54 protein-coding genes (2 of these 54 cut by a window edge) are annotated in these 57671 nt (G+C 45.1%); 14 read left to right on the plus strand and 40 right to left on the minus strand.

Annotated features, from left to right (window positions below; genetic code table 11):
• On the minus strand, nt 1-1578 hold the 5' portion of the coding sequence (locus MKY23_RS16805) for a family 78 glycoside hydrolase catalytic domain (RefSeq protein ID WP_339830953.1). The gene continues 1113 nt to the left of window position 1, outside the view; 1578 of the gene's 2691 nt are visible here — the first part of the coding sequence; the start codon lies at nt 1576-1578; its stop codon lies off the left edge, out of view.
• Between the two features lie 137 nt (nt 1579-1715).
• On the opposite strand from MKY23_RS16805, the gene MKY23_RS16810 reads away from it, so the two are divergent.
• A complete protein-coding gene (locus MKY23_RS16810; protein ID WP_339830955.1) occupies nt 1716-2597 on the plus strand; it encodes an AraC family transcriptional regulator in 882 nt (293 codons plus the stop codon).
• Nucleotides 2598-2631: 34 nt separating this feature from the next.
• Here the strand turns inward: MKY23_RS16810 and MKY23_RS16815 are convergent, their stop codons facing one another.
• From MKY23_RS16815 to MKY23_RS16830, 4 genes are all read right to left on the minus strand, one after another.
• The gene (locus MKY23_RS16815; protein ID WP_154957499.1) at nt 2632-3204 is read right to left on the minus strand and encodes a hypothetical protein; all 573 of its coding nucleotides are present in this window, start codon (nt 3202-3204) and stop codon (nt 2632-2634) included.
• A 138-nt stretch (nt 3205-3342) separates the two neighbouring features.
• Nucleotides 3343-4806 carry a 6-phospho-beta-glucosidase gene (gene ascB / locus MKY23_RS16820; RefSeq protein WP_339830957.1) on the minus strand — a complete coding sequence of 488 codons (1464 nt, stop codon included), beginning with the start codon at nt 4804-4806 and terminating at the stop codon, nt 3343-3345.
• Between the two features lie 16 nt (nt 4807-4822).
• Nucleotides 4823-6748: a beta-glucoside-specific PTS transporter subunit IIABC gene (locus tag MKY23_RS16825; RefSeq protein ID WP_339830960.1), complete on the minus strand. Its 1926-nt coding sequence runs from the start codon at nt 6746-6748 to the stop codon at nt 4823-4825.
• Nucleotides 6749-6872: 124 nt separating this feature from the next.
• Entirely contained in the window at nt 6873-7715 is an 843-nt protein-coding gene (locus MKY23_RS16830) for a PRD domain-containing protein (protein WP_090916914.1), read from the minus strand.
• A gap of 268 nt (nt 7716-7983) precedes the next feature.
• On the opposite strand from MKY23_RS16830, the gene MKY23_RS16835 reads away from it, so the two are divergent.
• Nucleotides 7984-9000 (plus strand): hypothetical protein, encoded by a 1017-nt coding sequence (locus MKY23_RS16835; RefSeq protein ID WP_339830962.1) that lies wholly within the window; start codon nt 7984-7986, stop codon nt 8998-9000.
• A gap of 58 nt (nt 9001-9058) precedes the next feature.
• On the opposite strand, the gene MKY23_RS16840 is transcribed toward MKY23_RS16835, so the two are convergent.
• The 4 genes from MKY23_RS16840 to zwf form a co-directional block, all read right to left on the minus strand.
• Nucleotides 9059-10162, minus strand: a complete 1104-nt coding sequence (locus MKY23_RS16840) for a metallophosphoesterase (RefSeq protein WP_339839510.1) — start codon at nt 10160-10162, stop codon at nt 9059-9061.
• A gap of 279 nt (nt 10163-10441) precedes the next feature.
• Entirely contained in the window at nt 10442-11860 is a 1419-nt protein-coding gene (gndA, locus tag MKY23_RS16845) for an NADP-dependent phosphogluconate dehydrogenase (protein ID WP_339830964.1), read from the minus strand.
• A 68-nt stretch (nt 11861-11928) separates the two neighbouring features.
• Complete coding sequence (gene fsa / locus MKY23_RS16850; RefSeq protein WP_154890520.1) at nt 11929-12594, minus strand: fructose-6-phosphate aldolase; 666 nt, start codon at nt 12592-12594, stop codon at nt 11929-11931.
• Between the two features lie 44 nt (nt 12595-12638).
• A complete protein-coding gene (gene zwf, locus MKY23_RS16855) occupies nt 12639-14162 on the minus strand; it encodes a glucose-6-phosphate dehydrogenase (protein ID WP_339830966.1) in 1524 nt (507 codons plus the stop codon).
• Nucleotides 14163-14273: 111 nt separating this feature from the next.
• On the opposite strand from zwf, the gene MKY23_RS16860 reads away from it, so the two are divergent.
• On the plus strand, nt 14274-15179 hold the full coding sequence (locus tag MKY23_RS16860) for a LysR family transcriptional regulator (protein WP_154890522.1): 906 nt from the start codon (nt 14274-14276) through the stop codon (nt 15177-15179).
• A 117-nt stretch (nt 15180-15296) separates the two neighbouring features.
• Here the strand turns inward: MKY23_RS16860 and MKY23_RS16865 are convergent, their stop codons facing one another.
• The 5 genes from MKY23_RS16865 to MKY23_RS16885 form a co-directional block, all read right to left on the minus strand.
• Nucleotides 15297-17303 (minus strand): chemotaxis protein CheA, encoded by a 2007-nt coding sequence (locus MKY23_RS16865; protein WP_339830969.1) that lies wholly within the window; start codon nt 17301-17303, stop codon nt 15297-15299.
• 14 nt (nt 17304-17317) lie between these two features.
• Nucleotides 17318-17743 (minus strand): chemotaxis protein CheW, encoded by a 426-nt coding sequence (locus tag MKY23_RS16870; RefSeq protein WP_154890524.1) that lies wholly within the window; start codon nt 17741-17743, stop codon nt 17318-17320.
• Between the two features lie 24 nt (nt 17744-17767).
• Entirely contained in the window at nt 17768-19357 is a 1590-nt protein-coding gene (locus MKY23_RS16875) for a methyl-accepting chemotaxis protein (RefSeq protein ID WP_339830971.1), read from the minus strand.
• A 565-nt stretch (nt 19358-19922) separates the two neighbouring features.
• Nucleotides 19923-20597, minus strand: coding sequence for a hypothetical protein (locus tag MKY23_RS16880; RefSeq protein WP_339830974.1), 675 nt, complete (start codon nt 20595-20597; stop codon nt 19923-19925).
• Between the two features lie 171 nt (nt 20598-20768).
• A complete protein-coding gene (locus tag MKY23_RS16885; RefSeq protein ID WP_339830976.1) occupies nt 20769-21353 on the minus strand; it encodes a cupin domain-containing protein in 585 nt (194 codons plus the stop codon).
• A gap of 247 nt (nt 21354-21600) precedes the next feature.
• Here MKY23_RS16885 and MKY23_RS16890 point away from each other — a divergent pair, with 247 nt between their 5' ends.
• Complete coding sequence (locus MKY23_RS16890) at nt 21601-23139, plus strand: hypothetical protein (protein WP_339830978.1); 1539 nt, start codon at nt 21601-21603, stop codon at nt 23137-23139.
• Between the two features lie 83 nt (nt 23140-23222).
• Here MKY23_RS16890 and MKY23_RS16895 read toward each other — a convergent pair whose 3' ends face one another.
• The 5 genes from MKY23_RS16895 to MKY23_RS16915 form a co-directional block, all read right to left on the minus strand.
• Complete coding sequence (locus MKY23_RS16895; protein ID WP_339830980.1) at nt 23223-23732, minus strand: hypothetical protein; 510 nt, start codon at nt 23730-23732, stop codon at nt 23223-23225.
• 85 nt (nt 23733-23817) lie between these two features.
• The gene (locus MKY23_RS16900; protein WP_339830982.1) at nt 23818-24189 is read right to left on the minus strand and encodes a hypothetical protein; all 372 of its coding nucleotides are present in this window, start codon (nt 24187-24189) and stop codon (nt 23818-23820) included.
• Between the two features lie 23 nt (nt 24190-24212).
• Nucleotides 24213-24956 (minus strand): hypothetical protein, encoded by a 744-nt coding sequence (locus tag MKY23_RS16905; protein ID WP_339830984.1) that lies wholly within the window; start codon nt 24954-24956, stop codon nt 24213-24215.
• Nucleotides 24956-26263 carry an SPFH domain-containing protein gene (locus MKY23_RS16910; protein WP_339830986.1) on the minus strand — a complete coding sequence of 436 codons (1308 nt, stop codon included), beginning with the start codon at nt 26261-26263 and terminating at the stop codon, nt 24956-24958. The genes MKY23_RS16905 and MKY23_RS16910 overlap by 1 nt, the downstream gene beginning before the upstream one ends.
• Before the next feature lie 273 nt (nt 26264-26536).
• Nucleotides 26537-27604: an ankyrin repeat domain-containing protein gene (locus MKY23_RS16915; protein ID WP_339830988.1), complete on the minus strand. Its 1068-nt coding sequence runs from the start codon at nt 27602-27604 to the stop codon at nt 26537-26539.
• 157 nt (nt 27605-27761) lie between these two features.
• Here MKY23_RS16915 and MKY23_RS16920 point away from each other — a divergent pair, with 157 nt between their 5' ends.
• Entirely contained in the window at nt 27762-28763 is a 1002-nt protein-coding gene (locus MKY23_RS16920) for a serine hydrolase (RefSeq protein WP_339830990.1), read from the plus strand.
• A 158-nt stretch (nt 28764-28921) separates the two neighbouring features.
• On the opposite strand, the gene MKY23_RS16925 is transcribed toward MKY23_RS16920, so the two are convergent.
• The 5 genes from MKY23_RS16925 to MKY23_RS16945 all read right to left on the minus strand — a co-directional run bounded on the left by MKY23_RS16925 (nt 28922) and on the right by MKY23_RS16945 (nt 33478).
• The gene (locus tag MKY23_RS16925; protein ID WP_339830992.1) at nt 28922-29944 is read right to left on the minus strand and encodes a serine hydrolase; all 1023 of its coding nucleotides are present in this window, start codon (nt 29942-29944) and stop codon (nt 28922-28924) included.
• A gap of 10 nt (nt 29945-29954) precedes the next feature.
• A complete protein-coding gene (locus tag MKY23_RS16930) occupies nt 29955-30671 on the minus strand; it encodes a DUF1361 domain-containing protein (protein ID WP_339830994.1) in 717 nt (238 codons plus the stop codon).
• A 232-nt stretch (nt 30672-30903) separates the two neighbouring features.
• Nucleotides 30904-31848, minus strand: a complete 945-nt coding sequence (locus MKY23_RS16935) for a sigma-70 family RNA polymerase sigma factor (protein ID WP_339830996.1) — start codon at nt 31846-31848, stop codon at nt 30904-30906.
• Between the two features lie 55 nt (nt 31849-31903).
• Nucleotides 31904-32350, minus strand: coding sequence for a carboxymuconolactone decarboxylase family protein (locus MKY23_RS16940; protein WP_090916963.1), 447 nt, complete (start codon nt 32348-32350; stop codon nt 31904-31906).
• A gap of 261 nt (nt 32351-32611) precedes the next feature.
• The gene (locus MKY23_RS16945; RefSeq protein ID WP_339830999.1) at nt 32612-33478 is read right to left on the minus strand and encodes a cupin domain-containing protein; all 867 of its coding nucleotides are present in this window, start codon (nt 33476-33478) and stop codon (nt 32612-32614) included.
• Nucleotides 33479-33645: 167 nt separating this feature from the next.
• On the opposite strand from MKY23_RS16945, the gene MKY23_RS16950 reads away from it, so the two are divergent.
• Nucleotides 33646-33960, plus strand: coding sequence for a hypothetical protein (locus MKY23_RS16950; protein WP_339831001.1), 315 nt, complete (start codon nt 33646-33648; stop codon nt 33958-33960).
• A 112-nt stretch (nt 33961-34072) separates the two neighbouring features.
• Here MKY23_RS16950 and MKY23_RS16955 read toward each other — a convergent pair whose 3' ends face one another.
• From MKY23_RS16955 to MKY23_RS16985, 7 genes are all read right to left on the minus strand, one after another.
• On the minus strand, nt 34073-34684 hold the full coding sequence (locus MKY23_RS16955) for an SMI1/KNR4 family protein (protein ID WP_339831003.1): 612 nt from the start codon (nt 34682-34684) through the stop codon (nt 34073-34075).
• Nucleotides 34681-35136 (minus strand): hypothetical protein, encoded by a 456-nt coding sequence (locus MKY23_RS16960; RefSeq protein WP_339831005.1) that lies wholly within the window; start codon nt 35134-35136, stop codon nt 34681-34683. Before MKY23_RS16960 ends, MKY23_RS16955 begins: the two co-directional genes overlap by 4 nt.
• 46 nt (nt 35137-35182) lie before the next feature.
• Complete coding sequence (locus tag MKY23_RS16965) at nt 35183-36484, minus strand: hypothetical protein (RefSeq protein WP_339831007.1); 1302 nt, start codon at nt 36482-36484, stop codon at nt 35183-35185.
• A gap of 26 nt (nt 36485-36510) precedes the next feature.
• The gene (locus tag MKY23_RS16970) at nt 36511-37260 is read right to left on the minus strand and encodes an SMI1/KNR4 family protein (RefSeq protein ID WP_339831009.1); all 750 of its coding nucleotides are present in this window, start codon (nt 37258-37260) and stop codon (nt 36511-36513) included.
• A gap of 62 nt (nt 37261-37322) precedes the next feature.
• Entirely contained in the window at nt 37323-37883 is a 561-nt protein-coding gene (locus tag MKY23_RS16975; RefSeq protein ID WP_339831011.1) for a hypothetical protein, read from the minus strand.
• Nucleotides 37880-38530 carry a hypothetical protein gene (locus MKY23_RS16980; RefSeq protein ID WP_339831013.1) on the minus strand — a complete coding sequence of 217 codons (651 nt, stop codon included), beginning with the start codon at nt 38528-38530 and terminating at the stop codon, nt 37880-37882. Before MKY23_RS16980 ends, MKY23_RS16975 begins: the two co-directional genes overlap by 4 nt.
• A gap of 30 nt (nt 38531-38560) precedes the next feature.
• On the minus strand, nt 38561-39169 hold the full coding sequence (locus tag MKY23_RS16985) for a hypothetical protein (RefSeq protein ID WP_339831015.1): 609 nt from the start codon (nt 39167-39169) through the stop codon (nt 38561-38563).
• A 282-nt stretch (nt 39170-39451) separates the two neighbouring features.
• Here MKY23_RS16985 and MKY23_RS16990 point away from each other — a divergent pair, with 282 nt between their 5' ends.
• The 3 genes from MKY23_RS16990 to MKY23_RS17000 all read left to right on the plus strand — a co-directional run bounded on the left by MKY23_RS16990 (nt 39452) and on the right by MKY23_RS17000 (nt 41699).
• Nucleotides 39452-40444, plus strand: coding sequence for a multicopper oxidase domain-containing protein (locus MKY23_RS16990; RefSeq protein ID WP_251505439.1), 993 nt, complete (start codon nt 39452-39454; stop codon nt 40442-40444).
• Between the two features lie 22 nt (nt 40445-40466).
• Nucleotides 40467-41150 (plus strand): Crp/Fnr family transcriptional regulator, encoded by a 684-nt coding sequence (locus MKY23_RS16995; RefSeq protein ID WP_339831020.1) that lies wholly within the window; start codon nt 40467-40469, stop codon nt 41148-41150.
• A 123-nt stretch (nt 41151-41273) separates the two neighbouring features.
• A complete protein-coding gene (locus MKY23_RS17000; RefSeq protein ID WP_154890551.1) occupies nt 41274-41699 on the plus strand; it encodes a YlbF family regulator in 426 nt (141 codons plus the stop codon).
• Between the two features lie 153 nt (nt 41700-41852).
• Here MKY23_RS17000 and MKY23_RS17005 read toward each other — a convergent pair whose 3' ends face one another.
• From MKY23_RS17005 to MKY23_RS17015, 3 genes are all read right to left on the minus strand, one after another.
• Nucleotides 41853-42578 (minus strand): ZIP family metal transporter, encoded by a 726-nt coding sequence (locus MKY23_RS17005; protein ID WP_154957524.1) that lies wholly within the window; start codon nt 42576-42578, stop codon nt 41853-41855.
• A gap of 192 nt (nt 42579-42770) precedes the next feature.
• Nucleotides 42771-43766, minus strand: a complete 996-nt coding sequence (locus MKY23_RS17010) for a glycoside hydrolase family 43 protein (protein WP_154890552.1) — start codon at nt 43764-43766, stop codon at nt 42771-42773.
• Between the two features lie 713 nt (nt 43767-44479).
• A complete protein-coding gene (locus MKY23_RS17015) occupies nt 44480-45229 on the minus strand; it encodes a YwiC-like family protein (RefSeq protein WP_308723366.1) in 750 nt (249 codons plus the stop codon).
• Nucleotides 45230-45285: 56 nt separating this feature from the next.
• Here MKY23_RS17015 and MKY23_RS17020 point away from each other — a divergent pair, with 56 nt between their 5' ends.
• Nucleotides 45286-45987: a Crp/Fnr family transcriptional regulator gene (locus MKY23_RS17020; RefSeq protein ID WP_090916998.1), complete on the plus strand. Its 702-nt coding sequence runs from the start codon at nt 45286-45288 to the stop codon at nt 45985-45987.
• A gap of 179 nt (nt 45988-46166) precedes the next feature.
• On the opposite strand, the gene MKY23_RS17025 is transcribed toward MKY23_RS17020, so the two are convergent.
• The 6 genes from MKY23_RS17025 to moaA are packed head-to-tail and all read right to left on the minus strand — an operon-like array spanning nt 46167 to nt 55302.
• Nucleotides 46167-47678, minus strand: a complete 1512-nt coding sequence (locus MKY23_RS17025) for an MFS transporter (RefSeq protein WP_308723367.1) — start codon at nt 47676-47678, stop codon at nt 46167-46169.
• Complete coding sequence (gene narI, locus MKY23_RS17030; protein WP_090917322.1) at nt 47679-48392, minus strand: respiratory nitrate reductase subunit gamma; 714 nt, start codon at nt 48390-48392, stop codon at nt 47679-47681. It lies immediately after the preceding gene.
• A gap of 14 nt (nt 48393-48406) precedes the next feature.
• Nucleotides 48407-49063, minus strand: a complete 657-nt coding sequence (gene narJ / locus MKY23_RS17035) for a nitrate reductase molybdenum cofactor assembly chaperone (RefSeq protein ID WP_090917002.1) — start codon at nt 49061-49063, stop codon at nt 48407-48409.
• Between the two features lie 17 nt (nt 49064-49080).
• Complete coding sequence (gene narH / locus MKY23_RS17040) at nt 49081-50553, minus strand: nitrate reductase subunit beta (RefSeq protein ID WP_339831027.1); 1473 nt, start codon at nt 50551-50553, stop codon at nt 49081-49083.
• Nucleotides 50543-54259 (minus strand): nitrate reductase subunit alpha, encoded by a 3717-nt coding sequence (locus MKY23_RS17045; protein ID WP_339831029.1) that lies wholly within the window; start codon nt 54257-54259, stop codon nt 50543-50545. The genes narH and MKY23_RS17045 overlap by 11 nt, the downstream gene beginning before the upstream one ends.
• A 41-nt stretch (nt 54260-54300) precedes the next feature.
• Nucleotides 54301-55302, minus strand: a complete 1002-nt coding sequence (gene moaA / locus MKY23_RS17050) for a GTP 3',8-cyclase MoaA (protein ID WP_090917008.1) — start codon at nt 55300-55302, stop codon at nt 54301-54303.
• Between the two features lie 322 nt (nt 55303-55624).
• Between moaA and MKY23_RS17055 the strand changes: the two genes are divergently transcribed.
• The 4 genes in view from MKY23_RS17055 to MKY23_RS17070 are tightly spaced (at most 17 nt apart) and all read left to right on the plus strand, a layout consistent with a single transcriptional unit that may run on beyond the window.
• Nucleotides 55625-55858, plus strand: a complete 234-nt coding sequence (locus MKY23_RS17055; protein ID WP_339831031.1) for a DUF2249 domain-containing protein — start codon at nt 55625-55627, stop codon at nt 55856-55858.
• Between the two features lie 17 nt (nt 55859-55875).
• Nucleotides 55876-56253 carry a hypothetical protein gene (locus MKY23_RS17060; RefSeq protein WP_339831033.1) on the plus strand — a complete coding sequence of 126 codons (378 nt, stop codon included), beginning with the start codon at nt 55876-55878 and terminating at the stop codon, nt 56251-56253.
• Nucleotides 56246-56899 carry a DUF2249 domain-containing protein gene (locus MKY23_RS17065; RefSeq protein ID WP_339831035.1) on the plus strand — a complete coding sequence of 218 codons (654 nt, stop codon included), beginning with the start codon at nt 56246-56248 and terminating at the stop codon, nt 56897-56899. Before MKY23_RS17060 ends, MKY23_RS17065 begins: the two co-directional genes overlap by 8 nt.
• A 13-nt stretch (nt 56900-56912) precedes the next feature.
• Nucleotides 56913-57671, plus strand: the 5' portion of a protein-coding gene (locus MKY23_RS17070; RefSeq protein WP_339831037.1) for a hypothetical protein. 474 nt of this gene lie beyond the right edge of the window; the window shows 759 of its 1233 coding nt (coding positions 1-759); its start codon is at nt 56913-56915; the stop codon falls past the right edge of the window.

Raw genomic sequence — 57671 nt, forward strand, 5'->3', positions numbered from 1 at the left:
TGAGGAATGACTTGTCTCTCCCCAGCCTTCAGGGATCAAGCTTTTTAGATCTGGGACAAAAAACGGCACTCCCCCATCTTCTCCCTGTTCCGCTCGCAAATCCCGAAGCCACTTTGTAAAAAAGGGAGCTGTATTCATCAAATAAGCGGAGGTTCTAATGAACATCTGTGCATCTCCTGTCCATCCCAGCCGCTCATCCCGCTGCGGACAATCCGTGGGCACGTCAACAAAGTTCCCTTTTTGTCCCCATAAAATATTGTGATGGAGTTGATTAACCAACGGGCTGGAGCAAGAAAAGTGACCAGTGCGTTCCATGCTGGAATGAAGGACAACTCCCGTAAACTGATCTAAAACAACCTCTTCTGGGAACCCAATTAATTTTACATAGCGGAATCCTTGAAAAGTAAAATGAGGTTCATATGTCTCCATCCCTCCTCCTTTGAGAGTGTAATGTATCCTTTGTTTGGCAGCACGAAGATTATCGATATAAAAATTCCCGTGGTGATCCAATATTTCGGCATGGTGTAGTTCAACCGCCCGCCCTGCATCTCCCTCAATACTGAATCTCACCCAGCCTACCATGTTCTGTCCCATATCGAGTATCCGATCTCCTTGCGGTGTTGTCAGTAAAGCTATGGGCTGTAGTTGCTCTATCTGCATGACAGGTACATTCTCTTGCGCAACGATGATGTCCTTTGGATAGGAAAGGACCTGAGCAGGTAACCATGCACCTTGAGATTGATCCCCCCAGTCGCTCTCCATACGCGCATCATAGGTTTCCCCCATATAAATGTCTGACATGCGAATGGAACTTGGTGCAGTAGACCACTCCTCATTCGAGCCGATGATCTCTTCCGAGCCATCAACATATCGAATGTGAAGCTCCATCAGTAAAGCAGATGTAGAACCGTAATTCTCTCGTTCAATTTTCCAACCAAGATGCCCTAGGTACCAACCATCTCCAAGATAGGCTCCAAGCACATTTTCTCCAGTCTTAAGCTGATGAGTCACCTCATAAGTCTGATATTGCAAACGCTTACTATATGTCGTCCAACCTGGCGTAAAATAATCTTCACCTACCCGGGTATGATTCAAATGTAACTCATACATTCCAAGTGCCGTAGCATAAATGGTTGCACGTAGAACAGGTTTCACAATGTGAAAGAATCTTCTCATGCGTGGACAGGATGATTCAGGTTCACCAGATCTGTTGGCTGTAATCCACTTTCCGGTCCAATCGGTGCTGAGTTCCATGCGTCCCATCTCAAAATATGCGGCGTCAGACCACCCTGAGGAATTTTCAAATGTATCCCAAACCTGAACCCGGTAAAAATACCGTGTTCGAGCAGCCGGTTGAAAACCTTCGAGCTCGACATGAACAGACTGATCTGATGTCAGCTCTTGTGAATCCCATATGATGACTGCAAAATCAGGTGTGTGAGATAGCTGAACATGATAAGACGCCTGTATACAATTCCTACGATCTGATTCCAACTTCCAGCTCAGTCGGGGCGATTTGACATCCAGACCAATTGGATTCAACCGATATTCACACCGAAGGTCACTGATCTTTAACATATTGTGATCATCCTCTCCATCATGGTTTCCCTTGGTAGGTTACGATATAATTATATCGATTCCAGGGTGTGAATTATCCGGTAAAACGGACTCTTTTACCCCCTTATACAGCCATCTGTGGGAAGGAGAAACGGTGTATGAAAAGGTCTGTAGAACTATTGAAAAGCGAAGCATTCCTGAACCGTCCACTACAGTTATTCGTTAATCGCTGCTTTGAGAACTTTATAATGCCCTTTCACACCCATGATTTTGTTGAATACAGCTATGTTGCCGAAGGTAGTGGGTTTCACCACATCGGTGAAGATATTGTACCTGTCAACAAGGGCATGTTATTTGTCATTCCTATCGGAATCCCTCACGTCTTCCGCCCCGTGAGTACAGATGCAACAAAAACACCCTTGGTCATCTATAACTGCTTGTTTAACGCCGAATTAATACAATCTTTGAGACATATTCTTCGGGATGAGGACATTATGCAACATCTGATGGACCTTGAGCAAAATCGGCAGAAGTATATCTCCGTCACAGATTATACAGGACGTTTGGAAGAATTAATGCATCAGTTATACCGTGAATTCTCCGTTCCCGGACCAGGTTCACTTGCGATGTTAGACACACTGGTTAGCCAATTAATTATCATGACTTACAGACAGGATCAACAGAAGAAGTGTATGGACTCCACTCCACATCCCCCTATGTTTCATGACGTGGAAGCCATTCTTCATTACCTCAGGCAACATCTTGGCGAACGTATCCTCATGAGTGATTTGGTTCAGTTATCGCGGTGGAGTGAGAAAAAGATTGGAAGAATGTTCGTCCGTTATACCGGGCAGACATTTAGATCCTATGTACAACATCTACGTATTCAAAGAAGTTGTGAGCTGTTAAAGCGATCGGACCATAAAGTGGGTATGATCGCTGAAATGGTTGGTTATCAGGATATGGATTCCTTTCATGTTGCCTTCAAAAAAATAACGGGTGTTAGCCCGCTAACCTATCGCAAAAAATCCAGAGTATGACTTCTGCTCTGGATTACGGTAGTATTTTTTAATATTAAATATGAAGGCCTGAAGGTTGCAACATCTCATCGATGTACAGCTTCGCATCTTTCCAGGAAGACATTAGAGGAAAGCCATACTGCTCACGATGTTGCCTGTTCCACGGATGCGGAATACAGATCACTTTCCGACCACTTTCCACAGCCGGAATCAGATTATGCGGCCCATCATCGATTAAAAGATCAAATGTGAGCAAGTTTTTGCGTTTACACGTAATGAATTGCTCCAGTTTAATAAACGGCATATGTAGTTGCAGCCAATTCCACTTCTCATTAACCGTTCTCGGTTCTGCCGCTGTAACAATAATGAGATCATATACCTCGTTTAACTTCTGCATCTCTTCTACCACATACTCGTCATATAGTTCCAGTTCTTCGAACAGACCAGGACGCCCGTAAAATACCTCATGTGTACTATCAGGGTGACGCAAGTGCGTTGTATCCCAGTCGACCATATCTTCATATTGGAGAGGGTGCGTCGGGAAACTCCTGTTGTTATGGTATATAGCCCGTTTAACCAATTGACAAATCGTGTCATCCATATCTACGGCAATAATCGATTTTCTCATTTTCATTCCTCCCTGATACGAACACAGTATATCATCTCATCCGGGACTCAGTCATTCATTTTCATAGGAACAATCCGAAAAAGGCTCTGCTCCGTAGCAAAATTCTACGAAACAAAGCCCTTTAAGTTCGTTCTAGGATCAATCCATATCCTCGCCGTTGGAAGCAATTACTTTTTTATACCAACCAAAACTTTTTTTCTTATACCGGTTCAATGTCCCCTGTCCGTTATCATCCTGGTCCACATAGATTACACCATAACGTTTGGACATTTCCGAGGTAGATGCACTGATAATATCAATGGCTCCCCAGTTCGTGTATCCCATCAGTTCTACACCGTCCATGACCGCTTCCTTCATCTGTGTAATATGTTTACGGAGGTAATCGATTCGGTAATCATCCTGAATGGAACCGTCCTTCTCTACCTTATCTTTCGCGCCGAGCCCATTTTCAACAACGAACAACGGTAATTGATAACGATCATACAGCTCCTTCAGTGCAATACGCAGCCCAACCGGATCAAGCTGCCAGCCCCATTCCGTACGCTCCAGATTCGGGTTTTTGATCGTACTGTATAAGTTCCCGCCCGTAACCCCGTAATCCTCAGGATTCACCGCAGACACCAACGAAGTATAATAACTGAACGAAATAAAATCTACCGTATGCTCACGTAGTATTTGCTCGTCTCCAGGCTCCATGACCACGTTTATTCCATGATCTGACCAGTAACGAGTCATAAACGCAGGATAACTGCCACGAACTTGCACATCCGTATGCAACAGGTTGAGTTGATTGTCGATTTGAGCTTGTAACACATCTTCGGGATTGGATGTCGCTGGGTAATGAATCATACGAGCCAGCATACATCCAATCTGAAACTCTGGGTTAATCTGACGTGCTCTCTCGGTTACCAGACTGCTGGCTACAAACTGATGATGAAGCGCCTGATAAGACGCCTGCATAACGTTATCCACCCGATCCTCGATGATGCCTCCACCTGTAAACGGCTCAATAATCGTCGTGTTGATCTCGTTGAACGTTAGCCAATATTTAACCTTATCCTTGTACCTAGTCATGACGGTTTCTGCATATTTCACAAAATGCCCAATTACCTCACGGCCTGCCCAACCGTTATATTTAAGTACAAGCGACATTGGCATCTCGTAATGAGAGAGGGTTACCAATGGCTCAATATTGTATTTTCGAAGCTCGTCAAACACCTCATCATAAAAACGAAGTCCTTCTTCGTTTGGCTGCTCATCATAACCGTTCGGGAAAATACGCGGCCAGTTGATGGACAGACGGAACGTTTTAAAACCAAGCTCGGCAAACAGGGCAATATCTTCTCTGAAACGGTGATAAAAATCAATACCATATCGTTTTGGATAACCTTTCGAACTGTGATGTGCCATTGCCTTCTCCACCTTGGCAGTTGTGACATGCATCAACTCTCGCAAATTGGTATAATCCTTCTTCTCAAAATAAGGAACCATGTCTGCCGTAGACCAGCCTTTTCCTCCGACATCAAACGCCCCTTCAGCCTGGTTGGCAGCGATTGCGCCGCCCCATAAGAATCCTTCGGGAAATCCTTGTCTATTGTTCATATCAATCTCTCCTTGTTCACAGATTTGCTTTCAATACCTTCTCACCCATTTGCATATTTCCAAGTTGTATAGGCATAATCTCTTTATAATCGGCTGTATTGGTCACAACCATAGCAGTGGTTATGTCATATTCCTTCGCAATCTCATCAAGTTCAAAGGTTAGCAATAAATCACCAGCTTGTACGCGAGTCCCCGTTGCTACATGGGCTTCAAAGTATTGTCCGCGTAGTTTCACCGTGTTGATCCCAACATGAATAAGAAGCTCCATACCCTCATCACTGCGGACAACAATCGCATGTTTGGTTTTGAATACGTTCATCACCGTTCCTGTAACCGGGGACACCAGTTCACCCAAAGTAGGAACAAACGCCACACCTTTGCCCATCAATTCATCACCAAAGGTCGGATCATTCACTTCTTGCAATGGGATGGATCTGCCTGTCATCGGAGCATAAGCGATAGCATCACCCGTGGGTGCAGGGACACCAAGATCCTCTATGTTGACAGACGCGTCAACCATGTTAGCCTTATCTGTTGATGAGGTAGCGTTAGAAGCACCTGGAGCGAATTGGGCCAGCGCCTCTGCATCACTCTCTTCTTCCTTAATTCCGAACAGAATGGATACAATCGTACCTACAACAAAAGCGATAATCATACCTCCAAAGGAATACAGGAAGGTCTGTCCAACAAGGGACGGTAACCCCGGAAGTCCGCCATTCCCCGCGAGTACATAGGCTTTAGCGCCAAAAGCCAAGGCGAAACCGCCACCTACTGCACTACCGATCATCGCAGCGGCAAATGGCTTTTTATATTTCATGTTAACCCCGTACATCGCCGGTTCGGTTACACCCATCAGAGCCGTGAAACTCGTGGATAAGGCCACGGTTTTGAGTTTTTTATCTTTAGCACGGAAGAATACACCGAGTGTTGCACCAGCCTGACCCATATTGGAAATGAACGTCAGAGGTAGGAATTTGTCAAAACCAAGTGTAGCAATATTGCTGAGAATAATCGGTACTAAAGCGTAGTGCATACCGGTCATGATAATCAGTGCCATGGCACCGCCAAGTACGATACCATCGATCAAACCACCTTCGTTCAGTAGCCAGTTAATCCCACCGGACAAGCCATTACCAACAAATGTACCCAATGGACCAATCGCAATCAGTGTGACTGGAACCATCACCAGGAGCGTAATCAGTGGAACAAGCAAGAGCTTGAGTGCTGCAGGGATGATCCGATCCACCCATTTTTCAACATAAGACATCAACCATACCGCCAGCAAAATCGGAATAACCGATGAAGCATAGCTTACCGCCGTGACCGGAATGCCTAGAAATGCAACCTTTTCTCCGCTGGAGAGCAAGGCCCCCATGTCGGGATACATCAAGGCTGTACCTAGTGCAATCGCTACGAATGGATTACTGCCAAACTTGCGCGCAGCGCTGACTGCAATTAGCAGTGGCAAGTAATGGAACACACCGTCACCAATCGCGGACAGGATACGATATGTGTCTGTACCAGCGGACATCCATTCCAGTGAAATGAACAGGGCCAGTAACCCTTTTAACATCCCTGCGGCTGTTATGGCCGGTAGCATGGGAGCAAATACACCAGCAATCGTTTCGAAGATGTTCAGGATTACATTTTTACTTTTCTCCGGCTTAGCCTGCTTGTTATCTGCGTTTTGCTGAATGGACGGTTCTTCCTTCACCATCGCATCAAACACTTTGGACACATCGTTACCGATAATGACCTGGAATTGATCCCCCGAAATGTTGGTGCCCATCACTTTGTTCAGCTGTTTGAGCGCGCCGTTGTCGACTTTTTCATTACTTTTCAGATCAAAGCGCAGCCTGGTAACACAGTGATAAACCGAGTTAATATTGTCTTTTCCGCCAACGGCTTTGATAATTTGCTGTGCGGTGTCTTGATGTTTCATCTTCATTTCCTCCTTAATTTCCCCATAAAAAATACCCGAACAAAAATACGCAGATGTACCTGCATACTTTCATTCGGGTATTGCCTGATTGAACAGTAACAAGCCCATAGCGTTTAGGAAAACGTTACGTTTCCCGTTTTGTTTTCATGAGACGCTCCAGATGCAGGGTAAGGTACAGCTGCTCCGAGTGAGTCATATCGTATTGATAATTTTTATGGATAAATGTCTCAATCTTGCCGATACATTTGAAGGTCTCCGGATAGTTTTTCCGGACCACCTCATACAGATACTCCTCCGCATCATCATGAGTCGAATGTGTAATGACTCGCTGACAGAAGTATTTTAGATGTGTGATAAAACGGAAATAGTTCACGCTATCCTCATCCAGTTCGACATTAAAGTGATATTTGATAATGTTCATAATCTCCTGCAGCAACTGCATCAGATGTGTAACATCATTCATGGAGTCGTTGACTTCCGCATTGATGAAATGCAGTGCAATGTTACATATTTCATCTTTAGGGAATTCGATATCCAGTCTTTCCTTTAGCAAGGTCAACGCCTCTTTGGCCACATCGTATTCTGCCTTATAGAAATGTTGCACTTCCCACGAGAGCGGATTGCGCGTAATCATTCCCTTCTCCAACCGCTGAACAGCAAAATGAATGTGGTCAGACAAGGAGACATAAATCCCGTCACTGATCGTTTTACTCAGCTGTGTTCGCGCCAACGTTACAATGTCATCGGTTGCCTGCAGAATCTCAATTGGCACTTCAGCTACGATGGATTTGAATTTCTCATAAATCGATGTATCCTGAAGACGAAACACCTTTTCAATTCGCTCTTCGTCAATCTCATCGCCAGCTTTGAACTTAAATCCGATACCCCGGCCGAGGATCAGCAATTCCTGATTTTTATCATCCACTGTGCTGACGATATTGTTATTAAATATCTGTTTAATAATCATAATGGACCCACCTGGTTTATTTTGAGACATAAAAAAGGGCAAAACCAAAATAGAAATAATAAGATCATTTCCATTGTGGTTTTGCCCGCTTTACCGGTAACAAGCCTCGCAAGTAGTCTAGCATAAGCTGAAAACGGTGTCAACTAAGAGCATAAGGTAAAAATATAGAGTATGCAACATTTTCCTTTTCATCCACGTTAATAGTGTATCCAACTACAAATATCTAATGCAATCACAATTACATTTACGTAACAGGAGGAATAATCCCTTGAAAAAATTGATCTCGATCACCGCAACGGTCACTTCTATGTCACTATTATTATCCATAGCTCCCGCCGCTTGGGCAGAATCAAGTCCTACTTCCGTGGTTCAGGATGTTTCGAATACGCTGAATCTCGATCAAAAAGTGACTGAACAATTAACCGATGCCATCACAGCACTGGCTGGAAAACAAACGATTCAATTCACATCGGCAGACACTGCATTTGATGATTGGGTTGTAAATAGCACATTAACTGGCGCAGCCGAGGCTGATGTCACTCAAAATTATAATTCCAAAAAGGCAAAAGTTACTTCTACCTTAATCAATTATAAAGCGGATGATCTTAACAAAGTATTGGATCAAGCTTTATACAACAAAATACAATCGTTCCTGAAGTCTTTCGACAAAGACAAAAAATTTAAAGCGGATGCCTTCTGGCGAGTTAAACAAGATGTAAACGACAGCGGACTCAAAAACTACTGGGTGATCTGGGGACATGACCAAAGTTTATACGTCGATGTGGATCATAACAACCAATTGTCAGCAAGTATTCTGTATGACCTTAAGGAAGCACGAGCTACACTTACGAACAAAGCCCGAAACTCACTCAAAATGCTTGGCATCTCATCCGTTAAGGCATTTGATTATTCATTGCTTACCAAAGAAAACAAAGATACACTCTGGGTATATCAGGATGATAGTAGTATAAACTCAGTGCATATTGGAAGTAGCACCGGCAAGGTGTGGAAGGTAATCAACGAATTTGGCACGGACTGGAACAATGATGCTGATTTTAAAAAGTCTTTTGCCAAACCTAAGCTGAGTAAAAAGAAAGCCCTCTCCGCCGCAGCGCCAAAAGTAAAATCGATCTTTGGCCTTAATTCGAAAGGATACAGCGTTCGTATCCAAGATAACCAATACACCTTTACAAAAAAAGGGGCCACCACCCTCATCGGTAAAATCAACAAAAAAGGCGCTTTTTATTCGTTTGAAGCGATTCCCATAAATGGAGTACGGAACTAACTGTCCGTTTGTAGAACTAAGAAAAACAGCCCCTTCTATCACGAAGGGGCTGCTTTGTTTATTGCCTGAAGGTCACGTTGATCTGCACAATTTCGGAACGGCTACTTGTCCGGATGGGTGGCCCCCAGAAACCGTATCCCGAGGTGACAATCGAGTGCATGGACCCCTTTTGCAGATAACCCCAATCATTCTCATAGATCGCTTGTGTTATGAATTGTGCCGGTGCAATCTGTCCCCTGTGGGTATGACCCGATACGACTAAATCAACGTTGTTCTTCTCGGCGATATCCAGATCGTACGGCTGATGATCCAGCATGATTACAGGCTGATTCAGATCTGCATTTTGCATAAGCGTTGCTACGTCTGCCCGATCTTCTTCCGTTCGGTCTTTCCGTCCAATCAACGTAATTTTGTTGTCCAATACGATCTTGTCGTCATACAGCACCTGCATATTGCTTTTCTCCAACGCAGCGATTAAATCCTCTATAGGGCCGTCAAACTTGTCATGGTTCCCCAGTGAAGCATATACGCCATAAGGAGCCTTGATTTCACTGATAATGTCGGCAATACCACTCTTCTCATACATCGCCAGATTGTCATCAATCAGATCACCTGGATATAAGACGAGGTCAGGTTTGAGGGCATTAATCTCCTCTACCATTCGTTTCGCATGAGCAGGACCAGACAACAGTCCAAAATGCATATCCGCAGCCATGACAATATTCAGCTTGTCGACGCCTTCCACCTTTTTATCAATCTGAATGTTATATTGTCTGACGACTGGACTATAGGCGTTGAAAATTCCGTATCCCATTGTAGAGATAAGTAAAACCAGCGTAACTACACCCGCCCATTTATGAGCGTGATGTCTAGGAATTCGCGTCAAGCGCAGAAGCCACAACGTCAGGTGCACTACAGGTAATATGAGCAATAACAGCGAGAAAACCGCCAGCCAATAGGAACCGATGACACCGAGAAACGAAATGCTGCCAAATATGCGCGCCAAAATAAAGGAAGCCGCTAGAAAAACCAGTGCTACGATATACAACCAGCGAAATCTGGCTGCCAATACGGGTTTCATCCAACTCCAGCCGCTCCAGCCTATGTAGAAGACTAATAATCCATATACGAGCAAAAACAAAATACCTACGAGTACAAACATGCCTGGCCTGACCCCCACCTTCAAAAAGTTATATACTGCAATTTTAACGGATACAGTTCCGTCTGAACTAGTATAACGTAAATAGAGGTGCCTCAGCATCTTTTACAGACTCCAGATGGGTACATTTTATTACAATTTGGTGATATTAAATTTTGAAGAGTCTCCACCTCTGTATTATCAACCATACATATCGAAGTTGTGCCAAAACAAAAAAACACCTCTGCAACTCTCCCCTGAGTAAACTCAAAAGGATTGTTGCAGAGGTGCTTATATTTAAAATTACTCGTTGGTATCCATCCATTGGAAGTGGAATGAACCTTCTTTGTCCACACGTTGGAATGTGTGAGCGCCGAAGTAGTCACGTTGTGCTTGCAGCAAGTTTGCTGGCAAACGCTCTGTACGGTAGCTGTCGTAGTAAGACAACGCGCTGGAGAAGCCTGGTACCGGAATACCTTGTTTCACCGCAGCGGCTACCACTTCACGCCATGCATCCTGATAGGATTCCACGATGTTTTGGAAGTATGGATCAAGGAGCAAGTTTTTTAAGGCTGCATCTTTGTCGTATGCTTCCTTGATGTTTTGCAGGAACTGTGAACGGATAATGCAACCGCCGCGGAAGATCATCGCGATGTTGCCGTATTTCAGATCCCAGCCATATTCGTCGGATGCGGCACGCATCTGTGCGAAACCTTGGGCGTAGGATACGATTTTACTTGCGAACAGCGCTTTGCGCACGTTCTCGATGAATGCTTTTTTGTCGCCTGAGAACGCTTCGGCCTTAGGTCCGTTCAGGATTTTGCTTGCAGCGATACGCTCGTCTTTCATCGCCGACAAGAAACGGGAGAATACGGATTCCGTAATCATGGACAATGGTACGCCGAGGTCCAGCGCGCTCTGGCTTGTCCATTTGCCTGTTCCTTTTTGTCCAGCGGCATCCAGAATAACATCAACCATTGGATTGCCTGTTTCTGGATCGTATTTGGAGAAGATATCCGCTGTGATCTCGATTAGATAGCTATCAAGTTCACCTTGGTTCCACTCTGTGAAGATTTCATGTAATTCTTCTACGGAAACGTTCAGTACGGATTTCAGCAAGTGGTATGCTTCACCAATCAACTGCATATCACCATACTCGATGCCGTTATGCACCATTTTAACGTAGTGTCCCGCACCGTCAGGTCCGATATACGTACTGCACGCATCATCGCCAACTTTGGCAGAAATCGCCGTCAGGATTGGTTCTACAAGCTCATACGCACTTTCCTGACCACCAGGCATAATTGCAGGGCCTTTCAGTGCGCCTTCTTCACCACCGGATACACCTGCACCGATGAAGCGGAAACCTTTGGCTTCCAGCTCTTTGCTACGACGCTGTGTATCAGGGAAGTACGCATTACCGCCATCGATAATGATATCTCCTTGATCCAAATGAGGAAGCAATTGCTCAATCGTAGCATCCGTTGCTTTACCCGCTTGTACCATGATCAAAATTTTGCGTGGGGATTCCAAAGAAGCAACGAACTCTTCAATGGAAAACGTTCCGATCAGGTTTTTACCGTCTGCTTCTTTCAGAAGATCATGTGTTTTTTCCGGTGACCGGTTAAATACCGATACCGAGAAACCTTTACTCTCAATATTAAAAGCCAGGTTTTTCCCCATTACTGCAAGTCCAATGACACCGATCTGTTGTTTACTCATTATGTCCTCCCGATACTCCATGATTTATATATATATTTTTTGTTAACCCTTTTTCACTCGTATGGCTTTTATTGTACTGTTTTTTTCCAGTCTGCAGCAAATTTCTCCATGCCTTGATCTGTCAGCGGGTGTTTGGAAATTTGTTCAATCACTGAAAACGGAACTGTTGCAATGTGTGCACCAGCCATCGCCACACGTGTAACGTGATCCGGATGTCTAACGGATGCGGCAATAATCTGTGCATCGAGATTATGTGTGCGGAACAGTTCAGCTACTTTGGCTACCAGTTGTACGCCATCTTCGGAGATGTCGTCCAGACGTCCCAAGAAAGGGGATACGTAAGTTGCACCTGCACGAGCTGCAAGCAACGCCTGATTCACAGTGAAGATCAAAGTCACGTTTGTTTTTACACCTTTTTTCGTCAAGTAACGGCAAGCTTCCAGACCCGCAAGCGTCATTGGCAATTTAATCGTGATGTTTTTGTCGTTGTTGTTGATTTTGATCAATTCATTCGCTTGAGCAATCATTTCTTCAGCAGTCAGCGCATCTGGCGTTACTTCAGCGGAAACAGACTCCACTTCAGGCACAAGCTTCAGAATTTCTTCGATGCGGTCTTCGAATTTCACGCCTTCTTTGGCTACCAAGGAAGGGTTAGTTGTTACACCAGACAACACACCGATTTTGTATGCTTTTTGAATGTCTTCCACGTTAGCTGTATCGATAAAAAATTTCATGATTAAATAACCTCCTATTAGTTTGATTTTTTAGTTGTTTTGAATTAGATGTTACTGTTAACTGCCATGGGTACATCGCTGTCTTGCTCAGAAATCAGTTCACTTGGTTCATCAAACCACCAGTGGTGACCTTCCGCCTCAAGCATGGCATCCGACTCGGCTGGTCCATAACTTCCTGCTGCATATAAATGAAGTGGCAGCAGATTTTCATTGAAGGCATCCAGAATCGGTTGCACCCAAGCCCATGATAACTCAACTTCATCCCAATGTGCAAAGAAGGTCGGATCGCCATGCAACGCATCGCGAATCAAGTTCTCATAAGCTTCTGCCAGCTCTCCCTGATTAGGAGCAAGATCAATATGAACGGGCTTGAATTCCCCTTTATTTTCAGGATCACTTGCGTTAAGTTGCAGTGTCATGCTTTGATCCGGGCTCATTTCGATCACCAGCAGGTTCGGTTTCGAACCGTTGTTCTTGATCAGGTGACCTTGGCCTGAAGGTTCTTTGAACTCAATCACGATCCGTGTTGATTTCTCCTTCATTCTTTTACCCGTACGGATGTAAAACGGAACACCTCTCCAGAAGAAATCATCTATTTGCAGCTTCGCGGCAATAAATGTGTCATTCATTGTGTTCTCGGCAACACCTGGTTCATCTGCATAAGCATGTACCGGTTTTCCTTGAATGCTGCCTGCAACGTACTGTCCACGAATGATGCTTGCACCGACTGTTTGTTTCTGCAGTGGCTGAATGGACTCCATAATGTGTTTTTTCTTCTGGCCCACATTTTCGGAAGTGCTGTTATATGGAAGCTGAATCGCCATCATCATAAGCAATTGCAACATATGATTCTGGAACATGTCACGCACAGCACCTACATGATCATAATAGGATGCACGTTCTTCAACACCTACAGTCTCATTTGCGGTAATTTGTACGTTAGAGATGTAACGGTTGTTCCAGAGAGCCTTCATAATCGGGTTACTCTGATGAAGTGTCTCCAGCTTCTGAACCATCGGTTTACCTAAGTAATGGTCAATCCGATAAATCTCTTCCTCTGTGAAGGATTCACTCAGCTTGCGGTTAAGGTCACGTGCTGACTGCAAATCATGTCCAAATGGCTTCTCAATGACGAGGCGTTTCCACCCTTGTGTGGAACCAAGCCCGCTTGCCTGAATATTTTCAGCGATCGGTTCGAAGAATTCCGGACCAACCGAGAGATAAAACAAGCGATTGGATGGGATGCCCAGTTCAGCTTCTCTTTGCTCAACCAATTGAAGCAACTTTATATAATCTTCCTTATGTGTGATATTCAATACACTGTAGCGAAAAGCTTTTACAAATGATTTTACGGATTCATGATCTCCTTGACGTCTGGAGAACTCATGCAAAGATTTTTCCACTTGAGCTTGGAAAAATTCATCCGACCATTCTCTGCGGCCCATGCCGATCAGGGAGAAGGTTTCGGGAAGCTTTTTCTCGAGGTACAGATTATATAGGGCAGGATATATTTTTCTTTTGGCTAAATCTCCAGTAGCACCAAATAAAACAATTGTTGTTGGTTCCATCTTCCGTGCTCCTTCCAAGTAACTCTGGTTTCTTTGTTGTAGTTACACTATAATACGTTTTATAGCTATACAAGTAATTAATATATTTCACAGGAGCTATAGACCATATCTATGACAACAAATTATGAATTATATAAAGTCTTTTACTGGGCTGCCAAAACAGGCAGTCTGACCCAAGCCGCCAAAGCCCTTTACATCACACAACCCAGCGTCAGTCACGCGATCAAACAGTTGGAAGACAGCTTCGGACTCACTCTTTTCTATCGAAATTCCAAGGGGGTTGCGTTAACTCAGGAGGGTGCCAGCCTGTACTCCTATATTGAACAATCCCAGATTCTCATCTCCCTTGCAGAAGAAAAAATGGCTGCGCTAAAAAATCTGGATAACGGGGAACTTCGGATTGGCGGCAGTGACTCCCTCTTCAAACATTACATGTTATCGTATCTGGAGGAGTTTCACATTCAGTACCCTAACATCAAGCTGCATCTAAGCCATGGAACTACGCCGGAAGTCATTACGTTTCTGAAAGAAGGTAAAATCGATCTTGGCGTTGTGCGTATGCCCATCGTTGACCCACAGCTGGAAGTACGCGAGAGCATCCAACTTAAGGATTGTTTTGTTGCTGGTGAACGATATGCCCAGTTGAAGGGAAAAGTGTTGACCCTTGAACAACTGCTTGAACATGAGCTTATTCTGTTTTCCCGGAACAGCCGGGTTCGGATGGCCATCACAGAACTCTTCAATCATTATAATTATACGTTAAAACCAGAAATAGAGGTCGGCAGCGTTGACCTCCTGATTGAATTTGCTCGCCGCGGCTTGGGAATCTCTTATGTCACACGAGAATTTATCTCCAAAGAGCTGGAAGAAGGCTCTCTCTTTGAGATTCAGCTCGACGTTCCTCTTCCTCCTTCTCATGTAGGGATCATGACAAAACGCAATATGCCGATCTCTTCGGCTGCGAATCACTTTATGGACTTAATTTTCAAAGCACAGGCGGACACCTCGAGAACATGATCCGTTGAGAACAAGATAAAGAGCCTCAAGGCCCTGCATGCAGGATCTTGAGGCTCTTTATCTTCTTTATTTTAAATAAATTATAGTGATTACTGAATGAAGTGAGTTCTTTAACTTTTAATGGCTGACTAGATAAGAAGCGTCCAGAATGAGAGCCACTTTACCGTTCCCCAGAATGGTTGCACCAGATAGATGATTCATTGCTCCGAGGTATGTTCCAAGCGACTTAATTACCACTTCCTGATTTCCGATGATCTCATCCACTGCATAAGCCGCAATTTTATCGACAGAACGCACAATGACGAGTGGAATCGTCTTGGACTTACGGTCGGTGCGCGGGTACTGCAACTTGTCACACAGTCGGTAGAAAGGCACGATACGTCCATGATTCAAAATGGATTGTTGGCCCTGAATCATCTGAATCTCTTCCGGTTTAATGCGCACGATCTCCGCTACGTTGTACATCGGCAAAATCAATACCCTACCAGAAACATTCACCAGAAGCCCTTTGATAATGGCTAAGGTGAGCGGTAACCTAATCGTAAATGTCGTTCCGATACCAACCTCTGTATCAATATCTATGATGCCATTCAACCTTCCGATCTGGCTTCTTACGATGTCCATGCCAACACCTCGGCCAGATACATCGCTAACGGTTGAAGCCGTAGAGAACCCTGGTTCAAAAATCAGATGAACGGCTTCCTGTGCATTCAAACGAGCCGCTTGCTCTTCGGTGATCAGGCCTTTCTTCAGTGCAGAAACTTTAATCTGCTCTCCATCAATACCCTTACCATCATCCGAAAAACGAATAACGACATGATTTTCCTCGTGGTATGAGGTCAGTTTGATTCGTCCTTTGGCAGGCTTGTTCTGTTGGGCCCGAACCTCAGCACTCTCAATGCCATGATCTGCACTGTTCCGAATTAGATGGATTAACGGATCACTGAGTTCTTCGATAATCATGCGATCCAGCTCAGTCTCTCCGCCTTTAATGACCAGCTCAATATCTTTGCCCAGCTTCTGCGACAAATCCCGAACCAGCCTCGGGAACCGGTTCAACAATTGATCAATAGGCAACATCCGCGTCTTCATAACTCCGTCCTGCAGTTCCTTAATGACTCTCCCCATATGGTCGGACACTCCGCCAATACTTTGAATCACTGGGGAGGGCTCCTTACGGGCACCAGTACGGCTCAAATCAGCAAGAGAGGTCTGATCAATAAGCAACTCACCCACGAGGTTCATCAAATGATCCAGTCGCTCCACACTTACGCGAACCGTAGGCTGGGTTGACTTCATCTTATCTTCCTGAAGAGGCACTGACGTGTCGCTTTTTTCTTTGCCAACTGTCATTTCAGTCTCTATTAATTCAGATGTTACAGCAACCTCTTCTGTCGCCAAAATATATGGACCGACATCCACGCTCCGAATATCCGAATCTCCGGATAACGCACTCTCAATCTGAGCTTGATCCAGAGAAGATGCTGTAACGATCACAAACTCGTTATAGTGCGCCTCTCCCAGTTCCTCATCAAGACCCTGCTTTTCAATGGATGTGGCTAGTACACTGCCACATACATCTTCAACCCGTTTGCACAAAATATGATATCTAGCTGCTTTCATCAAACAATCTGAGCTTAATACAATGCGAATGGAAAAAATCTGCTGACCTGGTTCAAGTACTTCATCGAACAGATTCGACTCCACAGACTGTAGAACGGGTGACTTGGTCTGCTGAGCCAAGGCCGGTTGATGAATCATGTCTTGTATTTCTTTAACCACTGCACGGAAATCAGTAAAACTTTCGCCTTGCACGTATTGATCCCTAAGCACTCTCATGGCATCCAACGAACGAAAAAGGGTGTCAACGAGTTGTGCGGTAATTTCCGGTTTCTTGGATCGCACCCATTCCAATGCATACTCCACTTCATGTGTCAGATCACTTAATTCACGAAAATCCATAGTCGAAGCCGAGCCCTTAATCGTATGAGCCGCCCGAAATAAGGTCTGCACAAGTTCCACAGAAGGTGAAAGCTCAAGTGCAAGCAAGGACTGATCCATCCGTTCCAACTGATCATTCAGTTCTTCGATAAATATGTCGCGATAGGCGGACAAATCCATCATTGGTGCATTCCCTCCTAACCGCCCAATATTTCATCCAGTTTCAATATACCAACCAGACTGTCTCCCTGTTGGCCCACACCCTGAAAAAATATCTCAAGGTTGCGTCCATGACCTCCAGTAGGCGGATGTATTTCCGAATAAGTTGTGACTTTGCTGACTCGATCTACAATCAAACCGATATACTCATCTTGATAACGTACCACAATGATTCGGGTCGCCCGGGTTGCCGATTCGTCTGGCATGCCAAGCAAATTACGCAGGCTCATGACGCAGACAACTTTACCACGTAGGTTCATGACTCCTTTGATTTCGGTACGACTAAACGGAATATCGGTAATACTTTGCATTTTTATAATTTCATGAATTTCTTCGATTCGAATGGCACAGGTCTCTGCGCCGACAGACAGTTCGATATATTGTTCTTTCTGAAGTGAAGACATCGTTTCACCCTCAATTCGTTATTATTACTGGGTTTTGAAAGCAGACGCAGATACAGACAATTCTTCTGCAAGATGTGCGAGCGATTGACAAGTTGCCGCCGTTTCTTCGGATGCCGCCGCAGATTCCTCACTGGATGCAGAAATCGACTCTACTGAGCTCATCACCTCCGCAGCTTGTGCCGCCTCTTCCTCACACGCAGCCGCGATTTCATTGACTTTCTGAGAAGAATTATTCACCATCTCAATGATCTGATCAAAGGCTTGTCCTGTTTTGGATGATTGCTCTACACTATCCGAAACGGCTTGCACGCTTTGTCTTGTATTCTCCTGCATCACTTTGATAATTGTTGTAATTTCTTTGGTCGCTTCACCACTACGTTCAGCAAGCTTGCGAACTTCATCAGCTACGACTGCAAATCCTCTTCCTTGCTCTCCTGCACGGGCTGCTTCAATCGCCGCATTTAATGCAAGTAAGTTTGTCTGTTCAGCAATATCGTCAATAACTTCGATGATGTCACCAATTTTGCGTGAATCTTCTTCAAGCTTCGCCATTTTCATATTCACGGCTTGCATACCTTCCAGGGAAGTCTGGACAACATGACCGCCTTCACGTGCCGTTTTCACCGTATCATTAGACAACTCAGCGGCTTCTTCAGCACTTGCAGCTACAGAGTTAATAGCCAGAGACAATTCCTTAAACAATTCGGAGATGTTTGCTGCTTCACTCGATTGACTTGTACTTGTACTAGCAATTTCCTGTGTACTTGCCGAGATTTGTTCAGATGATGCTGCAACACTCTGTGAATTCATGACAATGTTATTAATTAATTCTCGCAGATTGTCTACCATGCGATTAAGCGCAAAGGCCAGTTGCCCAACCTCGTCTTTTGAGGAGATATCAGACTTGAGGGTAAGGTTTCCGTTAGAAACTTCTGTAGCTAGACCAAGCATAGCCATTAGAGGTCTGGAGATGGAACGGGAGATCACAAATCCAATGATAATACTAAAAATAATCGAACCAATGACCAAAACAACGGTAACTGTGAATGCACTTGTGTACGCTGCTTCCGACTTTGAATTGTTCTGTTCCGCCAGTTTCACATTCAATTCCACCATTTCACCCATCGTAGCGAGGGCTTCATCACCAGGAGGTTTGAGTGTATCTTTCAAGAAAACGATAAATCCTTGATCGTCATCACTTTTTGCCAGCTCTATACCTTGCTCAAAGATTCGCATGTAATTTGAGTACTGTGTATCGAATTTGCTAAGGAGCTCAGTTTCTTCGGGGGTCGTTGCCAGAGGACGATAGCCTTCAATTTGACTCTCGATGTTACCTTTAATGGTATTAATATTATCGACAATGCGAGTTTGCTCTGTGGCATTTTTCTCAAAGTTGAGATCACGAATGTTAACCCGCATCCTCTGGTAATTCATTTGTGCTCCGCTCAATTCTTTTACTGAAATCAGATTGCTGTTATACATTTCTTTCATGTGCTCATTGGTACTTCTAAGTGTCGTGATTGAATACACTCCCAGAATCGCAAGAATCAGAGATACTACCAAAAATGCTGAGATAATCTTTGTTGCTGTTTTCAAGTTGCCAAACCACTTCATTTTATCTCCCCCTAAGTTTCTTCGTGTCTAGTTATGTAAATAAAGTTTGCTAATCCATTCTATGGATCGCTCTCCAGACAACATACGATGTATTTCGACAGAAATATTAGAAAACTGAATAGATAAATTTTATTTTTGCAAACTTTCATTTTTATGTAAAATTTTTATGATAAATAAGACTCTTGTTTTTATCATATTAAATACTATTAATCTAAATTTAATAGAATAAACATTCATATTAACGAAATTTATATATACATTTTTGTACATATCTCTTTTTTTGATGATGTGCGCTCAATGTTATCTTTTTTACTTGGACCTATATGTTAGTTCATAGTTCTTTGGACTAATTCATATGATAACTAATCGAGATAGTTCTACTCACCTGTTCAAAACATCTAATAAATACGACTTAAGACTAATAATAAAATTAAAATACATGATTCAATTGAACTAAAAAAACAATCAAATTCACTATGCAGGAGTTTGATTGTTTTCTAGATTCATATGCAATTTTTTAGCAATTTCTGAACAATAAACTCAAATCCATCCACTATCATTCATATTAATAAATCTGCTCTAGCTCTGCTAGACAATTTTTAATTCGCTGTGGAATAAGTTCAAACAGCTTGTCCCATGTCATAAACATCTCCGGTTTCAACAAGTACTCTTCAAACTGCATCGAGGGTACAAATGCTTTGGTTTGCAGATATTTTTTGACACGCGCATCGATCTGTTCACTGGTTTGAAAAAACGGTTCAAACATTTCATTTACAAGCAAGCCATCACATCCCGCCTCAGCGCCTGCTACACTATACAGATTAGGCAACAACTCAAATACAACCGGCAATGGTGAAAAGGCGTGTTTCCCCGGCTGGGAGTACAGGCACACATGATGACCAACCAGATTAACTCTATCTTTTAACAGCCCTCTTAATACTCTCCCATGAAAGCTGGCTTCGCAATCCACGACTTCTCCATCATGTCCCACATACACCCATACATGCTCCAGCTCATAGAGATGTCCGATCTCGTAATCCCACCATATCGCATATTCGATAACATACTTTACTGCTTCAGAAGGAAACTGTAGCTCTCTACGAAAAGAAGGAGACGGCCCAGAATGCTCAAGCACGGACACGCCAACGAAATCCGGATAAAAAGGCTCATTCTGATCAAACATGATTACTGGTGCATAACTTAATGCTGTTTCCAGCCATTCATTTTTAGCAATAGTCATAGAAGAATCCTCCATTTTCATTGTTGTTACTCCTATAGTAACAGAGAGAGGGTGAATGGCGTCAACTTATGCAAATATAAAAACCTGCAACCGAATCCACGCAGCTGCAGGTTAAGGAAGGATATTCAATTAAGACAGGTTAATCAGCCCGGATGATTTCGGTTATTAACGTTATTCCCTTGTCGCCTTAGAAGCCTTGGAAGCTTGAACGGAGGTATCCGAAACGTCTGTTCCACAACCAATATTAGGGCCAAGAATGGCATCATTCTGGATGGACGCAACCGCTTTGGCATAAGCTTCTTCATCCAGACAATATGCGCGGTGAGCGACCTCCGGCGGTGTAGCCGCAAGAAAATCTGCCCCAAATACAATATCCGGTGTCGGTTGATCAAATATGGTCAGCACATATACGCCATCGGTCTCCGCAACAAACCAATGAAACCAGCCTTTTGGGAAAACAACCACTTGCCCCCGCTTCAAACGATACGTTATTCGTTCGCGTGTGAACGGATTGAACACGGAAGCTGTAATCTCACCGCTGATTACCACAACCATCTCGGTTACATTGGGGTGCCAGTGGGGTTGCACAATAATCCCTTTACTCAGACAAACATTAAAAAAACCATTCTCAATCGTTGGCAACTGCTCTCCAAATAACTGAGTGACGTAGTTGCTTGAATCTCTCCGGTAATTCACCACAGCATTGGAATCCGCAGCAAGCGGAACATTGGGGGATTTCAAGATCGGATTGATCATCGGTTATATTCTCCTCCTTGGGCAAACATCTCGTTGTTGTACTGTATGCTGGGACATCATGAGATAATACTGCATTCAAGCTCTGGCGTATAACTGAGTCAAACTGTGCGTGCTGCGGATAAGAAGAACGTGGGCTGTGCTTGCCTTGAATTGGAAGTTTATGAGACTTAGATGATATAATTCGGATAACGAATTTGGGCTTCATTTTCTTTCCAAGGTACTCTTAATATGTTGAGAGGAGTTTATTATGTTTCCATCTATCGGGGATATATACTGCAGCTTTAATGAGCAAATGCAACAATATACGGCCTGTCAGATCACTGCTTTGAAAGAAACAAAAGATAAAAAACCACGTCAACTAGCCGCGATTCTGGAATTGAACTGGTCTGGAGATCAGCTTCCAACGGAATCCGAGCTTGACGTGATGAAACCGCTGATCTGTAATTTCTTTTTTTGGAATGGTACCTTAGAGCATAACTATGTAAAAGCGGATGTTCCTGTATCCTATATTTTAGTCGGCAACCGCCCTCCCCTAATATCAGAAGAATCACGAGGTTACAGTTCGGGTTGGCCGGCCGGAGAAAGCTTGTATCGTCAGCGGCAATGGGAACTCATCGATGAAAGCCGAAGAACTCTTTTTAAGCAGGCAGCTCATGACCACAGTGACATCACCGCCCGCGGGATTAAGATGCGACGTAACACTAGCACGATTCGTAACTTCATTCCAACTTCGGCAGACGATGTGGCTGAACTTGAAGCACTTCCGTGTCTGACTCATATCGAGATGAATGGATACCACGAGGCTATCATCCCTTTTCTGAAAGAGAATCCCTTCGTTTATGAACTTCATGTACAGAACCACGGGCAACGTATACTGAATTTCAGTCAAACGCAGTTGACCCGGCTTGTTGTGGATGCTAGCGGAATGGAGAAGATTATACTCAATAACAAGATGGATTTCCTAAGTTTCACCGGCGAGATCAGTCCAGGTCTTCTTATTGATACGACTGCAAATGGACAGCGGCTGACCTTGAGTATAGCGGAAACTTTGCCAGAAATTCGCGGTCTTTCTCGTCTCAGTAGCCTTCAATTGTATAAAATCAAGGAGCTTGATATTGAATCTGTCGTTCAAGCATATCCTGAACTTTCCGAATTACGTTTGTGGGGTAAACCCGGCACAGTATCCGGTATTCATTCCATTCAACATCTAAAGTCCTTGCAAATGTTCAGCACGAATGATCTATTTGGTTTTGATGGAGATCAATTTCCAAGTCCCCAGCAACTTCCTGAATTACATACGCTTTGGATGAGCAGTCTCCCGGCAGAAGCAGCCAAGTCGATCAAAACCAGATATAAAAAAGTTGCCGAAACCCGAATCGATCTCGATATCACTCAGCCTCGTAAACCGGAATGGCTCGCTGAAAATCTGAACAATCCATTTCGGGATTGGGACGGACGGGAACAGATCAAGGCAGTACATGCCAAAAAAGCCGCGCAGTTGTATAAACAATCTTTGAAGCGGATTCGTGAATTGAGCCAGAGAAATGATTATGAAGACACACTCTCCGATCAACTCATTTCGTTTACTCAGGAGTATACACAGACGTTTAATCAAATGAATGCCAAATCGGAATGGATTGAGACGGTTGAGCGTGAAGAGATTGCTGCGGCACTTGCGGACTTGATTGATCAACTAGAGGATCAGTTAAAAACAAACCAGCTAGGTTCCTTCAAGATTAATCGGGAGCAGTTATACGAAGTCTTTGATCGGACTAGAGACTTTTAGAGCAGAGTATAAAAAGAAAGCCACAGCCTATCCCCTATTCAAAGGGACAAAGCTGTGGTTCTCTTTATATTTATTCTACTGATTTATGAAGCCTCAACCGTTGTTCCGCAGTACTCACAATCCGTGAACTGTTTTCGATACACCTTTACCTTCGCCCCACACCCCGAGCAGGTCACTGAAACTTGTCTTGGTGCTTCTTCAACTTTCTCTTCAACCTTTTCTTCTTTGTCTTTAGCATACTTGTCGCTGTTTATATTTATCTCTGTGTAGCTAAGTGACTGGTTATTTGTATAAATCACCGTATTGCTATTGTAACTTGAGTACCCATTTCCAACTTCTTGGGGCCGATAAGTATTTTCTAGTACCGGATCTGAATCACTCCCATAATCCCCGCCATAAAATTGTTTTTGAGGAACCTTTTTTCTTTGGAGTAATTTAATCGCTGAAAATATAAAAATAAATTCTAATACAAGGAGACACATAAAGATAAAAGGCTCACTCTTGATTTGTTTGTGATTACCTGCATTAAAAAAGGCAATAGGCATACCAATTGCATAGATCAAAAATATCAATCCAAAAATCGCTCTGATCATGATAATTCCTCCAAAGAACACTCTGTAAGCACTCAAATAATCTATTACAAGTCTTCATTCTCAAGCTTCAAGCAAGTCAGTGAAACTACGAAGTTCTTACCGTTGTCCCACAATACTCACAATTTGCCGACAAATTAGGATATACCTCTACCTTAGCTCCACATCCAGAGCAATTTACCGAAACCGGCTCTTTTTGCTGGGTATGGTTTTTATCAAGGTACACATCCTTATAATGTTCTTTAACACTAGTCGGATATTGATCATTACGAGCCGATTTAGAACGAGACTTAGGTCGACCACACATTTTTATTCCCGTAACCAATACAATAACACCAGGAATAAAAAGTACGATTAAACTAAAAACGGCTAGACCCGCTTCATCCGCCATCATCATTAATGAGAATAGAATGGTTATAAACGAGATGATGATTAAAATAATTCCAAAAAACCTCTTCACTTGCTTCTCCCCCTAAAACATGGTTAAGATTTGAGCGAAAGAATCTGTTGATTTCTTTCTTTTAGACGAGACATCAATCGGGATAATTGCATAGCCACACGTTCACTATTTACTACTTCTCCTGCCTCATACTGAATAGACAGTTCTTCTTTCAACAATCCAATATCTATAAGAATCTGACGATCATGATACTGCACGGCAGCTGGAGCGATTGGATCGCTATATTTAACCAGCTCAATGATGGCTTCTACTGACTTCCTGTCCTTTTCCACATTCAACATTGGATGTTTATCCATCATATTAAGCAACTGATACATGGCGTTCTCAATTGATTTCCAGTCGTTAATATTCAATTGTTGATTGGCTTCATGCTCACTTCCTGATCGAATATAGATCATTAAAATAGCGCACAAAATGAAAGCAAGAGCCGCAGTGATTACATGTAACAAAACAAACCAACGCAGCGCATGATCTGCGAAACCTACGAATAACGCATAAAAAATGACACACCCCAGATAAATGATTAATACAATGCCTATAGCTGTGTAACCTGGGACAAAACGTTTAAAGCGATCCATATTTTGCATCACATGACGCGCATAAATCCACAAAGTCGTCATCGCAACGTACGATGCGGCAAGATTAATCCAGAATGGAAATGATAGAATATCGTTGCTAAACATCGTAAATGAGATGATCGAACTTAAAATTAAACAGACAAGATAGATTACATCTAGAATAAAAACGTTGCTCCGTTTCACCATCACTAAGCCTGCCCCCCTTCTTGCAGATTGTTTCCGCAATCGAGACAGAATTTCTGACCAGGTTGTACTTCATGTTGACATTGACTACACTTCAACGTTAAACCTGTACCACAGTTTCCACAAAATTTAGTGTGAGGCCCATTCATATGGTTGCAATTTGGACATGGCCTTGGCATCGGTTCGTGACACTTCACGCATTCAGACGCATTCTCCTCATTATCAGCCCCACATGAAGGACAAGCATAATATTTGTCACCGCAGTTCGGACAAAATTTGGTGCCTTTCTCCATCGTGTGACCACAATTATTACAGTCCGTCGTTGCAGATTTTCCAGCTAATGATTTTCCGCATTTACTGCAAAAAGAGCTCTGTTCCTGATTCGGATGTTGACAATGCCCGCACAAGCGTACGGCAGGCGTTTCTGTTGTTGTAGACATTACTTTGGACATTTCAGACATTCCGCTACTAAACGAACCTCCCAAACCTACGCCCATGCCCATACCAAGACCTGCGCCCATAATATCAGACTGCATGCTTCCTTCATTCTTGGCTGCACCTTCAAGCGTGTCGAATGAGCGTTCCTGCTGATAGGTGTATCCAATGATATCCATTTCCGCTTTGCGCGCGAGTGCTTCCCGTAATCGAATGACCGATGGGTCTTCTTCGGGCAAATTGACATTATGAATGTATAGATTGATAAGTTCGATTCCAAACTCGTCAAATGTAGAAGCGATGTTGTCCGCAAAGTGTCGTGATATTTCAGCGATATAGGCATTAATTTCTAACACACTTACTTTTCTATGTATTAAATAGGAAGATAGCATCGAATTGATATTCATCGTAATTAATCCACGGAAGTAGTTCACCATATTGAGCTGATTAAACTCTGGCAGTGTTCCTACAAGTTTGACTAAAAATTTTCGTGAATCTGAGATTTTCATGCCCATTTGTCCAAAAGCTCTAACAGGCACAATAATATTATATTTCGGGTCCTGAACCTGAATCGGATTCGCAGTTCCCCACTTGACGTCCATAGCACTTACTTGATTCACATACCAGACTTCTGCAGCAAAAGGGGACTTCCCTCCAAATGGAAGGTTAATAAGTCGGTTTAGTATCGGGATGTTCGCTGTACTTAAGGTGTGCCTGCCTGGACCGAACAGATCAAGGGCCTTTCCATCCTTAAAGAGTATAGCCTGTTGAGATTGATTTACAATTAACTGAGTCCAAGTTCCCAATTCAGTCTCCGGATGTTTCCAGGCAAACACGTCGGGCGAACCGTCATACTTGATTACATCAATAATAGCCATATTCTATTCCTCACTTTAGCTTAAAATACTAGATTTCAACATCTATGATCCCAACCAACACAATCATAAGATATATTAATATTCGTCAATTATCGTCTTTTTTCATGTTTAGGCATTGCTATTTTACCATTTCTAACCTTCTTACGCACTAGTATAGTTCATATTTCATGAGATATTTTTCCTATTTAGGCACCACTTTGAGAAAACTCAAAAACCTCTTGCAATCGCAACCGCGTTATGCAAGAGGTTTCACAAATCAAGACACCACTGTTTCTAATTCAAAAGCCGTTCAATGTAAACCTCTGGTTCTTCCAAAAATTGTTTAAATGTGCATAATGTGCCCTGCTCCTGATGTTCAATATCGGCATAACCTATCATCTTTTTGCTTGGATTCCAGACGATGAGCATATGAGAGTACTGATCCAGATCAGAGGATAAACGCAATAGCTTCTGCCTGCCCATCTTCATCTCCACCGTATCTGTCAACGAAAAGAATTCAATATAACCAACGCCAGCGGGACAGCTTGGCAGGTCTATTCGGCGTGAACCTTCGGTCATAAAACGGATTAACGTTTCGGGGAGCTTGTATGATTGTAGTGCATGCAGTTTATTGCTCAGATTATGGAACTCCTCAGGCTCGTGTGATTTCAAGTATTCAGCCATTTCATTATTTTTCTGACTGACCGCAATCGTGTAGGCCCGCTCCCCGTCCTTCTCCTGCAACGTCACATCCGCACCTTGTTCCACCAAATATTTGACCATTCGTATACTGTTCTGCCGTGCAGCTACGGTGAGCGGTGTCGCTTTGTACGGATAAACCATATCCGGCTCGTTGTAGTTGATGTCCACACCCTCATTCAGCAGGTATTGAACCGTTTTCATATCATGATCCGATACTGCTTTTCGTAACGTTTTGCCGCCATATTTGCGGATGTCCAACCCAAGGTCGTTCAACACCGAAATATTCTTTTTGTTCCCGTAGTATGCCTCGTCGTATGCACTTGATTTTAACCGGCTTAGTCCGTTCAATTTGGCTCCTTGCTCAACTAAATAACGAATCACATCTGCTCCACCGTAGCGCGCCGCATATAAAATGGCTGGATGGTCTTTAGCATTGATCTCGGCCCCTCGCTCCACAAGAAGTCTGATCACCTTAGACTGATTACAGATCAATGCCAGGTCAAGCGGACGAAGCGTAATGTTCGAGCTTAATGCTATTTTTTCTTCCAAGTCCATTCCTTGCTGTATATATGCTTCAACACGGGCAACATCTCCTTGGTAGATTGCGAGGGCTGGATCAGGCAACGCTTTGAACGTGCCTTGATTACCGATTTTGTACATAAGTTTGGCCTCCTCTGCAATGAAATAATGAAATTGATGTTTGTTGAGCTACCCAAATGAATATGCTAACATAGTGGGCAACCCTTTGGAATCTACATACTAAATACATAACGAACACAGAAAGGACACTATGAATTCCCTAAACCTTCATCATACATTGCAACAGATCATTCCACCGCTGGATCTCAGAAGCTGTCTGGTCAGTGTACGCGGGGAGATCGTTTACAAGCACTACCGGAATGCACAGGCTGAGACAGATATCGCCAAAATCAATTCATGTACCAAGAGCATCATCTCTGCGCTCATCTGTATCGCCATGGATCAAGGGCTACTGCCCGAGGCAGGCACGCCCATATCTACCTTTTTCCCACAGCTTACTTCTGATCCTGACCCACGTAAACCAGCAATTACCCTAGAGCAACTGCTTACAATGACAGCCGGATTTAACTGGGATGAGTTCGGCGGACAAAATTCGTTTCCACGTATGACACGTACGGATCATTGGGTCAACTTTGCTTTAGAACAACGTTTGCGACATGAACCCGGCACACATATGGAATACAATTCGGGAGTTTCCCAGATTCTATCTTCAATATTAATGCAACATGTAGGCATGAGTGTAGCAGCGTATGCCGAGCGTTATCTATTTGGCCCACTTGGCATTCAAGATTATGAATGGGAGCAAGATCCCCAAGGTGTACACACGGGTGGATTTGGCCTGAGACTGCTACCAACCGACTTGCTCAGATTCGGACAACTCTACCTTCAGGAAGGGAAATGGGAAGGAAAACAGCTTATTTCCAGCCAACTCGTCAAACGTTCAACCCAGCCCTTCATCACAGTCCCACCGCCAAACCATGGCAGTTACGGCTGGCACTGGTGGGTGGATCAATATGCAGGTCAACTTCTTGACGATAACTCGGTCCCCCAACACCGACCTACGGATTCAGAGCGTCTCAAATCACTAGATTATTACTACGCCAGAGGATTTGGAGGTCAGTATGTATATGTTGTTCCCGAGTTGGAACTTGTGACCGTGCTGACTAATGACAAACGCAAGAAGGAAAAGCCACCCATCGACGTATTCCCCAGATTCATTATGCCTGAATTGTGGAAGCTAGCACAGTTGCCCAATTCAATTTACAATGATTCCAAGTGAAATATTTCAAACATATACCCTTGCCTGGATTGCGTGATCGTTAAGTGGAAGGGCAAGGGTACTCAGACATTAGGAATTAACCTGCTACGGCGTTCTCCCTTCTGTCCGTTTCAGAACAATTGTCTACGATACGATATTTTCCAACCTCACCACTCCCTTTACACCATTGCTTCCTCTACAGCCAACGTTATAGGATAAGGCCCTGACTCCTGATTCGAAATAACCACAAGTTGAACCCCATGCTTGGGATACACGCCAGACATAAACGAAACACCTGGGTCAAAACCCATGACATGAGCCTTAAATATTTCTTTTTCACGTAACTCCAGCCATATCCCCAAACCATAAAATTCCTCGTCCTCATCGTGCGCGTAGGGTGTCAACAAATATCGTGTCATCTCCTCACCAAGCAACGTATGCCCCAGCAGAGCATCCCAGAAACGAATCATATCTGGTGCGGTTACATAGGCTCCGCCATCTGCTCCACCTTGAATGGGGATCGAAAAAATATTACTAGTCCATGTCCCGTCGTCAGCATCGATATATCCAATAGCTGTGTTACGCGGAAGCTGATCTGTCAGGAAATAACCTGAATCTTGCATACCCGCACGTTTGAAAATATGTTCCTCCACATATGTTGTAAAGGCCAAGCCAGTGTATTGCTCCACAATGAGTCCGAGTACGATAAATGCCGCATTGTTATAATGAAATTTCTCACCAGGAGCAGACTTCATTGGCAGATGTTGAAACATAGGCAGAAAATCACTGAGCTGTCGCATCACATACACGGGTCTGTCTCTCCACAACGCTGAAAAATCATCCATCACGTCCTCATCAAAATAATCCGGTACGCCAGAAGTATGGGTCAGCAATTGGTGCACTGTGATCTCTGAATCCCACGCCGGAAACGTTAGTTTTAGGACATCCTTTAATTTGGAGTCTAACGTAAAATGTCCTTGCTCAATCAACTGACCTATACTTACAGCTGTAAAAACCTTACAGCCCGAAGCAATACCAAAACGTGTATTCACATCATTCAGAAGTTCATCACTACGGTTCGCATACCCTCGCACCATCTGAAAAAGGGTCTCCCCCTCCTGTTTGCACAGCACAACACCCGAAAAATCTTTTTGTTCCATAACCTCTTTGACTTTTTCCCTGACCTTTACTGCATCCAGCATATCGAAGCACCTACACTTTCTTATCATTGGTTTGTAAACTTCGTTGATCTGGTCCAGACCCTCTCGCATTCAGCAAATAATATAACGTGAGATAGACAGTAAGAAGAAACGTTCCAAAGAACATACAAAACGCCAAGGAGGGCCGGCTAACACTTTCGTGCATCAGCCTGATTAACAACTCGCGATTAGTCAATGCATCCCAGCTGTTTAACCGATAAACCCGTCCAAGCAAAACACCATAACTGCCAAGAGCTGTTCCACCCAGTACAAATATCCATGACGCCGCACGTCCTAACCGATTATAGATGACTTCCTGAATCTGATACATTGATAGGAAGCCGATCAGCAGTCCTGTCCACACAAACATCAGCACAACCATCAGATCATACCAATAGTGAAACTCGGCAAGGCTTCCAGAGAAATACCTTGAACTCCTTGACGTCAGGTGAAGCAAATCCGTAACGATATACGAAGAGTTGGGGAAAAACAACAGCCACATCATCGCACTCGGTATCGCGATCCATATGGCTCCTTTCCATTTCAGACGGCCCAAACCATAGGTTAGGGATGAGAATACAAATGGAATCCAGCCCAAGAACAAATTCCAGATCAGGAAACGGAAATACCGCTGATTCAGCCAGTCGGCCGCTATGTAATACAACCCCAGCGTGACAACCGTAATTGCACTAAGAAAAACAAACATGTGCACATAATTTAGTTTTCTCAATACGTACAACCTCACTTGTGTTGAATTCAAAATCTACTTCATTCATGGCATATATTTACTATTTTTGAAATCTATTAGATCATACCATGTATAAACCTAGAATCAAATTTATGATAGATAAACGAAAGTAGATTAGACGGTATATAAAACAAAAAAGCGACAGTCCTTTTTAAAAAGAATCATGTCGCTTAATTGAGTAGTCACAGTTAAACATGTCATTACTATTATTAGTTCATAATTGCACAGTTGCCAGTTTGTTTGGATTGACAATGAGATACACGCCATGGATTCGCTTCCCTGAAGCATCCATTTCCAAACATAACACTTCAGTGACCTGCCCATCTTTCATTAAAGCGAGCTGAGGCTCGCCATTAATGAATGCAGGCTTCCACATTCTTTCTCTTAACGAACGTAGCACTCTAGGAGAGGTAAGGATGGCGAGCACACCTTTATGCACATGCATTGTTCGCATAATCGTGCGTGCTACGCCGCCGCCATCCGCTGTGAACACAGGTTGATCTGTCAGCAGCTCCAGCATAGCTGAAACGTCATGTGCTAGAAATGCCGTGGTGAAACGGCTAAGCACTTCTTTTTTAGTTTTCCAATTGGCGCTCGCTTGCTCTATGACTGGAAGTTGTTCAGGTAAATTTCGTCTGGCACGACTGTAAATCTGTCGACAGTTGCTTTCTGTTTTCCCCAGCCATCCCGCAATCTCCGAATAGTCATGCTCAAACGCTTCGCGTAGCACAAATACAGCCCGTTCCACGGGTGACAGACGTTCAAGCATAACCAGATAGGCGTACGAAATCATTTCTTTTTGCTGTATCGCTTCCTCTGGCGTATTAACTAATTCATGAACACCAAGCGGCTCGGGAAGCCATTCCCCGACATAATGCTCCCTCTGGTTGCGAGCAGAGTTCAACAGATTCAAACAGCGGTTCACGATGAGTTTTCCAATGTAAGACTTAGGTTGGTGAATAAGCTGATTCCTCAACCTTTGAAGTTCTGCGAAGCAGTCCTGAACGATATCTTCCGCCTCAGTCACACTGCCCAGCATTCGATATGCGATCGAGAAGGCATAATTCTTATACTGTTTATACAATGCACCAACATCCAGAGAAGACGGTTCCGGCGTATACTTATGTTGATTAGAATCAGAATTAAGATTGGACTGCATAGGATCGCCTCCTCTGGCTTGGTTCGTTTATCGTTTATTTTTCTCGTTTATCCTGTTAGTTAAAACATCCTGGGTACATGCCTGTCGTAATGGCAATACGGTTCCAACTGTTGATTGAATTAATCGCCATAATCAAATTAACGATTTCAGTTTCGCTGAAGTGTTCACGAATTTTATTATACAGCTCAAGTGGAACCCCATGCTCCGATATTCGCGTCACAACCTCGGCCATCTCAAGCATAACACGTTGTTTCTCCGTAAATATAGGCACTTCATGCCACACACTGAGCAAAAGAATATGATCCCCATAATCGCCCAGCTTCATCAAGTCTTTAGCATGCATATCTATACAAAAGGCACAGCCATTGATCTGAGAGACACGGATTTTCAACAACTCATATAACACCTTATCTTCAAATTGCCCGGATACATATTGCTCCAACGCCATCATAGCTTTGAAAGCACCAGGGTTCGCCGCTCTGTAATTCATACGTAAATTCATATTCATTCTCCTCCATCATCTGGTCTCATTTGGTCTACTTACTGAAGACAAATAACGTATGAAGTTTGTGACATCTCGCGAGAAAAATGATTAAAAAAACAAAAAAGGCGCTCTTAGTTGAACGCCCTTATCGTTATGATGCTTCATAATAAAGATTATCGTAATCATGCCAGATCTGCTTATCATAAAGCTCACGGTAATGAGAACAAAATACGAAATAGATTCGTACAAGCAAGAGTAAATAGAGAAATATGATTCAATTTAGGCCTTATCATCCGAGTTTAATTGCACCGGGATTTCGCTATAGTATGGGCATCCCGGTTCGTGGATAATACGCGGATCTACCCATGTACCCCAATGTGAAAGACGATTTACATAAGGAGGCATATTGGGTTGCATATTAGGCTGTACATTCGGCTCGATGTTGGGTTGAATATTAGGCTGTAAGTTCGGTTGCATATTCGGTTGGGCAATATGTTCGATCTTTGGTTCAATATTCGGTTTGATACTAGGTGGGATATTAACTGGTTGGATGTTTGGTTGAAGATTCGGTCCCACTTTAGGCATGTGGTTGGATACAGGCGCGATCTGCGTTTTACAACCTTTTGGCGGGCCGATAATTACCGTTTTTTGAATGGGGGCCAATGCTTCCTGCACTTTATGTTCATCCAGACAATAGGTGTGAGCCAGTACTTTCGCGGGAGTCAGTCGCAAAATATCAGAGCCGAAGATCGCTTCAGGCACAGGGGCATCAAAGATCGCGAGCAGATGTGTGTGATCTGCCGTCGCCACTTCATAGTGCCACCATCCTTGCGGTACGTTAGCGGTCTGCCCTGGTGTAATGGGGAAGTGAAGCAGTTCATTCGTGAACGGGTTAATGAGAGAAACGACCGCCGCACCGCTGATGCAATAAACAAGCTCGGTCGCGTTTTGATGAATGTGAGGTTCAACGACATTGCCTGCACTCAGAAAAATATCCAATAAAGAGCTGTCGCCCAACGTATTGAGTTGTTTAACCGAAAGTGCATTAATGTAATTATACTCATCTTTCTTGAAAAGCGGATTGTTGCTCAGATCATACGTAAACTGCGTAGTCGGTAAAGTGAAATCCATGTACGAGGTTGCCAAAATAAAACGCCTGCCCTTCGCTCTCGGTTTAGGTGGTACCCTATACCTCAGCGTATGCCCAGCGCCCAGATCGGTGAGCCCATTTCTACTGGGCTAAGTTGCTGTGTCAGCGAGTGAAGAATCCGCATAGGCTGATATCATCAATCCAGACATTGGAGGTTTGTGATATGTCATATGTTCCAGGTGCATCATCAACCCAGCAATCTGTAGGCTATCCTTATCCTTATTATCCGCCACCTCCACCCCCTTACCCTTATCCATACCCCTATCCTTATCCACCGGTAGTGCCTTTTCCTCTTCCTTTTCCCATAGGTGGACTTGGACCATGGTGGCATGGTGGTTATCCAGGACATTATCCGGGATATCCGGGAGGCCCTCACGGCGGCGGTCCAGGAGGACACGGGGGCCATGGCGGACCGGGCGGACCCGGTGGGCCTGGAGGCCCCGGCGGATTTCATGGTCACCGTTTTTTTCAGTGGTAGACGGGAGCCTTTACGTTTTAGTCAAAAAGGCAGGAGCTATTCATGTAGCTCCTGCCTTTTGGCTATTTCATCTTTTTATATCCATAGTGGTGTACAACGAATATCAAGGGCCCTAGTATTCAATCTCATCCATTAGGCTCAAATTGCGGTTAGACATACGGAGAAGCTCCGTAAACGATGATGTAACGTAATAAACAAAGTCTGGATCATGCACATACATAATAATCTGTCCGTATGTCCCCGCCTCTGCTGGATCAAAATCAAACATCAAGTAGAGCGAACCTCCAGCCATTGTGGCAAAAGGAATCCATGATTTATGGAACAAATACGGTTTGATCTCAGGATCTAACTGGCGAATCTCTTCATCCCCGTAATGCTCCTCCAGCTTCTCGTCCACATCACAGAAATATTGTTTGGTCTCGACTATCTCATCAAGTGACATTAGATAGAACGGTTGACAAGGCCTCTGCTCTACATCCCCCGGGTACAACATATGCAGACCATAACCACTGCCATCCGTATGGCGGTAAAAAGCACGGAAATCAGAGGGCAGGCGAACCTCATACAGTTTCTCGAACTGATCAAGTTCTGCCTCGGATACCCCTGACAATTGAAGATACGTGTCATACAATGACCGAATCTCTTCATCTTGTATTTTCAGGTCTAACAGATGGTTCAATTCTATCCGCAGATCATTGATAACAGTATCCACTCCAGACTTCATATCCCGTCACCTTCACCTTTCTGCACACTTCGGTCCAACACATATTGTTCATATCCCCAGAACGCCTCTTGTTCATCGCCGCCTTCAATCAGGATCATAACTGCATACGAGAACAGATTAAGCCATTCCTCCATCACTGCAACCTGCTCATCTGAGATGAGTTGGTTACTGCGAAGCATACCCTCCGGTTCTACAGCCCAAGTCCTCGCCAGATGAGTAATGCTCCATAGGCAAGCGATTACTTCCCGATCCAGTGCTGCACGCGAAAGATCTGGAGCGAGCGTGCGTAATATGCGCATTAATTCATGGAAGTTCTCTTCAATTAATTGACCGCGAAACGGACGTAAGCTACCGAGAAAGCCATGTTCCATTTTCGGATGATTCACATCATCGTGAGCAAAGGCGTGATATTTTAACAACACTATAGCCTCTTGACGTTCCACCCTCATCATCCTTTAGCAAAATCAAATTCATTCATTCAAGGCCTGCCAGTCTATGCTACCAGCGCAGCGGCTCCTGTTCACGCCATAATACGTAACGCTCCCGTTCACGCAACGTACCTGTGCCAATTCCGTATTCGTCCATCCGTTCCGAACCCAGATCAAGGATGTGCAACATACCGCCATATGTTCCCACAGCAAGCTGAGACTGCTCAGGTGACACAGCCAGAGAACAGATCGTTGAGCCCACAAAATGACGCCATAGTTCTTGTCCTTCGCGGTTGATGCAATACAAATAACCGTATGCATCACCAATCACCATGCCTACCTCCATCTCAATCATGGTATACACACGAGCATTCTCTTCCATAATAGGCCACTCTTCATCCTGTTTACGATCAGCAATGCTGTCTAGCGGAACTTGAATCGTTACTCCATTGTAGAAATGGCAGGCGTTAAACCAGACAACTTGATTGTTCTGACTGAATGCTGCACAGTGCGGATAACTCGACTCCGGCTTCACCTGATACGTCTTGTTATTTTCCCGATTCAGCACCGTATGGCTACTCATCTGGCTTCCCCAGGCAATCCAGCGCTCATCCGAAGATACTGCGGCATGTCCCATAGAAAGTTGAGTGTCCTCGTATTCGTACTCCTTAATCTCTGACACATCGGGATGAAGAATACTCACCTGTTCCTGCTCTACCAGATAGATGCCGTAACGGGATTGAAGCAGCAGCGCCTGTCCTTGATCCATGGGGATCAGCTTTTCAATCGTGTTCTCGGGATGTATCGTATCTGCCAGGGATTCAATTTCAGGCAATTGAGCTTTGATTCGATCTTTGATCTTGTCCCACGGGTAGTATGCGACTTGCTCTCCTTCCAGCTTGCGGTCTGGTTCACGAATGACGCGAATACCTTCATGACTCGCCAGAGCTACGTAAGCGCCGCCCGCTGAACAGCCTGCCATGGTGTAATCCGGACTACACCACCATCCCTGCTGATCCATCGTATATACCTGCCCGTTATTCGACAATACTCCTGTATTACAGAGCATCGTATCCTCATTCAAGTAACCTACAACTTGCACGGCCTGCATAGAATCCTGAAAATGATTGCTCAGCGGCCACGTCGCCGCAGGTAATTCTTCTCGAAGACGCTCCACCTCACCTTGAAGATTAGCCTGTTTCACCATTTTCATCACTTTGGAACTGAGCGAATGCCGGGCATCATCTGCCAGTTCAGATTCATCCGGATGCTCTCCCTGAAGCATTTTATGTACAAATGCATTTACATCCCTGGCATACCGCTTGCCTTCCTTACGCCACTGTTCTGCAATTTCTGTATCCAGCCAATCCATAAAATCCCCTCGCTCTCTGCTGTTCTCTATTCCAATGCAGTGCAATGATGTGCCTGCAAAAACTGTTGTATCGCCTGCACCTGCTGCTGCGCTTCTTGCGCCTCCGTTGCATGATTATTTTTTTCATAAAATAAAACTATTTCGCGCTCACTCGCCATATTAAAACGAACATACCCGCCAATCATGGCGCTGAACAGCTTGCATGTATATTCATTATCAATGACCAGATCCCATGAAAAGTGCGACTCGCACAGATCTGCCAGTTCTTTCATCAATATCCCGTTCTCTTTTCCCGTAAAATGATAAAAAATATGTTGCCTCTCCTCGTTCCACGGTTCGAAATACGCAGGTCTGAACGGCTCATCCCTGTGGTAATATCCGCAGTAGATATGGTCAAGAATATCAGCGAAAGACGCCTCTTTCGACGGCCATACCGTAATCTGTTCATCATGCCGCGGGAGCCAAATTAGACCTTCCACATCTGCATGAATAACCAGGAAATCGCCGTCTACTGAACTTCCAATGCTAATGCACTCTTGCAATTGGGACTGGCTGATGACCGTTGCTTCCGTATGCTCCCAAAGATCATATTCTGCAAATGGTTTTAAAACTTCAGGATCCGGCCGCTGAATGTTCATCCAGCCTGAATAAGTTCCTTCTCCGTATTGTTGCAGCCAGCGTTGATAAGCCAAAGGCAGACGAACGGCGTGTTCTTGCTCCACTTGTTGCAACTCCTGATGAGAAACAGGCTTTAACATGTGAGACACGATATACATTCAGCATCAGCTCCTAACATTAGAATCATCAAATTCATAAGATGATGGATAGACAAAACACATTAGGCCAACTCTTCCTGTACGATTTCAGTCTCTACGCCTTTGCGATTACGAATGCGGATGGCAAAAGCATCATAACCATTACGCTTTACTTCATTGAAATGCACTCGTTCACCTGTAATCAGCTCATACGTCCCATCTGACTCCACATCCTCGCCAAACTCTTCATCCCATGGCACGTTGTAATATGCCGTCAGAAATACTTCAAATGTATCCTCACCCTCAACGTCAAGATAAGGACGAAGCGGCCTGTTGTTCAATTCTTCCTCGGGATACGTCTCACACACCATCGCATCGTAACCATGCTTCGCTGCATCAATGAGCAGATAGCGTTCCCCAGTAACCGCGTGTTCTGCATAAACCAACAATGGTGTCATATCATGCCACATAATCAGATCATCTTCATCCAGGTCACCATAATAAAAAATATGAAACTGATCATGTCCATCGCCGGTTTGCAGTTTTCCTTGCCATTCCACTTCATGTGTTTTTTCTGCCGCCACGCTCTTTGTCAGCCCTTGCAGATATACAGGTCCATGCTCTACACCATACATATTCATCATTTTGCCTCCACTTTGTTCATTCGAATTGTGACAACCTTATGCTCATCATCCACGGTCAATTTTACATCAATGCCCAGCTTTTCACGAAACAACGCCGTTATATTCAGGTAGGGATCACGTGCGGCTTCCGTGCCGCGATTGCTAGTCCTGCTCATGCCTTGATGAATGATAGACTTCACCAGCTTATCGTCCCCTTTACCCGTTTGTTCATAGGTATAGATTATCTTTCCCTCACGGTCCAGCAGCGTGATTACCGTAACAAAGTCATTCGCATTGGTATATTTGTTTTCGCTTCGCACATACACATGATCGCTCTGCGAGTAATCGATTTGACCTGCTAAATACGGGTTGTTTCCACCCGGTTGAACTTCGTACTCCTTATAAGCCAATTGAAACAAATACTGTAGACCGCTCGTGTCAATACGGTAATACAGCTGGCGGTCGTCTCCTCGTTTGTCCATTGCTGTATATCCGTTGATGAGCGGCCATGTCTGATAAGATTTACCTTCGACATCCACAGCAACGGCGTAGCCTGATAACACCTTTTCTTTTTGAAATACACCATACGTCTCCATAATAAAATAAGCAGGTATGCACATCATGGCAAACACAAACAGAAAAACACTAAATTTAATTCGCTTATTCATCTTTTTTCCCCTGTTCCTGATGATAATCATTTATCTGACGTTATGCTGCATCTTCCTTAACACGCGGGTTACAGCTTCCCTGTTCTTGGCCTCCTTGATGTAGACAGGGATACTGTGTGATGCAGTCTTCTGAGATCTGCCTCCATATTTCACACGTAAATCAGCCGATACATACTGCAGAAGATAATTGAGATGTTTCCGATTGACCGCCCAGATCTGTTTGCCTCGAATGTGGTCCAGAAAATAGAGTTCCAGACCAAAAAGCGGGTCCCTGCCCTTTTGAATTTCGTTGTAATAACCTCGACTGACCTGCCTTTTGTGCAGTGTAGCTCGATTGTTCGCCCCGCAGTGTGGACATGTAATATGGACTAGCGGATGAGGTGTCATCTTCTCATCTGTTACCAGCACCGTAAACCACCGCTCACATACTGTACAATATCCCTTAGCTGCATACTCGTAGTCAGCTTCTTTGACTGCATGAGCGTAGCACTGACTACATCTCCACTGCACTTTTCCATTAGAGCGTTCTATGTAAGCGTACCCGCCGCATTCTGGACATTTGACTTCAACTCGCTCTCCCCGGTAAAGCACAGAATAAAAGCTGTATTTGTATGCCCCTTCGTCTTCGAAACGTTTCACATTTACCCTCTCCTTTCATTGAACCTTACGCTGAAATAGTCGTTTATCCCACATTGTTCCAAATGAGCCGTTAATAAAATTATATGAAACTCTTTACCCAAGCACAACAAATGCTGGCACATTGTCTAAAAATAACGCCCTTGGTCCTACACAAATGTGTGCTTCATCACACCGATGATCCCATCGATATCGTAATCTGGACTTAGGAGATTCCTGAAATATTACTTGCACAAGTTCGTTTTTGTGAAAATCATCACTTGCTAATTGAAAGGTTGTGAATCTATGCTCTCGTTTCCCAACATTTATAAATACACGCTGATCCTGACCATCTTCACTGCTGCACTCTCTCATTGCAGTTCGACAAGTCCAATTCAGCAGAGCCAAAATGAAGAAGCCTTTTCAAGCACTGCACCCAGCCAGCCGCCCGTTGATCCGGTTATTCGTAGAGATGGCCAAACCGTATATATCGAAATGACCTCTCAAGTGACCGATATTGAAATTTCAAAAGGAGTCATCTATAACGCCTGGACGTTTAATGGAACGTCACCTGGCCCAGTCCTGCGTGTGAAGGAGGGCGACACGATCGTTTTTACGTTGAAAAATAAAGATACGCGCATGAATCACTCGATGGACATGCATGCCGTTCATGCTTCTCCGAGCAGTAAATTCATTGATGTCATGCCGGGGGAAGAAGGTACTTTCACTTATCCGGCCTCCAATCCTGGCGTATTTATGTATCACTGCGGTAGCAAACCAACTCTAGCTCACATTGCCAACGGCATGTACGGCATGATCATTGTTGAGCCCAAAGCAGGATATCCTTCGGATCACCTCGTTGATCGTTCGTATACCCTTGTGCAGAGCGAATGGTACAAAGAGCACGATTACAATTCATTTGTTAACGGGGAACCCGAGTATGTTGTTTTTAATGGCAATACCTTTACTTTGAAAGAACATCCCTTACTGGCCAAAGTAGGAGATACCGTGCGCATTTATGTCAGTAACGCTGGTCCAAATGAAGTCTCTTCCTTCCATGTCGTAGGGACGATTATGGATCGTGTATACAAGGACGGCAATCCAAGAAACATCGAGTATGGTATTCAGACCGTTATGTTACCTGCCAGCGGAGGCGCAGTCGTTGAATTTACTGTCACCGAGGAAGGCGACTATCCCATCGTAACCCACCAATTCAAACATGTAGACAAAGGTGCTTCTGCCGTACTCCGTGTCACGAAAGATGGTAAAAATCACGGTGGTAAGACCATGGCTCATTAATATACAAAGAGGTGACTAAGAAATGATTTGTACCCATGGAAAAAACGATGCCTGTTTCACCAAAGTTTCGCTTTTTCAGCATCTGGAACCTGCGGACGCTACATTGCTGACCTCGCTTCTCCATACCCAAAAATATCATAAAGGAGAATATATCGTGCAAGAAGGCGAACGTTCAGACACCCTCTTTGTGATACATCAGGGCAGTGTAAAGCTCTCCAAGTATAATGAGAATGGTAAAGAACATATTATTCGCTTTCTGTTCTCCGGTGATTTTTTCGGACAGAATTCATTACTGCATCAGACACCGCATCAATCGAATGCGGAGGTTCTTGAGACCTCGTCGATATGTTCTATCCGCAAAGAGGATTTCGACCAATTACTTGAGCAAGACCCCAAACTTGCTTACCATTTCCTGCTTGCCATCACCCGTCTGCTCAATGAGACCGACGAGTGGAACAGCTCCCTCAGCGCTATGACGACGGAGCAGAAAATTGCAAAGCTTCTTCTCGATTTCCATAACCGGAATCATGCCAACCCTGAGATCCGACTGCCTGTTTTCAAAAAGGATATAGCCTTGCTCTTAGGAATTACTCCAGAGACGTTAAGCCGGAAATTAAACATGATGCAACATCAAATGCTGCTTCAAGTAAACGGCAATGAAATTCGGATTCTGCAGCTACAAGAGTTGAAAGATATGATCTCCTGATCGATTCATCGTCTGCTTGCATATGTAAACTATTTAACCCAGGTTGTGAGTATCGTCACAGTGAACGTCCGATTTACAGTATAAAGTGAATAACAAGAAAAGAATTTTCAGGAGGTTAACCTTATGACGACTACCGTTGTTAAATTGGACAAACAACTTATTATGCATAAAATGCAGGAGCTATGCTCCCTATTGTTACAGGATGAAGGCTACAAAGAGATGCGTGAGATGATCGACCAATTTGCCGCAGATGAACAAGCGACAGAGCAGTATGAACGCTTCATGGAGAAACATCAGGCCCTTGAAGAGAAAGAACGTCAAAATATTGAGTTGCTCGAATCCGAGATTAAAATCTACGAAGAGGAAGAACGAGCGCTTTACGATCATCCGCTGATTCGCAGATTTATCTATGCACAGCGTGAGTTCAGCCAATTGCATCAGCAGATCAGCAACTATTTTACTAAATCCGTTGAATTGAATCGGCTACCAGAAGCCAAAGAACTAGGTAAAGAAGCCTGTGGTTGCGGTGGAAGCTGCTCGGGTCATTAATTTCAATATAAAGTTGAAACTCCATCATCAATCTATAAGAAAAGAGTATCCCATTCAGAATTGAACTGATTAGGATACTCTTTTGCTTTGATAGATTCAGACTTCGGTTTGATACGATAAGAGTTTTATATGATGTTTCAGAGTACACCCAAACTAAATATCCAGCAGCAAGGACACCAGCAGTCCCATCGATGCGATCAACCCGACCACAGGCCCTCCTTCTTCAAAAGCCTCAGGCATCATCGTTGAACAAAGCATAGCTATGATACCCCCTCCGGCAAAAGCGCCAATCGCTGCTCCGATCTCTTTCGGAAGCTGTTCCAGAAACAGATACCCGCCCATTGCGGCAAGGGCAGAGATCAGCAATACACCAAGCCACATCAGTAGAATTTTGCCTTTGCTATATTTGCTATTTTTCAGTCCTGCCGTACTAGACAACCCTTCAGGAATATTGCTGACAAAGATCGATACCACCAGCACCACACTGACACCTTTACCTGCTAGCAAACTGGCACCCAGCATGATCGATTCGGGAATGGCATCCATCACTGTGCCTGCAAATATGCCGAGTCCACTTTGCTGGCTTGAATCTTTTTTGCTGGAACGTTTCCGATCGGACCCGCCTTTGGCCGAGATGAGCCAATCAAACAGGGTATACACCACAGCTCCTGCGGTAAAACCGACAGCAGTTGGCAACATGCCTCCATCATTCAATGCATCTCCAAGAAGCTCAAACGTTGCTGCACCAATCAGAGTGCCTGTTCCAAAAGCCATAATCCAACCGATAACCCTTTTCGGAATCTTCATGAATAATGCGGCAAGAGCACCAATTACAACCGCTGAGGCGGAGATGCCGCCCCACATCAATGCAGTCCACATTCGGGTAGGCCCTCCCTTTTTCCAGATCGTTTTATCTCCCATTAACCCGGCGTGACAGATTAAAAACAATCACCTGTTTCAATAGATTCTATTTTCAGACTGCGCTGTATGCTAAAGAAAGCAGCCCCGTCAGGAGCTGCCTCATGTCATGCCGTATCTTGTAATCTGATCTGTTTCCGCTAACCCGCCAGCTTACTCGGCATCCGGATAAGGATTGATCTTCTGGATCGTTCCGTCTTCGTTGTATTTCAACTCGGAATATTTAACGCAGCGTTTATGGTTGACGCCTTCCGACAGGGAGCTGTCGTGATAGAACAGATACCACTTGTCTTCGACTTGCACAATGGAATGGTGGGTTGTCCAGCCGATAACTGGAGAGAGAATCTCACCCTTGAATGTGAACGGCCCCATCGGGTTCTTGCCGATCGCATATACGAGCTTATGCGTGCTTCCTGTAGAGTAGGACAGGTAGTAATAGCCGTTATATTTATGCATCCATGGGCCTTCAAAATATCTCCGTTCCTCATCCCCAGCCAGAATTGGATTCCCATCTTCATCGACAATGGATATCTCGACAGGTTTATCCTGGAAGGACAGCATGTCGTCGCTGAGCAGGGCAACTTGTGGTCCAAGCGCCGGCTGGTCAGGAGCCGGTCCTTCTGCATCTGGTACGAAGCTTCCGGTCTGCCATTTTTCCAGCTGGCCTCCCCAGAGTCCACCGAAATAGATGTATGACTGATTGTCATCATCCACCAGTACGGCCGGATCGATACTGAAGCTGCCTTCCATGTAATTCGGCTGCGGCGTGAACGGCCCTGCCGGAGACTCTGATGTTGCCACACCCAGACGGAAGATGTCGTCATGATCACGTGCCGGGAAGAACAGGTAATAGGTATTGTTCTTATAAGCAGCATCCGGAGCCCAGAGCTGCTTGGAAGCCCACGGAATATCTCTCAGATGCAACGCTTCGCCGTGATCGACTACCGGGGAATCGAAGTTGTCCATCGAGAGCACATGATAGTCTTCCATTTTATACTGGTCACCGTTATCGTTGCTCGGCTCGTCATGATCGAGGTCATGGGAAGGATAGATATAGATTTTGCCCTCGTAGACATGGGCGGACGGGTCCGCAGTGAAGATGTGGGTTACAAGCGGCTGGTGGGGCTTAGGTAAATGTTGTTGGTTCATAAGGCATCTCCTTTGGTATTGGAATAATAGAATCCTTCATAAATAAGTAGGACTAGCGTTCTTTATACCGTTGCCCGAGGCGTGAAGTTCAGAACTAAGACCGTCTCCATCATGAGATGGTACTGCTGAGGCACGCGAACATGGGAGGCCCCTCATCGTCCAGCGTGTAGGACTTCCTGCTCGGTCCGGAAATAGCGCTCAAATATCCGGCGATTTCGGGATTACGGTAATTCATTGAATGCAGCGTACCTCCCTCTAAAATCAAAGCAAGCGCTTACAATATCTAGTGTAATTGTACTAGATCCGTTTGTTCTTTCCTATACTCATACTTAAGATCTTCCCCCGAAAAAATGTATAATTCCCCCTATCCGATTATACTGGAATTAAACACCTATTGCTCGCGTTTTACTTACTTGGTGAACATTTTTTGGTCGATGTTGGCTGCAAAAACGGATATATGCTTTATTGCTAATTCCGGCGTCAACCTTTGGCAATATGTCGTGGTAGGCATAAAACGTTAGAGGACGGATCGTTTACAGCGATCAGTCCTCTAATGTTTTTTTGAATAGCGACTTCAATGGGAATATGTTCTTGTCCCTGGGCATGTCTTCATGGTTAGTAAACGTTCAGCATCATTCCATGTCAATCCGATGACGATGTGACCTATGTCACCTGATGTGGACTTAAATCACGTTATGATAACATGATGTGATTTATAGCAGGATAAACCAGAGCAGAAACTGCACCGCTCCAATGATCTCAATGATGCCCACCTTCATAGGACGTAGAGTTTGACCTGCATATCGGAACGCTCTCGCAGCAGAATAGACGAAGGCCAGCCCCATCCATGGATACCCAACGATAGCCGGAATGAATAGCAGTGTAACATGCACAAGTCGTGACAACCTGATCCAGCGAGGATTGTTGCGTTCCCGAAAGACAGATTTCACAAAGAACGTACTTCCTGTAAAATGTAAAAAGGAAAATAATACAACGATCAACATGCCATAATCCCATTCACCACTGCCAATTAAATAAGCTGCTGCTCCGCCAAGGGAGAACACTAACATCGCACAAAGGTCATTGGTCAGTGACCTTTCTGCCTTATGTCTCACATGCCAGATGTTAACCAGGAGTAGGCCTACGAGCATAGGGCCAAACCATAACAGCGAGGATTGCCCAACGACGGCCGGTATGAGACAGACCAAAGCTACCGTGCCGTATATGGCCGCCCATGTGTACAAGCGATGCCGATTCGCGTTTCGTTTGAGCGATTGCAGCAAAGGATATGCGGTCAGATATAGGCCAAGCCAGGCTATGAACAGAGGTACATGAAGCCACTGGGGACTACTTGCCGCCACACCGACGAGGAAAGGCACACTAACCATCGCCCACCCACCGTGCTCATGAGGGATAACGATTGGTTTTAGGTTCGTACTTGCATTGATTTTCAATTCAATCATAACCTCCTATCCGATTTACCATTACAAAATTAGAGCTTTAGAGAGGATGAACTCGTATGACTCGGGTAAATAAAGAAAACGCAGCTGAATTTCTGCAGCAATTCCCAATATTTCAGGATCTCAGCCCTGAAGAGTTGAAACAAGTCGAAGAAATCGCCATATCCCGCAGCATCAGCAAAAAAACAGTGATCTTTAGTGAAGGCAGTGAAAAAGAAGCGGTCTTCTTCATCCGTACCGGCATTGTCAAAGCGTACAAAACAGACGAAAACGGACATGAACAGATTGTCTCCTTTCTCAAAACAGGAGATATGTTCCCACATACCGGATTTTTCAATGCGCATCCATACCCCGCTACCGCTGTTGCGATTACTCCGACAAGTCTGCTAGCGATTCCTGTCCGTCATTTTGAACGGCTCATGCTCAGCACACCTTCCATTGCCATCAAAATTATGCGTGTACTTGGCGATAAAATACGCGAATTACAAGATAAGTTACAAGTGCTTTCCGGTCAGGATGTGCGTAATCGTGTACTCTCCTTTCTTCTCATGCTGGCAGAGCAACATGGTCAGCAACAAGCAGATAAAATTGTCATCAATCTGCCCATGACCCACCAGGAATTCGCTAATTCCATAGGAACGACAAGGGAGACAGCCAATCGACTGCTGAACCAGCTTGCGAAAGATGAATTGCTTGAGGTTGATCGTAGTCGCATCATCATTCATAACCTGCAGGCTTTAAAGGAACAACGAGACGCCTGAGCATAACGATAAGCCGCTGCATGCATTTTGCTTATTCTTTTTTCTTTCTTCTTACTTCTATCCGAGTGTGGAGACTGCCACTTGTGCAAAAAGAGACCTTAACTACTGTAAATCAAGTTAAGGTCTCTTGCTGTATGTTGGATCACTTTTTCAAAACCTGTTCCGTTTATGTGATTTGCTCAGGCAATCGTAAGATCGGGTTTACTCATGTCACTGAACATACCGGCGTAATATTTGACTTCCCCAGCTTCATTACGAATCGCTGTAATACTAAGCCATTCCTGATAGACCTCACCGTTTTTCTTCCGGTTCCAGATCTCTCCCTGCCAGTATCCTTTATCACGCAGTTCCTGCCACAACTGATCATAGAACTTTTTATCCTGCTTGCCTGATTTCAGCATGCTTGGCTTCTGTCCTACCGCTTCTTCAGCTGTATAACCTGTAACTGCCGTGAAGGCTGGATTCACAGAACGAATAACACTGTTCGTATCTGTCACCAGAATCGCTTCAATTGTATTCTCCAAAATGCTGGCAGACAGTTGAAGTTTCTCCTGATAGAACATCCAGATGACAAGCACGAGACTTACCAGTGCAATCTGGGATAACGCCATGAATCCAATCGCATAATGCCCTGTCATACTGTACAACAGTGTCAGCATCAATGGAGGGAAGAAACCACCCAAACCACCCATAGCTGAGATCATACCATTCGCGATTCCTGCTTGTTTGACGAAATACATTGGCACCAATTTGAAAATCGTACCGTTACCTGTCCCCGCGCAAAGCGCAACTGTCAGACAGCCTACTGTATAGATATAGAAGGATGGCGCGAAGGATAACACAATCGCCGCTACCGTCAATCCGCCAAATACAAACATTAATATTTTGAACGGATTAAATTTATCACCCAGCCATCCGCCAACCGGACGCATAATTGTTGCGACCAGGATGAATCCTGCGGTGCGAAGTCCGGCATCAACCTTATCCATCTGGAAATTGGTTACCAGGAAATTCGGCAAGTAGACGGTGAACGCCACAAATGAACCAAACGTTAGGAAATAAAAAAGACACAAGAGCCACAGCTTGTTATTGCGTGATACATCTTTTAGCTGCTGCATCAGAGGAAGGGTGACACGTGTTTCTTTTTTGTCTCCCAAAGCAAAGTTGAGTGCCGCCATACCAATTAAAAGAATACTGTAAAATAATACGGTTTTGGACCAACCCACCTGAGCAGCAACCAAAGGAGCTCCAAACGCCGAAAGCGCCGTACCCAGGTTACCAATACCATAGATCCCGTTAACAAAACCGTGACGCTCTTTGGGATAATACTTCGGTAATGAGGTTACTCCAACTGAGAACACAGCTCCACCGATCCCGAGGAAAAATCCCCCAATGACCAGATCACTGAAAGATGTTGCGCGGCTTACCCACCATACTGGAGCGAGTAACAATACAAAGCTGATCATGAAAATGTTACGTGCCCCGTATCGGTTCGTCCAATACCCAATCGGAATACGGGCAATCGAACCGATCAATACCGGAATAGCCGTTGCCCAAGCCAGCTGTGATGACGTAAGTACGATGTCTTCTTTAATGAAAGGCATGAGTGATGACAGAATCACCCATACCATGAAACCGAGAATCAGACTTGCGGTTTGCAAGGGCAGTTGAACTTTACCTTTTTGTTGCATTTACATCGCCCTTTCCTTATGTTGTTCTTGATTCTGATTCGGATACACGGCTCCGTCTCTTCTGCGATACAGCACGTAGCTACGTCTGAGATATCCGAGAGGCATACTCAGCATGTGAACGAGACGTGTGAATGGGAACACACAGTACAGCACAAATGTAAGCAAGATATGAACTTTGAAGTTCATGGGCACAGTTTGCATTAGAGCCGGATCAGGTTGGAAGACCAGAAGTCCACGCAACCATGGATTAATCGTTGTACGATAATCAAACCCACTGTGGTTTACCGCATTAGCGGATGTTGCCAGAATGCCAGTTACAATAACAATAATCAACATGGCGAGGGCCAGCCAATCCCCAACGCTGCTTGTTGCGCGCACTCTACGAGCCGTATAGCGGCGTACCAACAGAATAACCAAACCGGCAAATGCAATAATTCCTGCCGGTAATCCGCCGAACACAGCGCCCATATGATAGGCTTCGTCACTCAGACCAATCCAGTGGTAAAATTCGATCGGTACTAGCAAACCGGCAATATGTCCGCAGATGACGGCGAAAATGCCGATGTGGAAGAGTAAACTTCCCCATCGCAGCATACGTTTCTCCAGCATCTCACTTGATTTGGATGTCCAACTAAACGGATTGGTTACATATCTCCAGATGGTCGCTGTGATACAAAACACGATGACCATATACGGGAGAGCACCCCATAACATGAATTCCAGTGTACTCACCGACTGCCCCTCCTCATCAGCTCAACGATCTCGTTCAGACCGCCAAGCGGTTGTTTCTGTTCTTCTTTGCTTGGTTCAGGTACGTCCGAAACAGACGGCTCGGGCATCACCTGTAACATCAGCGTAAGGAGCGGCCCGTATGGACTGTTTTGTCCTGCAATACTTTCGGTCATCGATACCAGTGCTTTATGGCAACTGTCCAGAACTCCAATGGCATCCTGCTCCGGAGCCTCGGCAATGAATTCAAGCACCATGGGCAAGTAATCCGGGAGTTCGGTAGCTTCCATATAGAAACCAGCCGCTTCATATCTGCGCTTCAAATCAATCAGTGCTGGCCCGCGATCCCTCTCATCGCCATGCAAAGCATACGTCAGATAGAGATTCGATTTTTTATCAAAGTCAAAAGAACGAACATACGCGTCTTGCCACCGTATGGCATCTAGAGCCTGAGCACTACTGATGAAGGTTAACACGGTCTGCTTCACTTCTTCATCAGAGATCGAAAGAACGGCTTCCTGTACGCCTTGTAATCCCTCTCTCCACTCGGTATCCGGATATTGCAGCAGATAGGAGATCAGTTTGCAGACCATTCGTCTTGTTTCCGTGTCGTACACCGGCTTAACGATTGGTTCTGGATCGATATCAATTGTCATCGTTGTTGTCTCCTCTCCTATGAGAATACGCCGCAAGAACCCGGGCCGCCTGCAAAGTCAAGACCGCAGCGGCCTTGTTCACTGAAGAGATCCGCCACTTCCTCACGGTGAGCTGGCGGGATCACAAAACGATCATCGTATTTCGCGATAGCGAGCAGACGATACATATCTTCAACTTCCTGCGCACTCATGCCTACCATATCCAACAGGTCGGACTCACTTGTTTTGCCGGTTTGCTGGTTACGCATATGAATACGCATTACAGCCATTTTGCGCAGTACTTCACGAATACGTCCTGTATCTCCAGCAGTAAGCAGGTTCGCCAGATATTCAACCGGAATACGCATGTTATCAATCGCCGGGAAAATATCGTTTGCTTCGAGCGAGCTTCCTTGGCCTTCTACCCGGTTCGTGATCGGGCTCAGCGGCGGAATGTACCATACCATTGGCATCGTGCGGTATTCAGGGTGCAGTGGAAGTGCGATCTTCCAGTCAATCACCATTTTGTAGATCGGGGACTGCTGCGCTGCTATAATCCAGTCCTCTGGAATGCCTGCTGCCCGTGCTTCACGGATGACTTCAGGATCATTCGGATCAAGGAAAACATCCATTTGTGACTCATACAGATCCTTTTCATTCTCAACCGATGCTGCCGCTTCAATGCGGTCTGCATCATACAGCATCAGACCGATATAACGGATACGCCCAACGCAAGTTTCGGAGCAGATCGTTGGCAGACCCGCTTCAATCCGCGGGAAGCATAGTGTACATTTTTCGGCTTTGTTCGTCTGCCAGTTGAAATATACTTTTTTGTAAGGACAACTGGATACACAGAATCTCCATGCACGACAAGCATTCTGGTCAACCAGTACGATACCGTCCTCTTCCCGTTTGTACATGGCACCTGATGGACAAGAGGACACACAAGACGGGTTCAGACAGTGTTCACAGATTCGCGGCAGGTACATCATAAATACCTGTTCAAAATCCATTTTGATCGATTCCTCGACACCTTTCATGTTCGGGTCTTCCATCCCCGTTATATGAGCACCGGCGAGGTCATCTTCCCAGTTTGGACCCCATTCGAGGTTCATGTACTCTCCCGTGATTTGGGATTTCGGTCTTGCGACAGGCTGGTGTTTTTTCTCCGGACTGTTGGTCAGTTTTTCGTAATCATAAGTCCAAGGCTCGTAGTAGTCGTCAATCGTTGGTTGATCCGGGTTGTGGAAAATGTTAAGCAAACGTCTGGCACGTGTACCGGATTTCAGCTCCAGCTTGCCATTTTTCATCTCCCAGCCGCCGCGATAACGCTCCTGATCCTCCCATTGTTTCGGATAACCGACACCCGGTTTCGTTTCGACATTGTTAAAATACATGTACTCTGCACCTGGACGATTCGTCCAGGTGTTTTTGCATGTAACGCTGCATGTATGGCATCCGATACATTTGTCCAGGTTCATGACCATACTGACTTGTGCTTTAATCTTCAAGCCAATCCACCTCCTGCAGTTTTCTAATGATGACGTTCAGGTCACGCTGGTTGCCTGTAGGGCCATAATAGTTGAAACCATAACTTAACTGGGCATAACCACCGATCATATGCGTTGGTTTCACATGAATACGAGTCGGACTGTTATGCGTACCACCGCGTGTCTGTGATATTTTCGTACCCGGAACGTTAATGTGACGGTCCTGAGCGTGATACATAAAGGCTACTCCGCGTGGAATCCGGTGCGTAACAACTGCTCTTGCCACAACGACCCCGTTACGGTTGAAACATTCGATCCAGTCATTATCCACCAGGCCGGCGTCCTCAGCATCTTCATGATTCATCCAGATCGTTGGGCCACCACGGAACAATGTCAACATCGGCTGTGCATCATAGTACATACTGTGAATGGACCACTTGTTATGCGGTGTCATGTAGTTCAATACGATTTCTTTGCCGCCCTCGATCGGACGTTTGCTGTTTGGATGGAACGGTGTATGTTTCAGAATCGGTTTGAAGGTCGCCAGCGTCTCACCGAACTCACGCAGCATCGCATGGTCGATATAAAACTGTTGTCTGCCCGTCAATGTCCGCCATGGAATCAGACGCTCTACGTTGGTTGTAAACGGTGAATACCGCCGTCCGCCTTTTTCCGATCCGCTGAATGCAGGTGATGTAATGACTGTTTTCGGTTTTGAAGTAATCTCATCAAATGTGAAACACTCCTCCGAGCGCTCTTCTGCCAGATCCTTCAAGTGCAGTGCCGTCTTCTTCTCAAGTGACTCCCACGCACGTACAGCCATCTTGCCGTTTGTGGTGGTAGAGAGCGTCAGAATTGCTTCAGCAACGTTGCGATCTGTACTCAGATCTGGACATCCTTGTCCAATACCATCTTTTCGGTTAACACCGAGAATGCCTTTCAACTTCTCATACTCCTCGGTTGCAGACCATGAGATCCCCTTCGTACCAATCGGTTTATCCTTCACATTAGGTCCGAGACTGATCATTTTGTTGTAAACCGCAGCATAGTCACGTTCTACCACATGAATATGCGGCATCGTTTTACCCGGAATGGCTTCACATTCTCCTGCACTCCAGTCTTTGATTTCACCATACGGTTGCGCGAGTTCATCCGGTGAATCATGCAGCAGTGGTGTAGTCAAAATCTCCTTCTGCGGTCCGTCGAACTGCTGTGCAGCCATGTCGGAGAACACACGAGCAATCTCCTTGAACGTATCCCAGTCGGAACGGGATTCCCACTGTGTGGCTACTGCCGGGTTGAACGGATGCACGAACGGGTGCATATCCGTACTGCTCAGGTCGCTTTTTTCATACCATGTGGCAGCTGGCAGTACGATATCGGAATACATTGCTGTACCCGCCATACGGAAGTCCATATTGACCATAAGATCCAGCTTGCCTTCCGGAGCATGTTCCACCCACTCCACATGCTCTGGACGAAGTCCCAGATCATCATCATTCAGCAATCCGTTCGTGGCACCAAGCAAATGCTTGAGGAAATACTCGTGTCCCTTACCTGAGCTTGAGATCAGGTTTGCTCTCCAGACAAACAACACACGCGGGAAATTCGCCGGGTCATCAGGCTGTTCAATGGAGAATTTCAGATTTTTATTTTGCAGTTCGGATGCCACGTAAGCTCCGATCTCTTCATTCGTCTTTGCTCCCGCATCCAGTGCATCCTGATGCAAATCAATCGAGTTCCGGTTAAATTGCGGATAAGACGGAAGCCAGCCCATGCGTGCAGCCATAACATTATAGTCAGCAACGTGCTCGAAGCGCGGATCACCCTCAAGTGCCGAGGTCAGCTCTCCGACCTTAGTCTCCTCATATCTCCATTGATCTGTTGCAAAATAGAAGAAGGAGGTACCATTTTGCAGACGCGCAGGTCCACTCCAGTCACGCGCAAACGCAATCGTCTGCCAGCCTTCCGCCGGACGTAGTTTCTCCTGACCTACATAGTGAGCCCAACCACCACCGTTAACCCCCTGACAGCCTGTCATCAGCAGCAGGTTGATAATGGCACGATAGATTACGTCAGAGTTGTACCAGTGGTTGATGCCGGCACCCATAATAATCATAGAGCGACCTTGTGTATCCACGGCATTTTGTGCAAACTCACGTGCGATCTGAACGACGGTATCCCGGTCAACCCGGGTGATTTTTTCCTGCCAAGCAGGTGTAAATGGTTTATCCTCTTCCGCTTCCAGAACGACTCCTGCAACGATTTCAGTAGAGTCTGCTGAACGCGTCATTTCACGATCAACCCCATACTTCGCCAGCACGAGATCGTAAACCGAAGTAACCGTAATCCAGCGATCATCAACCCAGATGCGGCGAACCGGGATTTGACGTTCCATTACGTGACTTCCTTCGTCATCGAAGTAAGGCAGTTGCACGGTTACGAGATCATGGTGCACACCGAGCATGGAAAGTCTTGGATCAATCGGCTCGCCGGTATCCACCTGCTCCATTTTGAGATTCCATGTACCTTCTTCACCCCAGCGGAAGCCCATACTGCCTTTTGGAATCGCATAGGATGCCGTATTTTCGTCATATACAAGGGTCTTCCATGCCATGTTGTTGCCCTGGATGCCCAGGTCTTCCCCTAGCAAGAAACGGCCTGCAATGTTTGCGCCATCCTTCTCTTCCACAATCAACAGATTCGGGAAGTCCGTATATTGCTTCGCATAGGACATGAAGTACTCCGTAGGATGATCCAGATAAAATTCTTTCAGGATGATGTGCCCCATTGCCATGGCAAGCGCGCCATCTGTTCCTTGTTTTACGGACATCCACGTGTCTGCAAACTTCACATATTCCGCATAATCCGGACTGATGGATACCACTTTTGTTCCCTTGTAACGGGCTTCAGCGAGGAAGTGGGCATCCGGTGTACGGGTCATTGGCAGGTTGGAACCCCAGACCAAAATGTATCCTGAGTTGTACCAGTCACTACTCTCCGGCACGTCTGTCTGATCTCCCCAGATTTGCGGGGATGCCGGCGGCAGATCCGCATACCAGTCATAGAAACTGAGTAGTGGTGAACCCACCAGAGACAAGAAACGGGATCCGGCAGCGTAACTGACCATGGACATCGCTGGAATCGGGGAGAAACCAATGATGCGGTCGGGGCCGTAATCTTTGATCGTATGAATCATGGAAGCAGCAATAATCTGTGTTACTTCGCCCCATGATGCACGAACCAGTCCACCTTTACCGCGTACCGATTTGTATCTCTTCACTTTGACCGGATCATTCGCGATACTTTGCCATGCTTTTACTGGATCGCCATGAGTCTTCAGGGCCTCACGCCACATTTCAAGGAGCGCACCACGCACGTAAGGATATTTCACACGTAATGGGCTATAGAGATACCATGAGAAGCTTGCTCCACGCGGACATCCACGCGGTTCAAAATCAGGCATATCAGGTCCGGTTGATGGATAGTCCGTCGCCTGTGTTTCCCATGTCACGATGCCATCTTTCACATAAATCTGCCAGCTGCACGAACCCGTGCAGTTCACGCCGTGTGTGGAACGCACCACTTTATCATGCTGCCAACGACGGCGATACACATCTTCCCAGTCCCGGTTTACCGGGGACATCTCACTCCAGCCTTCCGCGTTTTTTTCACGTTTGGCAAAATACTTCAGTTTGCCCATCCAGGGCATGCTTTTGCTGCTCATTGTTGTCCTCCCACAATTGTGACCTGTTGATGCTGGTCTTCCTATCCTCCAATCTGCGACATATGCCGCAGCGTAGGTGTTCCGTTAATCTCTTGCCCTTTTAAGGCTTTTACCATGTCATGAGTTTCGGGTTTGGAGCCGAGCGCCTTGTAAAATAAATCCTGCACCGCTTTGTCGTCACCAACGAGCGGGCGAACATTGTACTCATCTGACCAGTACAGACAAGGCTTAATGTTACCGTCGGCCGTTAAGCGGAGCCTGTTGCAGCTACCGCAGAAATGGCTGCTGACCGGATGAATCAGCCCGAATGTTCCAGCGGCTCCAACGATCCGGTAACTATCTGCTGGGCCATTGCCATACACATCACCGCAACTTTCGTAGTTCCACTTGGTTCCGCAAGTCTTCAGTACATGTTCAAGCGGCAAATAACTCGACTTCCAACCGGTTCCACTGTCTCCGATGGGCATGTATTCAATAAAACGAATATCAATTGGAGCTTCCAGCGTCATGCGTAGAAAATCTTCCACCTCATCGTCATTTACACCCTTCATCAGTACAACGTTTAGCTTGATGGGCTTGAATCCAGCCTTTTGACTGGCTTTGATGCCCTCCAGCACGCGATGTACCTTACCGCCCCGTGTAATACGCGCAAATCGCTCCGGCTTGAGCGAATCCAGACTAATGTTCACGCGTGTCAGACCTGCCGCTTTCAGCATCTCGGCATGAGCTGCCAAAAATATGCCATTGGTTGTCAATGCAATGTCTTCAATCCCTGGAATAGCGGATAACATCGCAACCAGTTGATCCAGCCCCTTGCGAACGAGAGGTTCTCCGCCAGTCAATCGCAGTTTCCGTATGCCTAGCGGAGCAAGTGCCTGGACAATCGATGTAATTTCTTCATAGGACAAAATGCGTTCTGTCGGTTCAAACTGCATTCCTTCTTCCGGCATGCAATACACACACCGCAGATTGCAACGATCCGTAACGGATATACGCAAGTAATCGTGCACACGTCCAAAAGGGTCTATTAGTTTTGATTCCATACACGTACCTCCTTTCTCTCGGGTGCTGTCATGACATTGGCTGATGGAAAAACACTCGCTTCCTCACATGTATTGTCAATCATGGGCTAAGCATAATGATGTCTGGCCTTGCTAACTGTGCAAAATATCACAAGAACTGAAACATAACGCACAGTTGCACATTTATGAAAGCTCCGCAAGCCTTTTCCGAACAGGATTTCAGTCCAAATAAGGCGAGATTATGACAAAAATAAAGGTGTGAGCAGGCTCACACAGCCCCGCTGTCTGCTTTTCTATAATCAAGTTGCAACACCACACTAATCCCAATTTGGAGGAATGACCCATGAACACATACGCTGCAAGCATTAATGCCACAGAGTATCCACCTCATTTGAAACATAAAATTATCTTTGAAACGTTTGAAGCTCTTCAGCCTGAGGAAGCGATGTTACTCGTTAACGATCACGATCCAAAACCGCTCCGCTTCCAGTTTCAATCGACACATCCTGACGGCTTTGACTGGGAATATATCGAACAAGGTCCTATAACGTTTCAGGTCAAAATCACTAAACGATAGATTGGAGTTGAACGGGAATGGCGCATGTTGAAATCATGAACGAGACTACACTGCGTCTGACGCTGGGACTCGAAGATGCTGTATCCATGATTCAGATCGCTCAGCGTGAGCAGGCAGCCTATGCACAGGAGATCATTACGATTTACGAGAAAATGCCCGTGTTCGAATTCACTCATTTCTGCTTCTATGCCTATGACAGTGCGAGACTGTTTGAGCGTGTGCTTGAGATGGACCCCAAAACCTATCTCTCCTTCTCCCTGGATGCACCTGATTCATTCTTCTATGCCCTGTACGGAGGCATGGCCGCTTTATATGAATCTTCGATCAAGCTGGTTCAGCAGACGCAAGCAGCTACGGCAGTCAGCACCGAAACGGATGTGAACGTTCATGCTTGAAACCGACGTTAATATTGTTGAACTGGACGTACGCCCTCATCTGAGCAAAAAACTGGAGCCTTTTCAGCTCATTATGGATACCGTTAAAGAACTGAAACACGAAGACGTGTTCGTCCTGCATGCGCCGTTCAAGCCGACTCCTTTGCTTGGCATTCTGAAAATGAAAGGATACTCCAGTACATCGGAGCGTCTGGAATCCAATCATTGGGTGACCACATTTGTGCATAAAAAAAATAAAACCGCTGCAGAGAAGATTTCTGCGGCGGTTCAATCCAATACGTTGGCTCGAACTGAATTAACTTCATCGTCGATTGAGGATTCGGGTTTAGAGGATGCCATGAATTCCTGTGAAGGGCAACCTCCAGCAATAGCTGAAACTTCGACATCCGAGGTCTTGTCAGATGAGCCCATAACACAGGAACTGAAAGAGCCAACCATTGTACTGGACAATCGCGGACTGGAGCCGCCCCAGCCAATGATGCGCACATTAGCTGCACTTGAACGTTGCAAACCGGGAGAAGTTGTACTTATTCATAATGACCGCGTGCCCGTTTTTTTGATCGAGGAACTGAATCAGCTCGGTTGCCTCTACACCGTTGAGGACCAGACGGATGGCACAGCCAAAGTCAGAATTGAAAAAGGGTAAGGGGGCGAAAGCCATGTCCAGGTTGCCGTTTCTTTTTATCATCACGGGCATCGTTGGATTTGTAATGTATCACGCCTTCTCCTTGCTCTCATTGACAGGCTGGCTAGGTGATGAATTAAGGGGACCCGAAGGCTGGTTTCATGCGCATTTGTTCGTACTCGGATGGGCCAGCATGCTGGCGATGGGTGCCGTTTATCAGTTGATACATGTCATTTTACAAACGAATATATATAGTACAGTGCTTGGTTACTGTCACTATTTCTTGTTCACTGTCGGTGCTACAGGCATGTTGATTGGTTTTATTCGCACAGATGTAATTTGGATTGCAGGTTCAGCTACGCTTGCACTATCCGGCATCTTGTTATTTGGCTTGAACATGGGTATCACCCTCTACCGTGCTTCCATATGGAACCCTGTAACGATCAGTGCAGCGTGTGCCTGTCTGTACCTTGTACTTACCGGTTTATCGGGCATGCTGATGGGACTGAATTTTGCTTTTGGTGACTGGAATGGTCTGCATCAACGATTGTTTGGCGCACATATCTGGATGGGAACCCTTGGATGGTTTGGCATGTTAATTACCGGGTTCAGTTACAAAATGCTGCCGATGTTTTATTTGTCCCATGATTTCTCTATCCGATTGCAAAAGATGGTTCTGGTCCTGTGGAATGCTGCTGTTATTACAGGAGTGATCGCATTCCTGACAGGTATCCAAGGTGGCTTGCTCTGGTTTGCACTTTTGCTTTTGACAGGAGCATTAATCTGTTATGTG

The sequence above is a fragment of the Paenibacillus sp. FSL R7-0272 genome, assembly GCF_037969905.1.
Lineage (GTDB): Bacteria > Bacillota > Bacilli > Paenibacillales > Paenibacillaceae > Paenibacillus > Paenibacillus polysaccharolyticus.

Bases quoted from the DNA above. Each gene is read 5' to 3' on its own strand.
- MKY23_RS16810 (WP_339830955.1), top strand. From the start codon at position 1,716: ATGAAAAGGTCTGTAGAACTATTGAAAAGCGAAGCATTCCTGAACCGT.
- MKY23_RS16815 (WP_154957499.1), bottom strand. From the start codon at position 3,204: ATGAGAAAATCGATTATTGCCGTAGATATGGATGACACGATTTGTCAA.
- ascB (WP_339830957.1), bottom strand. From the start codon at position 4,806: ATGAACAATAGACAAGGATTTCCCGAAGGATTCTTATGGGGCGGCGCA.
- MKY23_RS16825 (WP_339830960.1), bottom strand. From the start codon at position 6,748: ATGAAACATCAAGACACCGCACAGCAAATTATCAAAGCCGTTGGCGGA.
- MKY23_RS16830 (WP_090916914.1), bottom strand. From the start codon at position 7,715: ATGATTATTAAACAGATATTTAATAACAATATCGTCAGCACAGTGGAT.
- MKY23_RS16840 (WP_339839510.1), bottom strand. From the start codon at position 10,162: ATGTTTGTACTCGTAGGTATTTTGTTTTTGCTCGTATATGGATTATTA.
- gndA (WP_339830964.1), bottom strand. From the start codon at position 11,860: ATGAGTAAACAACAGATCGGTGTCATTGGACTTGCAGTAATGGGGAAA.
- fsa (WP_154890520.1), bottom strand. From the start codon at position 12,594: ATGAAATTTTTTATCGATACAGCTAACGTGGAAGACATTCAAAAAGCA.
- zwf (WP_339830966.1), bottom strand. From the start codon at position 14,162: ATGGAACCAACAACAATTGTTTTATTTGGTGCTACTGGAGATTTAGCC.
- MKY23_RS16860 (WP_154890522.1), top strand. From the start codon at position 14,274: ATGACAACAAATTATGAATTATATAAAGTCTTTTACTGGGCTGCCAAA.
- MKY23_RS16865 (WP_339830969.1), bottom strand. From the start codon at position 17,303: ATGATGGATTTGTCCGCCTATCGCGACATATTTATCGAAGAACTGAAT.
- MKY23_RS16870 (WP_154890524.1), bottom strand. From the start codon at position 17,743: ATGTCTTCACTTCAGAAAGAACAATATATCGAACTGTCTGTCGGCGCA.
- MKY23_RS16875 (WP_339830971.1), bottom strand. From the start codon at position 19,357: ATGAAGTGGTTTGGCAACTTGAAAACAGCAACAAAGATTATCTCAGCA.
- MKY23_RS16880 (WP_339830974.1), bottom strand. From the start codon at position 20,597: ATGACTATTGCTAAAAATGAATGGCTGGAAACAGCATTAAGTTATGCA.
- MKY23_RS16885 (WP_339830976.1), bottom strand. From the start codon at position 21,353: ATGATCAATCCGATCTTGAAATCCCCCAATGTTCCGCTTGCTGCGGAT.
- MKY23_RS16890 (WP_339830978.1), top strand. From the start codon at position 21,601: ATGTTTCCATCTATCGGGGATATATACTGCAGCTTTAATGAGCAAATG.
- MKY23_RS16895 (WP_339830980.1), bottom strand. From the start codon at position 23,732: ATGATCAGAGCGATTTTTGGATTGATATTTTTGATCTATGCAATTGGT.
- MKY23_RS16910 (WP_339830986.1), bottom strand. From the start codon at position 26,263: ATGGCTATTATTGATGTAATCAAGTATGACGGTTCGCCCGACGTGTTT.
- MKY23_RS16915 (WP_339830988.1), bottom strand. From the start codon at position 27,604: ATGTACAAAATCGGTAATCAAGGCACGTTCAAAGCGTTGCCTGATCCA.
- MKY23_RS16925 (WP_339830992.1), bottom strand. From the start codon at position 29,944: ATGCTGGATGCAGTAAAGGTCAGGGAAAAAGTCAAAGAGGTTATGGAA.
- MKY23_RS16935 (WP_339830996.1), bottom strand. From the start codon at position 31,848: ATGCAGTCCAATCTTAATTCTGATTCTAATCAACATAAGTATACGCCG.
- MKY23_RS16940 (WP_090916963.1), bottom strand. From the start codon at position 32,350: ATGAATTTACGTATGAATTACAGAGCGGCGAACCCTGGTGCTTTCAAA.
- MKY23_RS16950 (WP_339831001.1), top strand. From the start codon at position 33,646: ATGTCATATGTTCCAGGTGCATCATCAACCCAGCAATCTGTAGGCTAT.
- MKY23_RS16955 (WP_339831003.1), bottom strand. From the start codon at position 34,684: ATGAAGTCTGGAGTGGATACTGTTATCAATGATCTGCGGATAGAATTG.
- MKY23_RS16960 (WP_339831005.1), bottom strand. From the start codon at position 35,136: ATGATGAGGGTGGAACGTCAAGAGGCTATAGTGTTGTTAAAATATCAC.
- MKY23_RS16965 (WP_339831007.1), bottom strand. From the start codon at position 36,484: ATGGATTGGCTGGATACAGAAATTGCAGAACAGTGGCGTAAGGAAGGC.
- MKY23_RS16970 (WP_339831009.1), bottom strand. From the start codon at position 37,260: ATGTATATCGTGTCTCACATGTTAAAGCCTGTTTCTCATCAGGAGTTG.
- MKY23_RS16975 (WP_339831011.1), bottom strand. From the start codon at position 37,883: ATGATGAATATGTATGGTGTAGAGCATGGACCTGTATATCTGCAAGGG.
- MKY23_RS16980 (WP_339831013.1), bottom strand. From the start codon at position 38,530: ATGAATAAGCGAATTAAATTTAGTGTTTTTCTGTTTGTGTTTGCCATG.
- MKY23_RS16990 (WP_251505439.1), top strand. From the start codon at position 39,452: ATGCTCTCGTTTCCCAACATTTATAAATACACGCTGATCCTGACCATC.
- MKY23_RS16995 (WP_339831020.1), top strand. From the start codon at position 40,467: ATGATTTGTACCCATGGAAAAAACGATGCCTGTTTCACCAAAGTTTCG.
- MKY23_RS17000 (WP_154890551.1), top strand. From the start codon at position 41,274: ATGACGACTACCGTTGTTAAATTGGACAAACAACTTATTATGCATAAA.
- MKY23_RS17005 (WP_154957524.1), bottom strand. From the start codon at position 42,578: ATGTGGACTGCATTGATGTGGGGCGGCATCTCCGCCTCAGCGGTTGTA.
- MKY23_RS17010 (WP_154890552.1), bottom strand. From the start codon at position 43,766: ATGAACCAACAACATTTACCTAAGCCCCACCAGCCGCTTGTAACCCAC.
- MKY23_RS17015 (WP_308723366.1), bottom strand. From the start codon at position 45,229: ATGATTGAATTGAAAATCAATGCAAGTACGAACCTAAAACCAATCGTT.
- MKY23_RS17020 (WP_090916998.1), top strand. From the start codon at position 45,286: ATGACTCGGGTAAATAAAGAAAACGCAGCTGAATTTCTGCAGCAATTC.
- MKY23_RS17025 (WP_308723367.1), bottom strand. From the start codon at position 47,678: ATGCAACAAAAAGGTAAAGTTCAACTGCCCTTGCAAACCGCAAGTCTG.
- narI (WP_090917322.1), bottom strand. From the start codon at position 48,392: ATGTTATGGGGTGCTCTCCCGTATATGGTCATCGTGTTTTGTATCACA.
- narJ (WP_090917002.1), bottom strand. From the start codon at position 49,063: ATGACAATTGATATCGATCCAGAACCAATCGTTAAGCCGGTGTACGAC.
- MKY23_RS17045 (WP_339831029.1), bottom strand. From the start codon at position 54,259: ATGAGCAGCAAAAGCATGCCCTGGATGGGCAAACTGAAGTATTTTGCC.
- moaA (WP_090917008.1), bottom strand. From the start codon at position 55,302: ATGGAATCAAAACTAATAGACCCTTTTGGACGTGTGCACGATTACTTG.
- MKY23_RS17055 (WP_339831031.1), top strand. From the start codon at position 55,625: ATGAACACATACGCTGCAAGCATTAATGCCACAGAGTATCCACCTCAT.
- MKY23_RS17060 (WP_339831033.1), top strand. From the start codon at position 55,876: ATGGCGCATGTTGAAATCATGAACGAGACTACACTGCGTCTGACGCTG.
- MKY23_RS17065 (WP_339831035.1), top strand. From the start codon at position 56,246: ATGCTTGAAACCGACGTTAATATTGTTGAACTGGACGTACGCCCTCAT.